This is a genomic window from Asticcacaulis aquihabitans (assembly GCF_032490435.1).
Lineage (GTDB): Bacteria > Pseudomonadota > Alphaproteobacteria > Caulobacterales > Caulobacteraceae > Asticcacaulis.
Genome location: NZ_JAVGWM010000002.1, coordinates 922,743 through 976,276, shown reverse-complemented (window position 1 = coordinate 976,276; position 53,534 = coordinate 922,743). Strand labels below are relative to the sequence as shown.

General features: G+C 53.0%; 42 protein-coding genes (1 of these 42 only partly in view). 19 read left to right on the top strand and 23 right to left on the bottom strand.

Going from position 1 to position 53,534, the window contains the following annotated elements:
* From RCJ00_RS10765 to RCJ00_RS10755, 3 genes are all read left to right on the top strand, one after another.
* The coding region (locus RCJ00_RS10765; RefSeq protein WP_316221886.1) for an RHS repeat-associated core domain-containing protein at positions 1-1,408 on the top strand (1,408 nt) is incomplete at its 5' end.
* Between the two features lie 9 nt (positions 1,409-1,417).
* On the top strand, positions 1,418-1,645 hold the full coding sequence (locus tag RCJ00_RS10760; protein ID WP_316221884.1) for a hypothetical protein: 228 nt from the start codon (positions 1,418-1,420) through the stop codon (positions 1,643-1,645).
* A gap of 371 nt (positions 1,646-2,016) precedes the next feature.
* On the top strand, positions 2,017-2,325 hold the full coding sequence (locus tag RCJ00_RS10755) for a hypothetical protein (RefSeq protein ID WP_316221883.1): 309 nt from the start codon (positions 2,017-2,019) through the stop codon (positions 2,323-2,325).
* A 1,197-nt stretch (positions 2,326-3,522) separates the two neighbouring features.
* Here RCJ00_RS10755 and RCJ00_RS10750 read toward each other — a convergent pair.
* Positions 3,523-3,846, bottom strand: a complete 324-nt coding sequence (locus tag RCJ00_RS10750; protein ID WP_316221882.1) for a hypothetical protein — start codon at positions 3,844-3,846, stop codon at positions 3,523-3,525.
* 350 nt (positions 3,847-4,196) lie between these two features.
* The gene (locus RCJ00_RS10745; RefSeq protein ID WP_316221881.1) at positions 4,197-4,547 is read right to left on the bottom strand and encodes a hypothetical protein; all 351 of its coding nucleotides are present in this window, start codon (positions 4,545-4,547) and stop codon (positions 4,197-4,199) included.
* A gap of 815 nt (positions 4,548-5,362) precedes the next feature.
* On the opposite strand from RCJ00_RS10745, the gene RCJ00_RS10740 reads away from it, so the two are divergent.
* The gene (locus RCJ00_RS10740) at positions 5,363-5,710 is read left to right on the top strand and encodes a hypothetical protein (RefSeq protein ID WP_316221879.1); all 348 of its coding nucleotides are present in this window, start codon (positions 5,363-5,365) and stop codon (positions 5,708-5,710) included.
* A gap of 576 nt (positions 5,711-6,286) precedes the next feature.
* Here RCJ00_RS10740 and RCJ00_RS10735 read toward each other — a convergent pair.
* From RCJ00_RS10735 to gspG, 7 genes are all read right to left on the bottom strand, one after another.
* On the bottom strand, positions 6,287-6,616 hold the full coding sequence (locus tag RCJ00_RS10735) for a hypothetical protein (RefSeq protein WP_316221878.1): 330 nt from the start codon (positions 6,614-6,616) through the stop codon (positions 6,287-6,289).
* Between the two features lie 698 nt (positions 6,617-7,314).
* Positions 7,315-8,586 (bottom strand): hypothetical protein, encoded by a 1,272-nt coding sequence (locus RCJ00_RS10730; RefSeq protein WP_316221877.1) that lies wholly within the window; start codon positions 8,584-8,586, stop codon positions 7,315-7,317.
* Between the two features lie 1,132 nt (positions 8,587-9,718).
* Positions 9,719-13,873, bottom strand: coding sequence for an RHS repeat-associated core domain-containing protein (locus RCJ00_RS10725; protein WP_316221876.1), 4,155 nt, complete (start codon positions 13,871-13,873; stop codon positions 9,719-9,721).
* Positions 13,874-14,450: 577 nt separating this feature from the next.
* The gene (locus RCJ00_RS10715) at positions 14,451-15,656 is read right to left on the bottom strand and encodes a type II secretion system F family protein (RefSeq protein ID WP_316221874.1); all 1,206 of its coding nucleotides are present in this window, start codon (positions 15,654-15,656) and stop codon (positions 14,451-14,453) included.
* A 2-nt stretch (positions 15,657-15,658) separates the two neighbouring features.
* The gene (locus tag RCJ00_RS10710) at positions 15,659-17,320 is read right to left on the bottom strand and encodes a GspE/PulE family protein (protein WP_316221873.1); all 1,662 of its coding nucleotides are present in this window, start codon (positions 17,318-17,320) and stop codon (positions 15,659-15,661) included.
* The gene (locus RCJ00_RS10705) at positions 17,317-18,051 is read right to left on the bottom strand and encodes a prepilin peptidase (protein ID WP_316221872.1); all 735 of its coding nucleotides are present in this window, start codon (positions 18,049-18,051) and stop codon (positions 17,317-17,319) included. The genes RCJ00_RS10710 and RCJ00_RS10705 overlap by 4 nt, the downstream gene beginning before the upstream one ends.
* 1 nt (position 18,052) lies before the next feature.
* Positions 18,053-18,481 carry a type II secretion system major pseudopilin GspG gene (gene gspG / locus RCJ00_RS10700; protein WP_316221900.1) on the bottom strand — a complete coding sequence of 143 codons (429 nt, stop codon included), beginning with the start codon at positions 18,479-18,481 and terminating at the stop codon, positions 18,053-18,055.
* Between the two features lie 439 nt (positions 18,482-18,920).
* Between gspG and RCJ00_RS10695 the strand changes: the two genes are divergently transcribed.
* The 3 genes from RCJ00_RS10695 (at position 18,921) to RCJ00_RS10680 (ending at position 25,318) form a co-directional block, all read left to right on the top strand.
* The gene (locus RCJ00_RS10695) at positions 18,921-23,222 is read left to right on the top strand and encodes an RHS repeat domain-containing protein (protein WP_316221871.1); all 4,302 of its coding nucleotides are present in this window, start codon (positions 18,921-18,923) and stop codon (positions 23,220-23,222) included.
* Between the two features lie 255 nt (positions 23,223-23,477).
* On the top strand, positions 23,478-23,987 hold the full coding sequence (locus tag RCJ00_RS10690) for a diacylglycerol kinase family protein (protein WP_316221870.1): 510 nt from the start codon (positions 23,478-23,480) through the stop codon (positions 23,985-23,987).
* Positions 23,988-24,580: 593 nt separating this feature from the next.
* Positions 24,581-25,318: an IS3 family transposase gene (locus RCJ00_RS10680; protein WP_316221869.1), complete on the top strand. Its 738-nt coding sequence runs from the start codon at positions 24,581-24,583 to the stop codon at positions 25,316-25,318.
* Between the two features lie 177 nt (positions 25,319-25,495).
* Here RCJ00_RS10680 and RCJ00_RS10675 read toward each other — a convergent pair whose 3' ends face one another.
* Entirely contained in the window at positions 25,496-26,212 is a 717-nt protein-coding gene (locus RCJ00_RS10675; RefSeq protein WP_316221867.1) for a UCP034077 family protein, read from the bottom strand.
* 135 nt (positions 26,213-26,347) lie between these two features.
* Between RCJ00_RS10675 and RCJ00_RS10670 the strand changes: the two genes are divergently transcribed.
* The 8 genes from RCJ00_RS10670 to RCJ00_RS10635 all read left to right on the top strand — a co-directional run bounded on the left by RCJ00_RS10670 (position 26,348) and on the right by RCJ00_RS10635 (position 33,071).
* On the top strand, positions 26,348-26,674 hold the full coding sequence (locus RCJ00_RS10670) for a hypothetical protein (protein WP_316221866.1): 327 nt from the start codon (positions 26,348-26,350) through the stop codon (positions 26,672-26,674).
* The gene (locus RCJ00_RS10665) at positions 26,671-27,192 is read left to right on the top strand and encodes a prepilin-type N-terminal cleavage/methylation domain-containing protein (RefSeq protein ID WP_316221864.1); all 522 of its coding nucleotides are present in this window, start codon (positions 26,671-26,673) and stop codon (positions 27,190-27,192) included. Before RCJ00_RS10670 ends, RCJ00_RS10665 begins: the two co-directional genes overlap by 4 nt.
* A gap of 7 nt (positions 27,193-27,199) precedes the next feature.
* Positions 27,200-27,931 (top strand): hypothetical protein, encoded by a 732-nt coding sequence (locus RCJ00_RS10660; RefSeq protein WP_316221863.1) that lies wholly within the window; start codon positions 27,200-27,202, stop codon positions 27,929-27,931.
* On the top strand, positions 27,928-28,446 hold the full coding sequence (locus tag RCJ00_RS10655) for a hypothetical protein (protein WP_316221862.1): 519 nt from the start codon (positions 27,928-27,930) through the stop codon (positions 28,444-28,446). Before RCJ00_RS10660 ends, RCJ00_RS10655 begins: the two co-directional genes overlap by 4 nt.
* 23 nt (positions 28,447-28,469) lie before the next feature.
* Complete coding sequence (locus tag RCJ00_RS10650) at positions 28,470-28,904, top strand: hypothetical protein (protein ID WP_316221861.1); 435 nt, start codon at positions 28,470-28,472, stop codon at positions 28,902-28,904.
* 8 nt (positions 28,905-28,912) lie between these two features.
* The gene (gene gspD / locus RCJ00_RS10645) at positions 28,913-30,835 is read left to right on the top strand and encodes a type II secretion system secretin GspD (RefSeq protein ID WP_316221860.1); all 1,923 of its coding nucleotides are present in this window, start codon (positions 28,913-28,915) and stop codon (positions 30,833-30,835) included.
* A 25-nt stretch (positions 30,836-30,860) separates the two neighbouring features.
* Positions 30,861-31,475 (top strand): hypothetical protein, encoded by a 615-nt coding sequence (locus RCJ00_RS10640; protein ID WP_316221859.1) that lies wholly within the window; start codon positions 30,861-30,863, stop codon positions 31,473-31,475.
* Positions 31,476-32,720: 1,245 nt separating this feature from the next.
* Positions 32,721-33,071 (top strand): hypothetical protein, encoded by a 351-nt coding sequence (locus tag RCJ00_RS10635; protein ID WP_316221858.1) that lies wholly within the window; start codon positions 32,721-32,723, stop codon positions 33,069-33,071.
* A 167-nt stretch (positions 33,072-33,238) separates the two neighbouring features.
* On the opposite strand, the gene RCJ00_RS10630 is transcribed toward RCJ00_RS10635, so the two are convergent.
* From RCJ00_RS10630 to RCJ00_RS10570, 13 genes are all read right to left on the bottom strand, one after another.
* Positions 33,239-33,640, bottom strand: a complete 402-nt coding sequence (locus tag RCJ00_RS10630) for a hypothetical protein (RefSeq protein WP_316221857.1) — start codon at positions 33,638-33,640, stop codon at positions 33,239-33,241.
* Positions 33,641-33,808: 168 nt separating this feature from the next.
* Positions 33,809-34,102, bottom strand: coding sequence for a hypothetical protein (locus RCJ00_RS10625; RefSeq protein WP_316221856.1), 294 nt, complete (start codon positions 34,100-34,102; stop codon positions 33,809-33,811).
* 248 nt (positions 34,103-34,350) lie between these two features.
* Positions 34,351-34,788, bottom strand: a complete 438-nt coding sequence (locus RCJ00_RS10620; protein WP_316221855.1) for a hypothetical protein — start codon at positions 34,786-34,788, stop codon at positions 34,351-34,353.
* Positions 34,769-35,107 (bottom strand): hypothetical protein, encoded by a 339-nt coding sequence (locus RCJ00_RS10615; RefSeq protein WP_316221854.1) that lies wholly within the window; start codon positions 35,105-35,107, stop codon positions 34,769-34,771. Before RCJ00_RS10615 ends, RCJ00_RS10620 begins: the two co-directional genes overlap by 20 nt.
* Positions 35,108-35,365: 258 nt before the next feature.
* Entirely contained in the window at positions 35,366-35,686 is a 321-nt protein-coding gene (locus tag RCJ00_RS10610) for a hypothetical protein (protein WP_316221853.1), read from the bottom strand.
* A gap of 613 nt (positions 35,687-36,299) precedes the next feature.
* Entirely contained in the window at positions 36,300-36,599 is a 300-nt protein-coding gene (locus RCJ00_RS10605) for a hypothetical protein (protein WP_316221852.1), read from the bottom strand.
* A gap of 74 nt (positions 36,600-36,673) precedes the next feature.
* Complete coding sequence (locus RCJ00_RS10600; RefSeq protein ID WP_316221850.1) at positions 36,674-36,943, bottom strand: RHS repeat domain-containing protein; 270 nt, start codon at positions 36,941-36,943, stop codon at positions 36,674-36,676.
* An 81-nt stretch (positions 36,944-37,024) separates the two neighbouring features.
* On the bottom strand, positions 37,025-37,351 hold the full coding sequence (locus RCJ00_RS10595; RefSeq protein WP_316221849.1) for a hypothetical protein: 327 nt from the start codon (positions 37,349-37,351) through the stop codon (positions 37,025-37,027).
* 1,699 nt (positions 37,352-39,050) lie between these two features.
* Positions 39,051-39,923 carry a class I SAM-dependent methyltransferase gene (locus RCJ00_RS10590; protein ID WP_316221848.1) on the bottom strand — a complete coding sequence of 291 codons (873 nt, stop codon included), beginning with the start codon at positions 39,921-39,923 and terminating at the stop codon, positions 39,051-39,053.
* 171 nt (positions 39,924-40,094) lie between these two features.
* The gene (gene secB / locus RCJ00_RS10585; protein ID WP_316221846.1) at positions 40,095-40,496 is read right to left on the bottom strand and encodes a protein-export chaperone SecB; all 402 of its coding nucleotides are present in this window, start codon (positions 40,494-40,496) and stop codon (positions 40,095-40,097) included.
* A gap of 41 nt (positions 40,497-40,537) precedes the next feature.
* Entirely contained in the window at positions 40,538-41,146 is a 609-nt protein-coding gene (locus RCJ00_RS10580) for an aspartyl/asparaginyl beta-hydroxylase domain-containing protein (protein WP_316221845.1), read from the bottom strand.
* Between the two features lie 100 nt (positions 41,147-41,246).
* On the bottom strand, positions 41,247-41,936 hold the full coding sequence (locus tag RCJ00_RS10575) for a hypothetical protein (protein ID WP_316221844.1): 690 nt from the start codon (positions 41,934-41,936) through the stop codon (positions 41,247-41,249).
* Positions 41,933-43,528, bottom strand: coding sequence for a tetratricopeptide repeat-containing sulfotransferase family protein (locus RCJ00_RS10570; protein ID WP_316221843.1), 1,596 nt, complete (start codon positions 43,526-43,528; stop codon positions 41,933-41,935). The genes RCJ00_RS10575 and RCJ00_RS10570 overlap by 4 nt, the downstream gene beginning before the upstream one ends.
* Before the next feature lie 561 nt (positions 43,529-44,089).
* Between RCJ00_RS10570 and RCJ00_RS10565 the strand changes: the two genes are divergently transcribed.
* From RCJ00_RS10565 to RCJ00_RS10550, 4 genes are all read left to right on the top strand, one after another.
* Positions 44,090-46,960: a TonB-dependent receptor gene (locus RCJ00_RS10565; protein WP_316221842.1), complete on the top strand. Its 2,871-nt coding sequence runs from the start codon at positions 44,090-44,092 to the stop codon at positions 46,958-46,960.
* 357 nt (positions 46,961-47,317) lie between these two features.
* Positions 47,318-48,940: an alpha-L-fucosidase gene (locus RCJ00_RS10560; protein ID WP_316221840.1), complete on the top strand. Its 1,623-nt coding sequence runs from the start codon at positions 47,318-47,320 to the stop codon at positions 48,938-48,940.
* An 83-nt stretch (positions 48,941-49,023) separates the two neighbouring features.
* Positions 49,024-51,348, top strand: coding sequence for a beta-N-acetylhexosaminidase (locus RCJ00_RS10555; RefSeq protein WP_316221839.1), 2,325 nt, complete (start codon positions 49,024-49,026; stop codon positions 51,346-51,348).
* Positions 51,349-51,357: 9 nt separating this feature from the next.
* Positions 51,358-53,534, top strand: partial view of a beta-mannosidase gene (locus RCJ00_RS10550; protein ID WP_316221838.1) — the 5' portion only. The gene runs 460 nt beyond the window's last position; only the first 2,177 of its 2,637 coding nucleotides appear in the window; it begins with the start codon at positions 51,358-51,360; its stop codon lies beyond the right edge, outside the window.

The following is a 53,534-nucleotide window of genomic DNA, read 5'->3' as shown; positions in this document are numbered from 1 at the left end:
CAGGTTGCTAGGTGTAACTCGGGCTAACCCCACTGGCACCGGGTTTACCTACGATGCTGTTAACCGCCTAACCAGCATGACGCAGGATTTCGCGGGAACAGGCAACGACATCACTTGGTCGTTTAGCGGTCGCAACCCGGCAAACCAGATTACCAAATGGGACGCATCGAGCACAGTTTATGATTACAAGGAAGCAGCTAGCGCCACGACCAACAAAACCTATGACGGCCTGAATCGCGATGCCGGTATCGCTGCCCTGTCGGGCGGCTATGATGCGCGCGGCAATATGACCTTCGATGGCGTGCGGACCATGACCTATGATCTGGAAAACCGCCTGAAGACCGTTTCGGCGCCCGGCATCAGCCTGCAACTCGACTACGATCCCGAAGGCCGCTTGTCCAAGCTGACCTCTTCCGGGGCGGTGACAAGCTTCCTCTATGACGGCGTCAACCTGATCGGCGAATATGACGGCGCCGGCAATATGACCAAGCGCTATATGCATACCCTGGGCACAGACCAGCCCTGGGTGGAGTTCAGCGGCTCGGCGGTCGGTCTAAGTAATGCCACCTATCTCTATGCCAATTACCAGGGCAGCATCATCGCCACGGCCGACGGTAGCGGTAACCTCACCAATCTCTACAAATACGGCCCCTATGGCGAGCCCAAGGACGGCAACAATGTCGATAGCTGGTCGGGTGAGCGCTTCCGCTACACCGGCCAGATCATGATCCCCGAGGCCAAGCTCTACTACTACAAGGCCCGCGTCTACGATCCCATCGCCGGACGGTTTCTCCAGACGGATCCCGTAGGATCAAAAGATGACCTGGACCTATACGCATACGTAAAAGGGGACCCTGTTAACCAAGTTGATCCAGACGGCCAACAGACTGTGCCGTTAGGTCAAACTGGAATGTCCGACCGAAATTATTTGTCGATTATGGGGGGATTTAAGGCCATCGGCGATTACATTGCTTCTCATCCTGGGCAAACCATCGAGCTTATCGGAAATATTGTTCAAGGCGCTGGTGTACTCACGGTAGATCCTGCGCTGGCTGGTCTGGGAAACAAAACCGCAGCAGTTGGAAATTTCGTAAAAAATACTAGCGGTGAGCTCGGCACAGCGGTTCCTGTAACGCCAACAAACACAAACCCTTATAAGGGCCCAATTGATCAGCCGGTCGTAGTGGTAGACAAAAACTCGAATGCGATCCCAGTAAAAACAGGAGAGCAAATAAAAGGTAGTCCAAATGGAGACTATCAGCAGGTTGTGGGGCCTGGAGGTCCTACAGGAACCCGAATGGATAGAGGTGGCCATAAGAACCAGTCAGACCCGGCAGCTCAACAACCGCATGGTCATGTCGATAAGGTTACACAGCCTGATGGAAATCCACATTTGCCTATATACTAGGAGGGCTAGATGAGCAAATTTGACTACGACGATTCTGTTTTTATAAAGCCTAACTCAGTGTTTCCGGAGCGCGCTAAAACACTGGCGTCGGTGGTTGGGGTTTTTGAAGATAGGAAGAGGTGGGTATTTCCTGAATTCCCGCCCGGGGTAATTTACACGGTAGAATTTGACGATGGGGTCGCGGTTGAAGTGCACGAATCTCATCTGAGCGCTTGGGCAAGCAGGAGCGACGGTTAAGGCACGATCACGATAAAGGCAAAGGCGATAGGGGGCTAGCCCCCCACATAACAGGCTTTAGCGCAGAAGCGGGAAGCGCGCATCCACACATATGAGATGAGGAACCAGTGTGTAGCTGTATTTACAAAATAAACTGCAAAGAACGCCGACTTTAGGCGGACGCTGATTCTTGTGGGCGCGCAAAATACTTACTTCAAATTGCCATTCACCCGCCGCTTGAAGCTTTTTGCCCTACAGGTATATTGATAGCAGCACAAAAGGCGTCCAATATTATGGTAAAAATTGCAATGTAGCACTTGTTCTCATTAACGTTATTTGTTAACAAGTTCTCGCTTTTAGTGTTTTAACCAAATAAAGTGAGGCTAGATCCCATGTGCAAAATTGTATTGTCTTTATTTGCGGTCTTGTTTTTGAGTTTGGCGCCGGCGCCAGCAAATGCAATGACACAATGTCAAGTCAAGATGTTGCGTGTATGGGCGGATAGTAACGGTGTCGTTTGGTTCGATTTCGCTAATAACACTGGCGTTGGCATAGGCGCCAATAATTCAGGGCGGGAGGCCATGATGTCTTTGGCCGTGACGGCATTAGTTTCGGGTCGCGACGTCATCTTGCGTTATCAAGCTGACAATGCAGACTGCAATGTCACCCGGACTGATTTTCTTGGCATGTACCTTCTTTGAATCTATGTAAAAGCCACAATAGACCAAAATCATTGCGATAGTTCGTTTTGCCAATCGTTCTGTCAGTTTTGCGAATATTCACTGATATATCGTGGCCTTCTCTTTTAGCGTGACTTCACCTCCAGATAGGGGCTATCGGCGAGGCGCACCGCAGCTATAGGTCTTCGTCTGCGCGCGCGGCCGATGGACAGGACGCCTGTTTCAGTCGCATTTCGCCTCGGTCGCCATAGATGAAAAGGATATAACCCCGGCGCAAATTCGACATTTGATACCCTGTCACTGAAATCTGGAATGGCCATTCTAGGCTGTGCCAAATTTCCGTTTTGCGTGTTGACTCGATACATCGCTCATGGGAAATTCAGGTGAAATGGTAACGACTATTTGGGGGAAGGTATGAGAGTTAAGACTGTCGCCAGTGTACGCGTTCGTAGTTTGATAGCGGCCGTCGGGTTGTTGGCGTGTTGCGTCAACCAGCCTGCATTGGCAGGCTCCCGCATCATGATTAACGACGCGTCGACCCTTCAATATGCGGTGCAAGACGGTAAGGTTTACTTGAGAAACCTTCAATCGTTCGATGCTAGTTGGCTACCGTGCTGCTACAATTATTGGATAGACCTGTCGACTGACAGCGGCAAAGCTCAGTTTTCAGCTCTCCTGGCTAGCAAATTGTCCGGGAAGAGACTGAATTTCTGGAAGATAGATCCCAGTACGCCTGGCCCCATTGACATTGCCGGGGATTTTGACTGATCCTGCACTGAAAAGATAGTATTGCATTGAAGCTCCGGACAGATGCCCGGAGCTTTTTCTGTCTAAGTTCAGATCCGGAAAGGCGCGAATATGTCGCCATTCTTGACCAAGGCCGCGTCCCGCCCAAGTGGAGCGTGTGGGTGCGCACAAGCAATATATCCGGCATCACGGATTATCGCTTCAAAGTGTTTGCACTTCAACGCGATTTTCACCCGCGCACTGATCCTTCGGCATTGCATGCTTTAAACCACAGACTGTTCAACGAAAAATCACCGCGGGTACGTTCAAGTACGGCGAGAAAGGCATACAAAACCGCTCATGATCAAAAGAGGACCTCGACCTCGATGCCTGACGATACTGATTAAACGTCGGGCTTGATTTGGCCTGGGCGATATGTGCCTTTGACTATCTGTCCTGTCTATATAAAAGCGGTTTCTATACCATTGTGCATCAGTTGCCTTGCGCGAAAATCTGGATAATCGTTATTCGTGGCTCGGTGCCACACCCTGTTGTCACACCGGGATCGTAGTTGATGATAACATCGACGCCCGCGGTTAAAGCGGTCAGCGTGACAGACAATATGCTTTGGTCAGCACCGGTATCAGGAATTCGGAAGGCTTGAATTTGGCCATTGTCTTTTCTCTTCAACAGCATGGTTCGGCATGATGGCGATATATGTCCTTCTGTCGCGACAACTTGTCCTCTCACTTCGGCAGCAGTGGCCGTTGAGATTGAGAAAGAAAAAAATATCCCCAGCAGTAAAAGGTACCTCATGTAGATCTTATCTTTCTAATATTGGATGGGCAATTAGATATAAACCGCGCCAGATTTGTTGAGGACCGATTTGTAGAAGTTTCGTTACTACCTCTTCGGCGCCGAGAACGGCGTAACACATTTGCTCAACCGCTTCCAACCGCCTTTTACTACTCGAGATTGTGTAAAGACGAAACAGCACGGTCAACTTAGGGGGGGCTATCTGCTGATGATGGCGTTCCAAAGGTTCATTGGCGAGCACGCACCAAGTACCTGTCGGAAGCACGAAATGCCCATCGTCGCAAGCACCAGAACATACAGAGGGCGGCTGGAAGGCATTGTTATCTTTCAAAATTCTTTCGATTCGGTTTCTAAGGATCTACGATTACCGAGATGACCTGGGGACGGTTGAGATAACAGCCATCGATCGTCAGCTTCACCTGTTTATGCATCGAATAGGCGGTGATCGCTAGTGACGATAGCAATTGGTTACCAGCCAATGTCGAGGGAACAATATATCCGTCGGTAAGGGAACAGCCTGCAGGGTTCTGGAATGGAATATCGAGCGCTATACGCAGATCTGGCGTGGTCCATCCTCCCGCCAGCATGGTAATATTGCCCGCAGGGGTATCCGTCGGCGTCGCATTCGCCGACAAAGCTACAACGTTCAACACAATCGTCATTGCCAGAACAATTCGGCTACTGATTTTGAAGGCCCGCACTTTTTCTCCAATCCTGACGGATGATGTATGTTTCAGTCAATACCAACTATCCAGCGATGGCACCCCTTTGTTCGTGCTTTTGTGCCAATAGACACAATAGGGACAATTCCACATAGGTTCTGCCCGGGCAAGGGACGTATCGCGACATGAGGTTTCGGGGAAAATATTGTATTATTATGGGAGTTTCGAATTTTTTGCCCCCCCCAAAGCAATAAAAACCGATAAGACAATAGAGCTTGCGGGACAGGATTTTGGCAAGTGAAATTAAAAAAAACACCCCTATTATCTCTATGCAGTTACCGCTTAAGCGGTAAATTGTGACCCGCCCGCTCTTGGCGACAACAGCCTCTTCGCCGTTGTATCATTTCTCACTCCATTGATGACGATTGTGTCGTCCAGGCTTTAGTATCTACAGTTAAGACGAGCATCTGCAGGCGTAAGCTTCCCTGGGACAGTGATGTGGCTGTTATTGCGCCTCCGTTACGCCATTAATCCATGTCTGAGGCTGGCGAGCCTAGCAGAGTTTGCGCGAACGCTGTGGAAGGCAGCACATTCCGCGCATCCAACCATGAAGAGAACCTTGGCACCCAAGCAGCGGCATTGGCGTCATGAACAGTTATAAAAATCAGGTAACGCGCTGCCCTCGAAAGCAAATGAGACACGATAAATCTTCGGGCTAACAGCCCCCTACTTTTATGATGAGAGGGTACCATTTGCCTACTGTTCATTGATCTCCCACGCTGTTAAGTTGCACGTCATGCACGCCCGACGCAAATATCCGTGACGCCTGCCGGCTGCAACTCAGGGGAATAAAAATGAAATTGAAGCTATTTGTGCTTTCGACAATCTTGCTGTCGATGGCGTCGTTGTCCGCCCATGCAACTGTTGCGGCCAACGCCCATGTTACGACGATCTCGCAAACTCGCACAGGCATCGTGGATGTGTACCTGGATGTTGCGCGAACGAATTTGCCAGCTTGTGCAGGGTCTAACACCACGGTTTTCCGGTTCGATGCGACAACGACCGAGGGGCAGGCCTTACTGGCATCATTCCTGGTAGCCTACACGGCAGGTCACCTGATAGATGTTACGGGGTCGGGTACGTGTGATGCGGGCGGCGGCGCAGTCGAGTCGATCTCATACATCTCTATCAGGAAGCAGTAAACCGGTGCTTTCACGGGGCATCTTTAGGGGAGTGATAGAACAACTACAGTAGTGAAAGCTGTAGATGTTGAGTTGCCTAAAAACGATTGTTCATCGCCGTTTCCGATCATCTAGCTCATATTGTATGTGTTCGGCTTTTTACTACGAAAATTCATCCAGCGCCAACGATCTAAATCAGTCTTTTGCAATCCGAATTTAAGCCACCACACTTCGTTTTTGAATCCCAATTCTAAAAACCCTTCTTAATGAAGACAATTCTAAGATTGCAGTGAATATAGGCATTTAGGAATGGGCAGGTTTTTGATCTGGATTGCAGGGCCGGCGCCATTGCCGGGGCAACCGCGTTATCCAATCCAGTCAAAACAAATTCCTCAGCGAGAGGCTATATGTCGCAATTTCTTGCCACAACCGATGGGCGCGCTTTTTTCGAACAAGGCGGTACCCAAGATGCGCGCCCGGGCTGTGCCACGCCTAAGCGTTGGGTCATCGACACCGCCCGGGAACGTTCCATGCAGCCATCGCCATTTAAGTTTATAGCCTATAACTTCAAGCACCTTGCGATATATCAAAAGAGGTTCAGACGACGTTAATACCCACAATTTGCGGGCGGTTCTGTACGCAGCCATTCAGGACCAGCTTTACATCTGAGCCTGTAGCATGTGCCGTTATAACAACTGACGTGACCGCTTGAATAGATGTTGAGGTATAGCTCATCATATAGGACGAGGCATCTGAGCAATTATCGGGATTGCTTACAGGAATGTTCATCTGGACGGAGAGGTTAGGGTTATCCCAACCAATACTATAAGACGTTATTTTTCCTGCCGGAGTCGTTGTGTAGGCCATAACGGGGCTCGCATTGCCAGCGAGTATAAGAAACGCTGCGGTAAGGTGTAATTTTTTCATTGGGTTCCCGTTCTTGAGCGGCGGCTTAAAGTGTTTCAAAATATGATGGCGACTGATGACTTGTGTTTTTCCGCGAAAATGAGCTGTATCATTTTCCGTAAACGGTATCTAGCTGCTGCTAATTTGGTTGCGCAGACCTCAAAGTCCGCTCGTGGACGTGTAGCTTACAAGCGTTTCGCGCCGGGTTAGGTACTATTGCCAGTCTAGCTTCCCGATATCAGTAGGCGTTGTCGGCACCCCCCAATGATCAAGCCAATCATGGCACCCAGGACCATTATGACTAGTCGCCGCAGGAGGCTGGATAGCCTAGTAGTTTTTTACAGCCTCGACTTCTTCGCGCGCCACGGCGCGGGCGAGCATCAGGCCTAAGGCGATACATGCAGATCGTAAAACTTCGTGGCAGATGTGCCCAGCATTCGTATGCCCAGATAATCTGATGCACTATTCCAGTCACATCTTCTCGGCGAGCCGATGGCAAACCAGAGTGCTGGCGATCTCGCGTTGACCGGCGTCTTGCGCTGAGCGGCCGCGATTGGCGCAAACATTTCCCCAAGTCAGGAGAGCTGGTGCGAGTACTGTGAGGGGTAACCTTGATGAACAATCTTCATTGCCCCTGAGCCACGGCCGCGCCCATTCCGCGCGATCCATACTCGCTAAAGGTCTATAGGCAGCACTATGGCAGGGCGCGTTGCCCGTTCTCAAGGTGTCGCGACACCTATGGAATTTCCCGTTCCATTATTGGTGACGTTTGTAATGTTGTTAACATAGGCGTTGCCGAGAACGGTCACGTTTGTCGAGGCGGTTTGCAACCAGATAGCGGTTGTCTGCCCTTGGAAGGTATTCCCTGAAATTACCGACGGCTGGTTGTTCACAACGGTTCCAATTATAATTGCATTCTGGCCAGATTTCATCGGATTGTCATACGTGAAATTATTACCTAAAGCGGTTAAGCCGGCACAACGTGTACAAAGGACGCCTGTGTTGCCTGCTGACACGTAGAAATAATTGTTACTCAGCGAAACCTGATCTATCTCCGTTCCCAAATTTATCTGGTTCGCGGAAGTGTTGAACTGTGAATTAGTTACCGACAATTGTGATAGAACGCCGGCTTGGCCGGGTGGGCTGTATATGCCCGTGTTACCGTTTGTGAAATTCGTATTGCTGATTTGAACGCCCTGAATGTACGGGCCATACTGGAATCCAACTCCTTCATTGAAGAACCCAGTATTCGAAACGTTATAAACGATCCCATACTTGTTACCACCAGATGCGACGCCATTCACAGACAGGCCGACTCCGAGGTTCCCTGTCGCCTCTCCATAGAAAAGGTTGCCGTCGAACAACGCGTTTGACACACCGCTTAGATAGACGCCAAACCCCCAATATTGGGAAGCCTGCCCCCCGTCGTCACCGCGAAACGTCACACGACTAAAGTCGTTTTGCCCGAAATTTCCCTCTTGTACTGAGTTCTGAGCGAATACAGCCGTCGTTCCGCCCCTTCCGCCCGTCGAAAACGTCAGCGATGAAAAATGAAATGAATGCCGTGAATTGCTCATGTTGTACACAATCCCTGAGCCGGACGGCCAATACAGAATTGTTGCGTCTTGTCCCGCGCCGAACATGCTCACAGAAAACGGAGCGCTGGCGGGAAAGGTGTAAGGTAAAGGCGAGTCGAACCTGTATTTGCCGGCACCAAACTGTATACAGCCACCATTTCCTCCAAGGGCCGCTAGAGCTGATGTCACTGCGGGTTTAGAATCGATACCTCCGGTGGGATCCGCACCATAAGCGTCTGCAAGCAGGCACGCAGAGGCACCCGAAGTCGTCGTGGACGGCGTTGTCGAGATCCGTGGGGAAATGGAACTGCTTTTCGGCGGCTTAGAACCGTCATCGTGGCAGCCACACAATATGGGGACCAAAGCCAGATAAACGACAGAAGATAGGCTTTTGGCCAGTTGTGCTCGCATCATATCCCCCAAACGGCTTGCTGCCCTAGGTTGATTTAGCTGCCACCTTGACGAATAGCAAGAGATTCGAAGGTGCTGGCGGAGTAAAATGTGACCTATGGCCCCCTTGAGGACCTGCCCCTCAAGACTGGATGACTTACTCGTTGGCCTAAAACTGACATGCAGAAGCCGTTTTGCTCGTTTTCGATCGTACGATTGTTACCTATTTTCCCTCTTGAATGTTTTGAGTGCATCATTATCCCGCCACCGGCGACCGCGGCATGACAGCAAGATTTTGCGCACTTCCAGCGCGAATTAATTCAGAAAAAAACACTGGCAGCGCGCATTTCATAGATGAGACGGAGATACCCATTTTCGCGAAAAGTCCCGCGGCAAAATTGTATTGGCGACGATTTTCACCTCGGTTGCCGGCTTTCCATTTGTTGACGCCAGGAATCGTTATGCGATGAGCTTCGTGTTCATACCCTTTGAGGGGGACACGCTGAACCAAATTCGGACTGTTGCATGTATTCGCGGTTTGATGGTTATCGCTAGGTTTTCATTATGTCTTATTGCGCTTTCTGCTCATGCCTGGGATCTTACTCCTTCGGGACAGATTACGCGGATGTATTTTGCCAATCCATCCAGTCCAAGTTCACTAATGGTGAGCCTTAAGAAACATAAGTCTCAGCGAGTTCAAGAGTACAACGCACAGATTAGTTTTTACGATAACGCGGAGTATCGATGGGGTTGGTAGAGGCGTCTGCACAATCCGCCAGGGTTTTTAGAACCCTCCACTCGTCCAAATCTCCAGGATCGACTCTCCGCGATATTCCCGTCACAGTTATATTTATATTACAGGGTCAGATCAAATTTAAACGATCCGAAAACAAAACATGACCACGAAATTGCTACAAAAAATTACTTTACTTTGGAAATCCTTTAATTATGTAATACAATAAAAAGGATGCCGCAACTATAGAAGAAGAAATAATAAATATTTTATAATGATAAAAAATTTCTTCATTGCCGAAATTTAAAATATACGCCCTTTTAAAATAGAACACAAAAGAACCCAACACTAAAACGGTTAATACCGTCAAAAGCCTTTTTAATATATTCATTGCCAACCCTTCAATAATAGGAAAATAAATCATTACCCGCATTGCGCACGCATCGCGTCGGCTTGAGCTTTCATCTTCGCAGCCCGCCTGAGTTCGCTATCCCTCATCTGCTGCGCGCCGGACTTCATCCCTTTCTGGACCATAGCGGAAATTATGTTTCCCTTAAGCCATTTGCCGAACTTAAAAGTTCCTTTTAGAGCCTCAGTAGCATCGTTAGTATATTCAGTTCCTTCTTTTAGATCGAAACTCATATCGACCAAATTTTCATACTCTTGCCAGAAAGAAGCCCCGCCTGCCGAGGCTTTGGCTTCATGATCATAGTAGGCCGGGTCATCAAACGACGTTGCCATACATTTACCAGTCGCTCCCCAAGCGGGAGTTTTTTTACTACGCCGCTTGGGTCCTGTTACAACTACGATAACTGGAGGGTCATTGGGGCCGTAGTAATGGGCAGTCTGCATTGGGGGGGCCAAAGAACCGCGGGGCGGTCCGTCCACAGTTACGCATGTTGTATCCGCAGGGCAGTTCTCGTTTGTTTGCAGCCCCCATGGATCTGTGTAGTTGATAGGATCGTTGTGAACGTAGCTATAGACATTCATTCCATCGCCGTAACCTATCGGATCGGTCTGTATGAAGCGCCCGAGCGTCGGCGAGTACATACGGGCCTTATAGTAATACAGGCCAACCTCGGGAAGATACATCTGACCCGTATACTGGAAGCGGCCCAGATTACCAGCCGCAGGCAGCCCATACTCATCGTAGGTATTGTTCGCTAGAGACGTTCCCGAACTGTCCGTAACACTTGTGATCGATCCCTGAATATCAGAAGTCAGATAACGCAACCCCGTATCCGTAGCCCCCTCATACCAAAGCAGCGGCTGGTCTTGACCGGGACCGTGGACATACCGCCGCTGGAGAGTACCGGAGGCATTGTATTCGGCGATCGCGTCGGTTCCATCATACAAGAACTTCGTCGTCGTTGTTGAGTTCGCGACGCTGAGTAATCGGTTCGCGGCGTCATAGCCGAGCGTAACGCCGCCCGTCAGGCTTGTCAGCATATTGTTGAGGTTATAGCCGTAGGTGTACGCCCCGTCCGAGGTCATATTGCCACGGTTATCATAAACAGGCGTTGCAGGTCCCGCCGCACTGATACGGTTCAGGCCATTCAGCGTGTAATTGGTAGTCGAGGCGGCCGGCACGACATAATCGAAGACAGTGTTGCTGTTCGTGCGCTTGTTGATCTTGCTGTCGGTCGTGTATGTGTAGGCCGCCGTATTATCGTAGGCGGTCCCGCCTATATTGTTGACCAACGAGTTGATACGGGACGACGCATCAAAGCCGTACGAAGTCTGGACCGGGTACGAACTCGCACCGCGATAGATTTGGGTCAGGCGACCGTAATTGTCGATCGGGAACTGCAACTGAGTGACCGGCGTCGCACTATTGTAGGACACGCCCTGACTTAGTAAATGACCGTCGTTATAGTAGCTATAGCTGACATAGAAGGGAACACCGCCCGACGATGGATAGATCAACTTGCTACGACGGCCATAGGCATCGTACTCGTAACTCACCGTACCCATCGATTGCGCGTCGGACAGCAACTGCCCCATGGCATTGTAGGTGTAGGTTTCGGTCAGGCCATTGTTGGTGTGCGTCTTCAACTGATCGAAATTGTCGTAGGTGAACGATTCGGCAATTGTTCCGGTTTTGCCGCTGATCCGTCCATCCGCGTCATAGCCATAGGTCGCCGTCTCACCGGTGCGCAGTGTCAGGGACAACTGGCGCGCCCCGGAATAGGCAATTGTCTCACAGTCGGCGGTATTTGGCACCATTCCGTTTGAGGCTGTCGGGAAGCAGGCCTTGCTCAGGCGGTTGAGGTTGTCGTAGGTGAAGCTGGTCTTGTTACCCTTGCCGTCAGCAGACGTTGCCAGGGTACCGTTGTTGGTATTGTAGGTGTTGACCACGTCATCGGCCTGGACGGTCGTGCCATAAGCGCTGGTCTGCGTGAGAACCGCACTGGTCAGATCATAGGTATATTTGGTGATCTTGTCCGGTCCATCTGCACCAGCCGTGCCCAATGTGCAGGCATCTGTCGGCAGTGACGCGAAGACGGCCGGATTGAGGCGCTCGGCCGTGCAACTGACCCGCAACATATTGTCATAAGTTGTCTGAACCACTTGGCTAGGCGTGGTGGAGGTGCCAACGAAGTACTTGGCCGCTGTCGGTAACCCGGTCGTTGTACTGAACTCGGCTGTTGACTTGTCCAGCACGGTCATCGATGTCAGATTGGCCAAGGCTGTGCCGGTGACCGTGCCGCTTTCAATAGCTATGACTTGACCGTCCCCGTTGTAGGTCGTGCGGATGGCACTCCGCTGCAGCGAGCCCGCTCCATCGGGATCCGGGCCGATTTCGCCAATCTTGCGCCGGACCGCATCATAAAAATAATACCTGGTGTCATCGCTGCCGGGGATGGGGCCATCGACCGAAGTGACATTGCCGAAATTATCGTAGGTGTAGGTCGTCGTCTGGGCCAGGCTATTGTCGCCGAGCTTGCGCGTCACCGTCAGCGGCTGAACATTGTTAGTACCATAGGTGATGACCGTCTTCACTTCATCAGTTGTACCGACGCACGAAGGCGCTGTGCCACTCATGCAGCTCGATACCTCTGTCAAACGCCAGACCGGCGACGAGGCCACTAGCGTGCCCGCGCTGTTCTTCACATACGGCGTCTGCTGGGCGTAGGTGTAACGCACCTGCGGCGCCACGCCACCGACAGCCGGCCGGGTAATACTGGCCACATTGCCGCTATTGGTGTCGTAGGTGTAGCTCGTGGTCACGCCATTTGGGTCGGTCACCGAAGTTGGCTTATTGCATGTCTTCACATTGCTGCAACTTGTCGGAAAAACTGCGGTTGTCACCAGATTGGTCAGGCTCGAACCGGCCTTTGGCACGACCGTCGTCGTCGTCACATTGCCACGGCTGTCATAAGCATATTCCGTATAGCCACCCGTTGGTGTCGTGCCGCTGTAAGTCGCGTCCGGATTTATGACGCGGTAGAGATAACCGTTGGAATTATAGGTGTAGCTTATCTTACGGCCTAATTCATTCGTATCTGATAAAAGCTGGTTCAAAGACGTATCCAGAGTGACGACATGGGTTGACGTATCTGGGTTGGTTACCGTGGCAGTGAGTGTATTGCCACTTTGAGCGAAAGCGTATTTCCAGATCGAAGCACCTGCAGTAATCTTATTAATCTTGGTGTTACTCAATATTGGCGTGTCGTAAGTATAAGTCCGCGCCACCCCTTCATCCGTCGTGATTGAAGTGATCTTGTCCCAGGAAGGAGAGGTATAATTAACCGTTAAAACATCTCCTGCGGAATTCGTAATACCTACATTACCGGTATAAGCGCTGAAGCTTTCACCAATCCATGTCTGGCTGAGCGAGGCACATTCCTCTGCGTTAGGATCGCAATAATCAACAGACGAATTTATGGCATCCACTCTTTGGGGGAGGCCATTCAGGTTATCGCTCGCGGCTTTGTATTTTATCAACCAACCCAGGGAACTCGATACGGTTTTCAACGAACGTACGGTAGCTCCATTATCGTAGTCGGCTGATCGATACTTCACCTGAATGACCTCGCCATCCGGCTTGGTGAACTGGGTCACAGAACCGGCATTTGCACTTAAGCCAACGCTCGACTTTAAGGTCGTATCGAATAAGGCGAGCGTTCCGTCAGGCGCCGTGTAGGTGCAAGTTGTACCTGAACAAGTCAACGATCCTACGGCTCCAGATGTCGGCGTGTACGTCCCGGACGTATTCAGGAATTTTTGCGAATCTGATCCAATGGTAACGGTTAGATAGGCGGAACCGCCCGACGACGACGTGTTCAGCACGCCGTAATATTCATCCGTATACGCGAATGCCGTTGACCCACCGGATTTTGTCAATCCACTTGAGGCGCTCCCGATGGTAATCGGTGGTACGTCAAAAGCGAGCTTCCCCGAGAACAAATCGACGCCGTTTGCGTCTGTCCCAGATCGCGAAAGAATATTTTTGGCTGTTGCCGCGTCTGCCGGCACAGGGGCATAGGCACTTGCCTCGCTAGAAAATAATAGACCGCCAACAATAACGCCCAAGACGCACGCGGAAGAACAACCCAGAAGACGCCGCTTGATCATGTAATCCCCCAGTGGCCGGGCACCTATGCCGGCAATTAATACCGCATGGGAAGCACGCTTCCAGTCAACTCTCAAGCGCATTTTTTCGACATCAAAACTAAAAGCATAGTAACTCATTGCGAGAATTGAGGAAAAAAATTCAAAAAAATTTTCTTGCTAAATTTGTGTTTTTCGCTTCACACTAGTTAGAATTATCTGATGCACACGCCTGCAGGTTCGACACTGCTGGCGCCTTTTAAATAAGGCCTTCCATGAGAAAAATCTTTATTATTACTGCCGCTATGGCGTCCCTTTGCGCCGGTCATGCATATGCAGGCGATACAATCTATAAGTACGACGCCCAGGGAAGGGTAGTCGAAGTCGATTACCCGAATGGCGCGAAAGTGACTTACACATATGATGCAGCAGGGAATCGCACTCAGGTTGTTAAAACGACCTAATCGTTTGAAGAAGTTGGTGGCCTGAATCTTGGTAAAGGGCGGGACCAACTAGTGTAGCCGTGACACCAAATAAGCGAAAATTCACTCCCCTGAAGGCCGTGGAAACGACCACCTTAGAGATTCTACCCAAGCCGTTTCTAAGTCCCCGCAATCGATCCGATGTCTGTCAGTGCGGTGAGCACACCGCCCATAATTAAACCGATCATCGCGCCCAGGATCATAATTAGGATCGGCCCTAATAGCTTTGATAGCTTTGAAATCTTGGCAAGTGCCGTCGTCTCTTCCCGCTCTCCGGCGCGGGCAAGCATAACACCCAAAGCACTGGAGGCTTCCCCAACTTCTGCCAGTTTGATTGCGGCGCGCGGGAAGCCTTTGACCCCCAAAAGGCTCTCGCTCAGGCTCCGGCCTTGCCGGATCGACATTAGGACTGTTTCAAGTCGATCACGGGCTACGCTATTGCTGATACTCTTCTGGCACAGGCGAAGCCCGTCCGTCAGACTGGCGCCGCGGCTTAAAGTGTCGCCGAGCGTCTTGGCGTAACCGCCAAAAATGAGTCCGCGAACTATGCCGTTGACCGGGCCATCGAGTAACCAGGTTTCGATATGTCTTTTCAGGCCGCCGTATAGATAGCCGAGAATGGACGCGCCGGTCGCCGCCATAAGGGCGATAAGCAGCCAGGCCCATGTGGCTCGGAAGGCATCACTCAGCCAGACGATAATCCGGAAATAAACCGGCATAGCCTGACCCGTGTCCTGAAGCAGCGGCGCGATAGCCGGCACCACCACAAGCAAAATAATACCGATAGCCGCTATGGCGGTTATGAAGACAAACACCGGATAGCTGAGCGCTTCAAATAGCTGCTCGCGGATTTTGCGGCGCGTGGCAATAACATTTGCCGCGGCCTCTAGACCCGAAGGCAGATCGCCACGGGCTTCGCCGGCAGCAATCAAAGCGCCGAGATGAGCGTTTTGAGACCCAAAGAGTGGACTTAAGCCCGCCTCTACGCTCGAACCGCCAAGCATTTTTTGGGTTACGGCCTTTAAGGCCGGATCGTCCGTTGAAAGCACGCCTAAGGCCGTGCGAATGTCGGCGCCGGCACGCAACAAGACAGCCAGTGAGGTCAGCAACGCTTCAGTCTCGGCTTCACTCATTTCGGTGCGATCCGTCCCAAACGATTTTTTCGCTTGGTCAGCCGCGAATGTCGCAGGTTGCGCTTTCAAGCTTATCGGAGAGAGGTTTTCTACACGCAGCTTCGCAAACGCATCGGCCTCATCCGAGGCCAGGATCTGGCCCTTGCGGGTCTTTCCATCAGTTTGAATGGCTTTGTAGGTAAAGGTCGGCATGCTTAGTCTTCCGCCGCAGCCAGCACTTCGTCGAGTGTCGTCTCGCCCAGCGCAATCTGGCGCAGACCGTCCTGCGCCATCGTCATCAGACCCGCTTTTGCGCCGAACGCTTTCAACGTCTCAAGACTGGCGCCTGTGCTGAACAAGCCCAGAAGCGCATCGTCGGCCCAAATGCCTTCCGCCAAGGCAAGGCGGCCCTTGAAACCCAGGCCACGGCAACGCGAGCACCCGACAGGAATGTACACTCGCGTAGGGATGGTGGCTTGGAAACGATCGGCAAAGGCGATCAAGGCTTCGTCGGGCTTTCCTTCAATCTTGCAGTGGGGGCAGAGTCGGCGAACCAGCCTTTGTGCCATGCTCCCCTTCAAGGAAGCCGCCAGTTGATAGGGTTCAATTCCCATATCCAAAAGACGTGGCGCAACAGCTAGAGCCGTGTTGGCGTGAATGGAGGCGAGCACCAAATGGCCGGTCATGGCGGCCTGAACCGCAACAGCGGCCGTTTCCTTGTCGCGTATTTCACCGACCAGGATAACGTCCGGATCGTGTCTTAGGAACGACCTTAAACACGACGCAAAATCCAGGCCGATCTGAGCGTGCACCTGGGTTTGCGATACATGTTCAAAATGCCGCTCTACGGGATCTTCTACGCTTAGGATCTTTTTTGCAGACCCTTTGAAGGCGTCGAGTAGGGCATATAGCGTCGTCGTCTTTCCGGACCCCGTGGGGCCCGTCACAAGGAACAAACCGTGTGGGGTATGTGTAGCGCGCTTCAGCAAATGGGTGATCGGAGCCGGGAGGGCGAGGGACTCCAGGTCTTGGGGGGCTTGGGTGCGGTCAAGCAGGCGCAGCACGGCCGCCTCGCCGAACACGGTGGGCGCCGTAGCGACCCGCACGTCTATCGCGCGCCCCGCATTGACGAACGACGCCCGTCCGTCCTGCGGCAACCGGCGTTCGCCTACATTCAGGTTAGAGAGAACCTTGATGCGAGAAACACAAGGGCCGATGACATCGGCAGGTGCGCTTCTGTAGTCCACCAGACGCCCATCAATACGCAGGCGTACCAAGAGATCGTGGCGCCTGGGCTCGAAATGGATATCCGAAGCGCCGCGCTCAACCGCCGTAGCGAAGGCTTGTGAGACAAGTTCGACCGCCAGGCCGTCGACCGAATGGTCTTCCACCAGCGCCAGGTCTCGCTCTACACGCCGCTCATCTATTTCAGTCGAAGCGAGTGCCGTCGTACGGACATCGAAGGCTGATCGGAAATCCATCAACCGTGCGACGCGTAAGTCCAACTGCCGACCGGTTGCGAAACTTAGTCCTTCGAGCATCTCCTGGTCGAACGGATCACAAGCGGCAATGACCAAAGTGTCCGCCTCCAGTCGTAGGGGGACGACCTTGACCTTTCGCAGGAACTCTGCGCCCACACCAATGTCTTCTGCTTCGAGCTCGGCCGGTTCGGATACAGGCTCCCACAGGCTTGCACCACTGACATGTGCGTAGGCGCGGGCCATGTCCGTGTCCGACAGTTGTCCGAGTTGATTGAGCACCGCTTCAACCGTTTGGCTGGACCTCGCCGCCACCGCCTGCGCGCGTTCGACCGCTTCGGCACTGATGCTTTTCTCTGCCAATAGAAAGTCTATGACGTCGTCACGGGTGTTCATCATTGAGAAGCCAGACTGAAAAAGGGACGGACAATGAGACCGATTGTGAGTGTGCCAGCGATGAGGGCCGGCCCGAAGGCGATCCGTTCCGGGCGGTTTTTATGAACAGCAAATTGAATCAAGCCGATAGTACTCGCAAGCGCCAAGGCAAGCGTCATGTCGGGGCCAAGCCAGAGTGTCAGCCCGGCAATCAACTTGAGATCTCCATACCCCATAACCGCGTGGCCGCGCCTATTTTTCAGGACCAGAGTGGCAACAAGCAATACGGCTGTAATCAGGATCGAGAAGGCGAGATTGAGAAGCAGGCTATTTTGGAGGGCACCGAGTAGAGCGCTTAGGGCGCCTGCCAGAACGACAGCTACATCCGGCAGCGTAAATGTGCGAATATCAACAAGGAGCAGGGCCCATAGGGTAATACCTAAACCGCCCTCTAAGGCTGCTAATGGCCATGGGCGTAGCGCAAAAATGGAGGCTACCAGTAAAGCGCCACCGATTTCCGCAATAGGGTGAAAAGGAGAAATCGGCGCGGCGCAGTGCCGGCATCGCCCGTGTTGCACGGCGTAGCTTAAAAGGGGGACGGTTTCCAAATAACCGAGCGCATGAGCGCAACGGTCGCAACGCGAACGGCCACTGACCGATTGCTCGCCTTGAGCGCGACGCAAAGCCCATGTCGCTCCAAAGGAAGCCATGACGGCACCTAGGACAAGCCCCGCTGCTCCGAATACCAGATCCACCTTATTTCGCCGTAACCGTTATGTCCTGGTCGACCCCTTTGCCGCCGGCTTTGCCATCGGCGCCGAGGCTTGTCAGCGTTGCCTGATCGTTGTCGTCTACCTTATAGACGAGCTTGTGGTTCCAGGGATCATTGATCGATTTATCCGTTTTAAGGTACGGCCCAACCCACCCAGGTAGGCCTGGATCTTCCACCAAAGCCTTCAGTCCTTCGGCTTCCGTTGGAAAACGTCCAATGTCTTCCTTGAACATCGTCAGGGTGGCGGCCGTTGAGTCTAATTGAAGCGCAGCTGTCTTCGCTTTTGCCCGGCTAAGCTGGGACAAAATCGTTGGGGTCAGCACGGCGGCGATCAGTGTGATGATCAATATGACCACCAGCATTTCAGTCAATGTGTAACCGGCTTCGTTTGGATTGGATTCTAATTTACGCACAGCCCGCAAACCCCTTTACCACTAAATGATAGAATAAGCTGAAGTGTCTTGCCGTGTCACTAGCAAAGCTTGGTGTAACAAATTAATCGTCGTGGAAGGTTTCGTTAAGCTAATCGAACACAGCTATGCGGAGCTGGTCACTGCGGCAATACTTTTACTTTGACAAGCTAAATCGCTGTTTATGAGCGTCTTTTCACATTTTCTCTGTACCGCCAAGCCTTATCCACATGATACCAGAGTGTGGTGAAAAGAATTTTTGTCAGGCCTATATTTTGGGCAAATTTCGCGGTATTATTTGCTATCTATATAGTCGGCTGCAAGCGTATTGCACAACGGTCGTTCAGCCAGCACTTCTTGTCGCGACTATCATTCTAGATAATGGCGTCGTTTAAGCGGTTGTAAAATTTAATATCTGAATATTGGTTCGGGGGTCCTTCAATTGAATAGCTTAAATACAAAGGCATTGCGTGTAATTATTTTCCTCTTCTTCTCCACCATAGCTATCACCTCTGTCGAAGTGAACGCGCAAAGCTTGGTGCAGCCTCCGATTCTGCAGGTTGTTGATGAAAACGGCATCAATCTTACAGACGGCTCGTTCATATTGCCGGGAGCTAATGTTGGTGTTGGGCGGCAGGGTAGCGGCGTTCAAAGAACCGCATTGTCTGCTAGTGATAATTTTTCAGATACCCTTAAGATACATGGCGTTCCAACATCTTACGACGCCAGCAATAACATCAGCACGCTTGATCTTTTTATGAATGTCAGCCTGGATGGGGTAGTCCATCGGTTTCCAATTGGGTCTTATAACTCAACAGGTCAGCATTTCAATCCTGGGCCATATTCCGAAGTAGGAAGCCCGGGCAAGTTGAGCTGTTCGAGCGATTTCAGCTTGGCCCCTGGTGTCAGAAGTGGGACCTGCACCTTCACCACGCGAGATGGGACGGTGGCGGTCTACGACTATTCAAAGCCAAGTGGTGATGCATTAGGAGCGGTCCAGACCATTACGCGCCCAGACGGAGAAATTATTACACTCACTTATTACGAAGTTCCTGCGTTCGGGTACACTAAGATTAATGCAATCAAGTCCGTGAATAGCAGTCTTGGCTGGATGCTGAAATATGAAGTAAATGCAAATTATGAAGTCACAAAGGTAACTGCTATCAATTCTGCGTTTGACTATTGCGATCCAACGACCGTAAATTGTTCCGGAGTTAGTGCAAGCTATCCTTCTGTGTTACTCACTACCAGCGGTGCAACAAAGACTATTTCGAGAAATGGTACAAATATTGTTGCATACGCCGTTAGCGGTAATACAACTACGATTACGCTTCCCAGCGGGGCGAGCAAATTAATCACTACCAACACCACAGGAAGCTATCTCGGCCGTGTTTCGAGCGTTGTGTTTGGCGGTTCCACTTGGACATACAATTACACTAAAGATTCTGCCGGCAATGTAACTACGACAGTCGGACAGCCTGACGGTACGTCAACTAAGCTAACGGTTTCCTATGACTACAAGGTTGTATCGAGAGCAGATGCCGCCAATCGATTAGAGCGATATTTTTATGACAAGGACTTCCACCTTACAAAGGTTGTGAGTCCGGACGGTGATCCGCTTACTGGAGGTTTCACCAGCTACACTTACGACGGCTATGGAAATGTTCTCACTGTTACGAAGGTTGCAAAAGGTGGGGCGATCAATGGGGTGGCAATAGCCGGACAAGCTATGATTGTCACGGCAACTTATCCAACGAATTGTACGAACGTTAAATTATGCGACAAGCCGGATTACACGATCGATGCAGCTGGAGTGCGGACAGACTATGTTTACGATGCCGGACATGGTGGTGTGCGAAGCGAAACCAAGAGGGGCACAAACATCCAGACAAACTACCAGTACTCGCAGATCACACCGTATTATTATCAGGATGCTTCAGGTGTATTGAAGCCCGGTGTACCGGTCTGGCGGCTGACGGCGGTGACCCGTTGCATGACCGGAAGTGCTGGTACGGACGGGGTTGCGCCGCCATGCTCGACGACGGCCGACGCGAGGAAGGTAGCGATGTCTTACGCGACTTCAGCTTCAACCGTAAGCCCCTACAATAACGTCCTGCCGGTTTCGAGTACTTTCAGCCGGGGCGACGGGTCTCTCAGCCAAACGACCACCTTTACCTATAACGCAAATGGCGGTATCACCTACGTGCAGGCACCGGGCAAGAGTGACGGCGTCCATAGCTTTTACGATCCGCTCGGCCGTGTGATCGGCACCATCGGGCTTGATCCGGACGGGACGGAAGCAAGACCGCGGCCGGCAAGCCGGATAACCTACGACAGCGATGGTCGCGTCAGTCAGGTCGATGTGGGTTCGGCGATAGGCACGGACAAGACGGCGTTGGACACCATGGCGGTATACACGTCTGATAGCAACACCTTCGCCCCCGCAACCGGCCTCGCGGTTGTGGCGCGCCACTACGATAACGGCAACCTGACACACCTGACGCAGCGGTCGTATGACAATCGCTTCAGGGTCGACTGCGTAGCGCAGCGTCTGAACCCGGCGGTGTTTACGACAATTGCCTCGACTTCTGCTTGCAGCCTAGGCGCGACTGGCCCTGATGGCAGTGACCGCATTACCCGCTTTTCTTATGATGCTACCGGCGCGATGCTGAGTCAGATTGACGGTTACGGTACCTCCGCAGCCAGTACCGTGATGACGACTAGCTATGTCGGTATAAACGGTCTAGCGGACTTTGTTACCGACGCAAAAGGCAACAAGACGTCGTACAGCTATGATACTTTTAACCGTCTGGTGAAGACCTGCTATCCAACAGCGTCCAACGGCGCAGTCGCCAATGCGTCGGACTGTGAACAGAGTGTTTATGCTGCCAACGGCCGGGTCGACCATATCGTGCTGCGCGACGGGACGAGCACGATCACTTTCGCCTACGATGGCGTCGGCCGGCTGGCCAGCAAGACGGGAGCGGTATCTGAAAGCTTTGTCTATGACAACCTAGGTCAGTTGACGAGCCACACCAATAATACGACGAACGACACGGCGGCGACCGAAGCCTACAGCTATAATGCTATGGGCTGGCTCACGACGGATAGCCAGCGCTTGGGGGACGTCAAATACGAGTATGACGCGCTCGGCAAGCGCACGAAGATGACCTATCCAGGGGGCTTCTACGTCACTTACGGTTATGACAATGGCGACGAACTAACCGGCGTCTTTGAAAGCGGTGCAAGCAGTCTGTTCAGTTTCGACTACGACACATACGGTCGCAGGTCACACCTTTTTCGCGGTAACGGCCAGACGACGACCTACAGTTATGACAACAACGCGTCGCGTTTGGTGGGCGTGTCGTACCCGACAGATGCCCTTTCGTACACTTATAACTCCGCAGACCAGATCAAGACGAAGACGCACTCCAGCGCCGGTTTCGCTTACACGCTGCCGGGCTCCCTGAACATCGGCGTGGTTTCGAACGGACTGAACCAGATCACATCGATCAACGGCACGGCATTGGCTTACGACACGCGGGGTAACCTGACTGGGGATGGGGGCGCGAACACCTACAGCTACAACGCCAACAGTCTCCTCACGCAGACAAATCAGTCGGGCATAGCTGCGACCTTGACCTACGATGCGGAAAACCGTCTGGCGAGTGTAGCAAAGAGCGCGACGACGCGCTTCTTATACGATGGTGTCGATCTGATCGCCGAGTACGATGGCTCAGGCAACCTGCTGCGGCGTTATGTGCATGGCCCGGGCGAAGACGAGCCGCTGGTGATATACGACTACACGCAAGCGGGGGCCAAATTCTGGCTGCACGCCGACGAACTCGGCTCGGTTATCGGTCTAACTAATGGCTCCGGCGTCAATATCGCCAAGAACACCTACGACGATTATGGCGTGCCGGGTGCCGGCAACGTAGGGCGGTTCCAATATACAGGCCAGGTTTGGCTCCCTGAAATCGGCATGTATAATTACAAGGCCCGCCTCTACAATCCTGCGCTCGGGCGTTTCATGCAGACCGACCCCATCGGTTACGGCGACGGAATGAACTGGTACGCTTATGTGGGCAACGACCCAGTCAATGGGACAGATTCGAGCGGGTTAGATTGCGCGCCGATTAGTGGCAATCAAAATGCCGACAAAGGGGCTATCGTCGTTACTGGTTGTAAATGCCCGACTGGTGCACGGTGTATGACAGGAAGCGCTGCCCGAGATTGGCTATGGCAAATGCAGAACGGTCCAACGTTCTATGGTCCTATGAATTATGGATGGCCTTACAATTCCACGCCAACTCCTGCCCGGACGCCCGTAGAACCCGCATGTCCGGCGGCTTCAAGCGCCACAATGCAAAATATTACAAACTCTGCGCTTCAGCAGGTCGGAAGCGGGGGGGGGACGGCAAAATATTCAACTGGATTTTCTCTGCTTAATAAGAATCCAAATTTTAATTCAGTTGGCTGGAAAAAGGTTCCTAATAGTCATGGTGGGAATACTATATCTTGGCAGCACGATCTTGGTAACGGATACTCTATAAAATTATATCTCAACGATAATCATCACAATCAGCTTAATACGGCGGCAATTGTCAGATCTGGAGTGTTAGATCATGTGATTGATGCTGCTTCGGTTGTCTCTGGTCTTGATGGCGATGATTCCCGAAATTATAAAATTGGTGTCGGTTATCTAAAATCTGCTGGGAAATGTGAGGTTGAAAATGCTGATTAAAATAAAAAAAATACTCATACAAGTCGCAGTAGTTTGCATAATTTCAGCACTTTTTTCTTCCATTTCTATGTTAATAAATTTTAAATCGGCATTTAATGCTGTTTGGATATTTTTTATTCCGTCTGTGATTGCAGTTATGTTTAACGAGGGAAGGCGGAGCCAGATAATTATGTTGTCCGTTCTTATGTTCGTATCCTTTATAATTGCGGGAGTTTCGGCTGTTCTGAACGGATTTTAACGATCCGGATGCAGAAAATGGATCGTATTATATTCCTGTTGCGAGTCTCAGTTGATTTGGAAACAGGATTTAACAGGACGTGGATTGGATTGCGAAGTCAGAGTTGCGCCCGTGAAGGGCTTTGGTGGAGAGGACATAAATTGACTGGCTTCAAACTCTCAATACGACTGAAAAGCTTTACTTTCGCCTTTTCAGGGCTTGGCTTCATGCTCCGTACTCAGCATAATGCCTGGCTGCATGCTATAGCGTCGTTAATCGTTTTGTTGACAGGGTTTGCCTTACATATTACAATCTCAGATTGGCGCTGGCTGATTGTTGCTATGGCGATGGTCTGGGCGGCTGAGACCTTTAATACGGCAGTTGAGTATATTTGTGACATTGTCTCGCCTGAATACTCCGAAAACGTAAAACGTGCGAAAGATATTGCGGCTGGAGCGGTTCTTCTTTGTGCCTTTTCTGCATTTCTTGTCGGAATTTTCACTTTAATACCATATATTCCGAATATTGGTATTTTCTTTAGACAGTAACACTCGGCCGAGACTATGAATTTGGCGTGATCGAAGAGGGGGCGGATATACAGCTTTTCTCCGTCCCCGCGGTTCCAAGTATATCAAGTAATCGTTTCCCGGACCGAGCTTGCCATTAAATTTTTCACTCACAGTAGGATTGCTTCTTACTGCAAGTGTATTTGACGTGCCGCCCGTTGACGCCCTCATCATAATGTAGAGTCTGCCCACCAAAGGAGCAGACAAATAAGAAAGAGCCGTTTCACCGAGTTGCAAATCATCGAGATAATCAAGGAGTGGAGGCAGGGGTGCCGACTGTGGACGCCTGTCGCAAGCATGGCCTAGTTCTAAAAGCTAGATATGGCAGTCTGGAGGTTTTTGAAGCCCGTCGGCTGAAGTCGCTGGAGGATGAAACGCCAAGTTGAAGCGGCTTTTGGCTGACGCCATGCTGGACAATGTCGTGCTGAAAGATCTCTTGGGAAAGCCCTGACGACACCGCAGCAACGGTGCGAGGCAGCGCTCAGAGTTCTACGGGATCATGATATCTCGCAGAGCCAGGCCTGCCGGCTAGTCGGTGTCAATACCAAAACCGTTCGCCGCGAAGCGCCACCGGATTGTCCGGACATTCGCCAAGGATGCAGAAGATCGCCACGGAGCGTCGACGCTTCGGTTATCGCCGGGTCGGCGTCTTGTTGGAACGAAAGGGCTTCAGAACGAACCATAAGAAACTCTACCGGCTTTATCGTGAAGAAGGCTTGTCCGTACGTCGCCGCCGCGGGCGTAAACGCACCCAGTGCTCGCGCACGCCGGTCCCGATCTTGCTTCGCCCGAATGATCGCTGGTCGTTGGATTTTTTGTCTGACACCTTCGGCGCCGCCCGTCGGTTCCGCATCCTCGCGGTCAACGACGACTGCTGCCGTGAGAACCTGTGCCTAGTCGCCGACACAAGCCTGTCTGGCGCAAGGGGTGCGCGTGAACTTGATGCGCTGGTGCGCCTACATGGCAAACCTGGGGCAATCGTCTCAAATAATGGCACCGAGTTTACCAGTCGGGCCATCCTGGACTGGGCCAACCCCAATGGTGTCGCCTGGCGCTATATCGATCCCGGCAAACCCCAACAGAACGCATACATCGAGATCTTCAACGGAAGCCTGCGTGATGAACGTCTCAACGAGGAAATCTTCGACGGCATAGCCGATGCACGCCGTAAGTTGGCCTTGTGGAGGTACGACTACAACAACGTCAGGCCGCATCCTTCTCCAGGGAACAAAACTCCCGCCGCCGCACGCCGAGTGCCCGAGCTATTGAATAGCTATGCGCTTCGGCGCGCTTGCACATCAACAAAACCATGAATACTATAACCCCAGACTCTCGCTATGACTGTGGGAGCGATCGGAGCACGTCAATCCGCCCGCACCTTCGGGCTGTGTGAGAAAACGGATCGTTGCTTATGTTCTCCACTGCGGCGATGCGATCAGGGTTCTGCAAGCTTTGGCATCAGTTGAACTTGTTACCCGATTGTGTATCAATTAATGTTTCTTCGGGAAATTGATCTGCACGTTCTCCTGGCCGAACGCCATCAGGTAGGGACCGCATTGCGACAGGGCTGAGATTGCCTGACCTTCGGAGCGAAGACTGGCGTCATTAATATTGACACCTGGCTCCCTGATGATCGTCGGTGGCTTCGCCAGATTTCCCATCGGCGAAAAGCTAACTTGTAGAGTAACAGGCAGAGAGGATTTGTCGGCTATGCGGTTCCAGCAGGGGGCGATCGCTTTCCAAAGATCATTCTGCGTTTTATTTGGCGTCTCATCTGTTTGTACGTGCGCTTCCTCTTGGGATTTTGGCGCTGACGCGGGGTCTGATTGTGGCTGAAACGGATTTTCACCCAATGCATCCGAAATGGACTGCGCCGGATTGGGCTTTGAGACGCTGAAGTCTGATACCTTTTGATCGGTTGCAGCCATTTCCATGAAGGAACTGAAACGCGATGTCTCGGGAGAGGGGGGCTGGTAGGCCTGGGCTATAGCCTTCACACTCTCATCATGCCCCATCAGATCGACCTCGACACTTTCGCCCGGCGCATCGGTTTCCGTTTGGCCTTCGCCTATTACCGTCATGTCCGCAAATTTATCGCTTGTGGACACGAGAAAGGCGCTGATCAAGGCGGCATGCAAAAAAAGGGAAATCGCAACAGCAATGAGTTTTCTGCGGGCTCCGACCCCCTTTTTCACCCCGACTTTCATACACAACTCCATACTACGTCCGGTTGCCCGCTGGGAAGGGATCTGATATGTTTTTGTTGGGATTTTTGCGCGCAGTGCGTATGGGGGCGTTCAGTGGACTTGCGAGGTAGGGGAAAGGGCAATTCTGGCTTTGCCATGGTTGACGCCATGGTCGCCGTTGCCATTATTTCCTTGCTCATCGGCATTTGCATTGGGTCTGCGAATATCATTCAAAAATACACCCGAACCACGACTGAAACAAACGATGCGCGGGTTCTGCTTACCGCACTTCTGGAGACATCGCCACGCGTACCTGGCGTGTACCGTGGACAAAACGCAGGTATGCGTTACGACGTACAGGTTGCGGCCGAAACCGTTAGCGAGTTTCATGTTTGCCGGATTGATGCGGCTGTTCATTCTGCTAAAACTAACAAAGTCTATCGTTTGACCGGTATGCGCTGGTGCGCAGGCGGTACCGTATGACCAAACCGTCTGAAGCCGGGTTCACCCTCGCTGAAATGCTGGTCGCGCTTGTTGTCATCAGTCTGGCGTTGGCGGGAATTTGGCAAGGGAGCCGTATTGTCAGCCGCTTGAATATGAAGGTTGAAGCAGACCGCACGTCAACCCTGAAGTTACGGGAGTATGAGGCAGAGTTGAGAGCCAAACTTGAGCCGCTGCAACCGATTTTGGGCGACGCGGTTATCGGCTCTTCGCGCGCCCTTCGGTTCGCCTGCCAGGCCGGCGAGGCGACACCCAACTGTGCACTGTCACCGCCCTCTGGTACCTTTGCTTATGTGTCTAATGGACAGGTGTTTTCCGATTGGCCGCCGTTAGCGAGTGCAGAGACGCCTGGTCAGAAGCCGCGTCTCCAGGCACTCATTGTCCGTAATACGGCCGAGAAAAACCTTATCGTCGTCACATTGCCCGTGGAGCACCCTGCTGATTGTCAGTTCGATATGATATCAAGAGCCTGCCGGGAAGTGGTACCCGCCGATGAATGATCTTTCCTTGTCAGAACGTAAGGCCAACAAGCCGTTTACCCGTATTGTCAATGCCCCACCCGGATGGCCATGGGATCAATCGCGCGTAGCAAGCCTTGAGGCGCAGCACACCTCGCCGGTCTCCGGGGCGGATGTCAGTGTCATTGTTCGTCGTCTGGAGGCGTGGCGGCCAGGTCAGCCTGCCAAATTTGTGGCGATCTATATTCGCGATGCGCAGTCTTCTCAGGGCATCAAGTTCGAGGTTGATGTCCAGGGACGAAAACTCATTGTCGAACTTCCATCGCCGCAACAACGCGCTGCGGTAGCCAGTCAACGCCTTTGGACGGCTGGCTGGCTGGTTGCGCTTACTCTGTCTGTCTTTGCAATGGGGGCGCTTGCTCTCCAGCGTCGCGGCGTGGAAGACGCGCGACTGTCCGAGTTGGAAGCACAAATGGCCCGTAAGGCGCGGCAGGCGGTTGGCGTAACCCGCGCGAAGGCGGATGCTGTTGCTTTGTCCAAACTCGATATACAGGGGCACACGATAGATAACGCCTTATTGGATTTGAAACATTTGAGTTTGAAACGCGATCCGGCCGTATGGCTCGACGCGTTTTACTGGAAAAATGGCTACTGGGCGGTTGAAGCGCGTGGCAAGGCATCACCGGTTACGGACGCAACGGTTCCGTTGGAGCGGTCATCCAAACCGGTCCGCAAGGATGTTTGGCTTTGGGTGGCCGCCCAAAAGGATGGCGCGCAATGATGGCCGCGCGTTCATCCAGATTCTCACTGACCCGCCTGCCGATCGCCGCTTATTTCGTGGTAGCGGCAGTCATTGCCATGTTTGCGCTGTCCTTGTTTCTGTCTCAGCCTGGCCGCGCCAAGGCCAGACTGGCGGAACTGGAGCGACAAGCTGCCTTGATCGAGGCGGCGTCACAGGCGAGGGGAGACCTCGTAGCGTTCCCGGTTGGAACTGTTTGCACAGGGATGACCGGAGATGCCTTGAAAGGCCAGTTGGGTAAATCGCTCATGGCAAGTGGTCTGGTGATCGAGGCGTTCGACCTTGAGGCCGCGTCCCGGATAGGGAATGCGCCTGCGTTGCAGGCCTATACGGTCTCGCTGAAGGCCAAAGGCAGTTATGAACAGGCGCTTACGGCGATGGCGCGCCTGGCGCAGTATCGCCCCCAACTGTTCCTGGATGCGCTGAGCCTGCGCAACCAAACGGACTCGGTTGACCTGAATGTAGAGGGGCGCCTGTTTTGCAGATCGAAAGCCTAAAACACGTCCTGGGAGCAGGCGCCGTGACGTCTGTAGCGCTCCTATTGCTGTCGATAGTCATCGATCCAACCCATTCGGATAGGGGACGTCTCGACACGGCGGCGCAATCCCTCGCCAGCGCTCCACGTGTTGGTCCCGTCGCGAAAAACGCGTCTTTTTCGACCAACCTGGCAGCCCTTACAGAGCGGCCTATTTTCGTCATGAGCACAGGCGCCAATGCCTATACAGAGAAGGCGTTCCAACTTTTCGGTGTATCGATTTCCTCAGACCGGCGCGCCGCCCTGGTATCAATAGATGGGGCACCCGCCACTTGGGTTAAGGTTGGGGAATTGCGCGGCGATGTGCAACTCATCGACGTGAGTGCGTCGACCGCGCGCTTCGATACCCCGATCGGCGAACGGTCTGTGACCCTGAATGATCCGGCGCCGTCTGCGTCGGCCGCGGCTCCCGCGGGATGAGGACTTGTATGCGACTTAAATCTGTTCTTTTAGCCGGCGCTTTGGTGCTTGCGCCTATTTTCCCGACGATCGCCTTGAGCGCGCCCGCGGCGTCGAGTGCCAAGACCTATACCTTCGTTTTCAAGGATGCGGACATCACCCAGGTGGCCGAAGAGATCCTCGGCAACACACTAGGGGTGGCGTACCGCGTTGAGCCTGGCGTGTCTGGCAAGATGAATTTTGCCATTGAACAACGTCTAACCAAGGCACAGCTGCTTGTCGCTTTTGAATCTGCGCTCAGCCAGTATGACGTTGTCATGATGCAGGAAGGCGACAGTATCGTCCTGAAATCGAGGAAGACCGCATCGATTGGTGGCGCCATTACGACAGATAACACCCGTGGCGCTGGCATCGGATTTCAGATCAGAGCCGTCCCAATCAATTATGGCTCCGCAACCGAAATCGCCAAGGCGCTCAGCACCGTCGCCAAGTCCGACATGGTCTTATACTCTTCAGATAAGATGGGTTTGATATTGCTGGGCGGGCGGGCCGAAGAGCTCGACAATGCGCTGAAGACGGTGGCGCTCTTCGATCAAAGTACGTTGAGCGATGCTCGCATTCGCTTTTATTCGCTGGCTAACGCCAATGCCAGCACTGTCACGGATGAGCTGAATAGCCTTCTCAAAGCCTCCGGAACGTCAAGTGCGACCTTGGCGCCAATGAAGCGCCTCAATGGTATTTTTGCCTTCTCGCAGTCGACCCAAGTCCTAGACCAGGTCGGGCAGTGGGTCGCCAGACTTGATGTTCCATCTCAGGATCCGACGATAAAGGTTTGGGTTTATCATCCACAAGGTGCGTCGGCGGAGAAACTGGCTCGAACGCTGAATAGTGTTATGGGCAATATGACGACAGACATGACACAACCGGTGCCACAAAGCTCCACGACCGCACGGACTACGGGAGCCGCAGCGGAAGAGGTGGCGGCAACGCCAGGTTCGGGATCAGTTACCGGCGAGAACGGAGTGCGTATTTCTGCGGACAAGGACACCAACTCCCTCATAATCTACGCACCGGATGCCGTCCGCGCAAGGTTGCGCGATGTATTGGCCGAGATCGATCATGAACCGGCGCAGATATTCATCGAAGCCTCTATTTTAGAGGTCAGCCTGAATAAGGACCTGAGCTACGGCGTCGACTGGTCAAAAATTGCTTCGCATGGCGATTTGAAAATCAGCAATTTCACCACCAAGTCCACTAGCTTCGCACCTATAGCTCCCGGTTTCAGCATCAATTACGTGGGCAACGATATCTCGGCGGCGATCAACGCCCTAAGTTCTCAATCAAAGGTCAAGATTGTTTCTGCACCGAAGATCACGACCGTGGAGAACTCGCCGGCTATTCTGCAGGTCGGCGACCAAGTACCAATCGTGGTACAGTCTGCTCAGTCCACAAGCACAAGCAACGCGCCCGTCGTGAACTCGGTCGATTATCGCGATACCGGCGTCATGCTCAAAGTGACCCCCCGGATCACCGGCGAAAAGCGCATTATGCTGGAGGTCAGCCAGGAAGTCAGTTCCGTGGTCAAGACGGTGACGTCCGGCATAGACTCGCCCACCATCAATCAGCGAAAAATCGACAGCAATCTGATTGTGCCGGAGGGAGTGGTTGTGGCCCTGGGCGGGATGATCAGCGCGAGTGACAGCTTAAGTGACAACGGTATCCCTGGGCTTAAGAATATTCCTCTTATTGGCGGCGCGTTTAAGGGGCAGACTCATTCGCGCGGCAGCACCGAACTGGTCATTCTTCTGCAGGCCCGAATATTACGGACGCCAGCGGATTATTCCGCCTTATTTGCCAGCTTCAGCGACGACCTTCAGGACCTGGTTCAACAAGGCATTCTCACGCCCCGTGATTCAGCCGAGACATCCGCTCTTGCGCCAGTCCGCCCCTGAGCCCGCCAATGCAGGATACGCCAGTGTGACCGCTGTCATCCTGTGCGCGGCAATTTCGCTCGTGTGCGCGGCAGGCTTTACACTAGCCTCGGCACAGAAGCGGCTCGCTCAGCGCGAATTTGCCAAGGTGCAAGTAGATGAAGCTATCAATATCGCGATCATGCGGACGGGACTTGCCGTTGCGCGCGAACAGGGCGATCATACGGTATCAACCACTGAAATAGTAAAGGTGCCTGGCGGGTCTGTGCAGGTTTCTGTACGCGCAGAGTTCGAAGGCCGGAAATGGAATGCTACGAAGTCGACGGACGTCAACGACGTCGTTTTGGGCCGCGTTACTGAAATGTCGAAGGATCAGATTTCTGAACTATTGAACCTGGCCGCAACACCAAAACGTGGTACGGATTGTGTACGCAGCTTGTTTTCATCGTACGGTAACGCAGATCCGGAGAAGGCGTTGCCAACAGGCACAAGTGCAATTTATGTTTCCGGAGGGCACGATGGGCAGGTATGGCGATTGCGGGCCAAGGCTATCGGTCGCGTGCAGGAGTGGTATATTCGCTATACTGGCGACAGCGCTCATATGTTCGCCGTGATTACGCAACAAGATTACCCAGCCATCCGGTTTCCGGACTGCGCGTAGCTCCAACATCCACGTTGCAGCCGGTAACAATAATCAAAGTGGCATAAACTTTTTCAGACGTGATGCTATGTTTCGGACGAGGGCCAGAGTGGCGGAGCCGCTATCGCCCTCTGGTGTGACGCCCTTGGAACATCTATGCCACCTTAAGGCCTACTTGAACGGGCGTTAGGGCCGCTCTAGGCGGACAAGTGGACGGCCAATGTGAAGTAATGGGGCGTTTCTCTAACACGCTATAGCACTAACTTTCAGTGACAATCAGATTAATCGACTCGGAATCTGACCAGTCCGCGCATGTTCCGGTTCCTACAATGGAAATTTGTTTGCCGGTGGCATAGGCGGTTAATATCAATGAGAGCATTGATTGGCCAGCAGTTGTATTGGAATTAAAAGCCCACCGGGTGGGAACTGTCGCGCCTTGGCAATTGGGCAAGGTTGTCCTTTGACCCGTGTGGTTGAACGTGACTATCCCGGAAGAAAGAACTAAAACTTTCTCCACGTTTCCAGCCCCCGTACTCGATGCGTTCGCTGAAGACGTAACAAAATAAGATGCCAAAAGCAGAAGCAGTGCCCTACCTGCTATTGATGCGGACCGGCAACGCCTAGTAGCGGAATGAGGCGGTATCATATTACACCTTTTATAAATTTAGGGTTGAATTAATTTGAACAACGATTCGCAGTTTCTTGGAAATAAAATGGGCTGCGCTTTGCTCCGCATTCAACGTATTCCTGCCCTGAGGGCCATTTCTCCATCGCTCACTATCACTAAAAATCAAATCTCAAATAATATTTATAGTGCGTGTTAATATTGCAGATATAATTAGAAATGTTTCATGAAGCGCAAAAACCATCGGAAGAACCTGTCATTTGCTATTATTAAAGCGAGCGCCTACATTTTTTCATAAATATACACTATAACTATAATGCGTTTTATCTCATATAAAGTATATGTTGGACAGAAATTGTCGCTTATAAACAACATTCGCCACTCAACTAAAATTTCTCATCTATTTAAAATCTTATTGACGCGCGTTCAGAGGCGGGTTATTCAGTACACATGCTATGAAAACATGAATATATGCGCTTACTTGGTGTGGTCTTGCGTTAATTCTAACAATGTTTGTGCCGATACAGAGGCATGCTTGGGCAGGGTGCTAGTAAAAGTAGAATCTCATGCTAGCAGCGTCGTAGAACGTCGATGCATTATTAAGCGTGCTTAAATTTGACAGATTGAATAGGAGAGATAGTATGAAGAGGACGCATAGCCGGCTTACGCCAGCATTTGTGGCTGCCGCCTTATTGGTATCGGGCGTTTCTTTGGAAACCTCGGCAGTTGCGCAAACCACTTCACTTGTTGAAGCTGTTCCCTCGAAATGGCGCCTACAGAATTATATCGGTGGCAACGTAAGAGTTTATTTCACCGGATCTACATGTGATTATGGTAATATAACCATGCCAGCCTCTTCAACGGCAGAAGAATTGAATCGATTCTACTCCACCGTAATGACCGCGAAAGCAACATCAAAGACCATGGGTATATACTATATATATGATGGATCTTCATGCTTTGTGACCAGCTTCTACTTGAAAGAAGAGTGATGTGACGCAGTCCTCACCTGATGCTTCTGGCTCGTTACCCCGCAATAGTATAATGATAATTTGATTTGCAGTCGACGTTCACGGCCCTAGGATGCGGCATGTAACGTAACGCTTAAATCCGGAAGGTCGACGATTTGCGTGCAAACATTCACGCACTGCATTGAAGTCTACCGATAGCCGACCTTGTCCACGCGAACGTATGAATAGCCGTCATAGGTTACCCTTATCTCAATTGCGTGACCGACTTCACTGGCGTCAATCGAGAAGGGAATTCCGAAGTACTCATAGACATTTGAAGCGGACCAGGCATTGCGGAACAACGTCGTGATAGCAAGTTGCTTGCTTGCAGTCGAATCCCATACATCGAGTGTGACAATTGGTCGTTGGTCGGCGGTGTTATTATCGACCAGCATCTTCCACACAGCCGTGTGCGCCCCTTGAGGAATAGAAGTAGTATAAGGGCCGTAAAGCAGGATTTGTCGATCAGTGTAAATATTTGCCGCCCATCCGTCCCCATCGGCAAATCCAACCTGATGATTTAGACTCTCCGCTTCCCAGGATTGTGACATGGAAGCCAGTGACGGGTCATGAGAAACGGTTGTGTCCAGACCTACCCTCCCCACTCGCAGATATGAATATCCGAGGTAATAGGTGCGAAGCTCGATTGAATGGCCCAACCGAGCGGTATCGAGCGTCCAAGGCAAATAGAAGTACTCATAAGCGTGAACGGCTGTCCACTAGCTTCGTTTCACGGTCCGTGTCGCGAGTATTTGGCCTACAGTGGCATCATTCACGTCGATCCGGACGATATCGAAATTGTCGTTTGTATTATCGTCAACCATCATTTTCCATATGCCGACATGATCGCCCGTCGGAATATCGGAGACATAGGGGCCAAACGAAACGTAGTTTGGGGTGTCCGCTATAGTAACGGCCCAGCCGTCGTTATCCAGTGCTCCGATGGCGTGCGGAAGAGCATCCGCTTCCCATGACCTCATCGCCTGTGATGGGATATAGCTATTCTTGAGCACTCGGTTTCCCGCGCTATCGTATCCATATCGCGTGTAATTGCCTTCCGACGAACCCGCAAAAACAAGTCGCCCGAGCGCATCATAATTGAATGCCTGCTGCCCAGCCTGAGCATTCGAGCAGAGACCCGCCATTATCAATATTGCCGGTATTTCATTTCCTAATCGCATCTCGATTTCCCAACCATAATCCCGCCCAGAATTAGAATTCAACAATCGGAAGCAACGGCCTATGTCAAATACTGCTGATGTTACCAAATTTGAATAACGTGTACCGTGCAGGTGGCGTCATCAACTCCCAGTTCCAAATTCTTACCCGTCGTGAACGCAGCCAGTACCATCGAATAGACTGCCATCGCATTATTACTTTTCGCCGTGACGTCCGCACCCTGTCCTGTCCACTTCAAAAACGTTCCTGCCGCACAGGCACCAGCAGGTTTGTCGATCTTGAAACCAAACTCGATTGGCATAAAACTCGCCTCGATCATGGTGACCTTAACGCTCGAGGCTAGAACATTTGCCGCAAGCGTATTGTTACTTGTAAACGCTCCAACGAGAATTCCAGTGACCAGCAAATTTGAAAATACTCTTTTCAATTTTACTTCCTCTCTTTCTGAATTTATTTTGCCAGAGGCCGTTAGCTGCAAAATTTGCTTTTTGTCGACAATCTTACCGATGAACGGAGACATATCCGATAGATTCAATACCGCTTTCCACATCGCATTGACCTGTACCCGAAATATCGATGGGTAAATCAGATGCAAAAGCTAGGTAAAGGCCCGCCAAAATAGCTTGCCCGGCGGGTGTGGAAACAGAAAAATCCAACTGAATGGGCGTATTGGTAGCGCAGCTGGGCATACCCGACCGAGGTTGTTCTAAGTAAATCTGAACGACACCGGCGTTGTTGGGGATGATATTCTTTACATGCACGCCCGTAACAGAACTGGCTCCGGCAGGAAACGCCGCAATTAGTAACAGCCAGGTGGCTAAACGTAAGCTTTGTTTCAAAGTATCTCTCCTAGTTTGTTAACTTTTCCCGACTTCGCGAGGAGGCGTTGACCCCGCTAAATACACGCCGCGACGTTGCTTTCGCTCCGCAGATTTTCCGCGCTAGTTAGGTGTACGCCAACAGCGCGTCGGCCAGTTAAAAGCGCGGCTTAAAAAAAGTAGCTGCCGTTGTATAGACAGTGGAGTCAGACGATCACGCTTCATTCTCACCAATTGAGGCAGGCAAGCCTGAGCGATTAGCCATTCAATTTTGCGACCTCAGGCCAGAACCTGATACTCAGAAATTGCGCAGTATCCACCTGTACCGACCGTATAGGTAATAATAACCGATTTTTGCATCGAAAAGGCGGTTAGAAGGCCCGATACATAAGCCTGATAGTTCGCGTTATTAATGTCGACGTAGAACAAATTGCCAGGGCAGTTGGGCGTTGATGTGTCAAGATACACACGGAATGGCAGGTTAGAGGGTCCAGAGAGGAAATAGCTGGCGAGGCGACCAGTATAAGTTTCTGCCATCGCGTTCCCCGCGAAGGTCATGCCAAGCGCCAGAAGCAATAGCGTTGCAACGGTTTTTTTCATCGAATTATTCCCATGTCTAAGTTTACGAGCTGGTAGCTTCTGATTGAAGCTTATGTCCGAGCTCAGCAAAGGGGGGCAGGATGTGCAGACGGCGGCCCGACCTGTCAGGTTACTGTGCTGTTACTTTTACAGACAAGCCTCCGATTGCGGGAAACTCGAGCTACAGCTACGATCCCAGGGCTTGGTCACATTTTTACGCAGACTGTTGGACAATCCCGCGACGATTTGGACAATCCCGCGACGATAGGGATACAACCTACGCACTCTATGTCGGGCCTAGGCCAGTAGGTACCATTATCCGTAATCGAAATCTGCTTTCCCGGCCTTATGTCGACATCGTGGCCGTTAGCACGATTAACTGGCGATGGTATGCGCTGAAAGTCTATCGCTAGTGGGCCCCTTGACAGTCGGGAGTAGTAGTTCTCCTTCCTGACATCTGAATTCCTGACGAATTAAAATATACTAGGGATGATGATTGCCGTCATACTCGAGGCGTGCACCAACAACCGTTGCTAGGCAGAGCGCAAATCGCGACTATGACCAAGTCGATGACGTCAACATATAGACATTATATCTATTCCTTAACTCTTAAAGAGATCACTGTAGGTGAGTTTTAGGTGCATCCATCTAACACAAAGCTCACTTGATGTTTAAGGCTATAGGCGGTTAACGCCATCGCAGTTAACTGCTGATTTGCCGGAAGATTGGATGGAATTATATAACTCGTTGCGTCTGGACAATTTTCCGGATTGTAGACTGTACCATCAACGTAAATTCTAAGATTTGGCTCGTACCAACCGCTGTCCAACATTTTAATTCGACTAAAACTTGGTGAGCTTGCGGGCGTTGCAGTGGTTGAACTGGAAGACAAAGCCAAAATTGCTGCTACACACGGTATCAAAGAACGTTTCATAAGATAGCTCCGAAATAGTGAACAATCATTGCGCATATAGAGCGATGAAGCCGCCTTGCCGACAGCAAGGGGCGTCAAGGCACAGGTATGACCACGCCACCCAGCAACGGCAAGACTACGACCTTTTTGCTGGCCGGAGCTGTTCCAGCTACGCGTTGAACCGCGACTCGATTGCCGGCTGCGTCGTAGCTGTAGGCCACACTGCCTCCATCGGGATAAGTGACCAGGGTCAAACGGCCCAAGGCGTCATATTGGTAGGATGTGGTCGAGTCCGCCGCCGCCACATTTGCGACCGCCAGCCCCCCGAGGAGTAGGGCTACGGCTATTCTAACGATTTTACGCATTTTCAACTCCATTTTGGATCAAAGATCTGAAAATATCCCCAGGGATCGGGGCTTATGCTTGCAAGTATAAAAGGGCGAGATCTATCCAGGCACAAGATAGAAGCTATTGATCTCGCAAGTTGTTGGATTGTAATAAATGCCGACAATCTTATTAGACATTTTCGCCGAGAGCACCAGACTCCAAAAACGGTTTTTGGCATCGGCAGGGCCGGTCGCCGGTATGAAAAGTTTACCATCGATGCATGGCGACGATGTATGATATACATATACTGCGCCATCGAGATAATCCTGCAATAACCAGGCAGTCGGATTGCTTTCAAGCGAATCCGCTCTTGCCGGTATTGTTGAGAAGCCGGCAAGTACTGACACACCAAGCGCCAACCAAGCTGGATTCTTCCTAGACGTCATGTTTCCCCCATTGTATCCGAGCGCCCGAAAGGTGGTAACGCCTATGTGCCCACACCTCAGATTGAACCAAGTTGGGAAAACGCACAATAGGTGATAGGTTTTTTTGTACCGTTTTGAACCTTAGATTAGGCTTTAGAAGCCCGACTCAAAAGTTCATGAGACATAGAAGTACCTTGCGAGTCTTGGGACCCGTAGTTTTGCACTGGCGATTACCGTCCATGCAGCCGCAAACCCAAGGGATCGAAATCTGTTCGCAACTTTACAACCTTCGCCACTCCTCTTAATCTGAAGAGTGAATGAGCGATCGTCAAATCGTCAAGCACATATAATATTCAGACGCTTAGTGACTTATTAATATCCGTCGCCAACTTCGTTGAGCTAATAATTTTAAAATCGCGGATGCTATTTTTTAATTTCCTCAGCAGATAGGAAATTGAATCAGACGATATGGCCGTACTCGCTCTCGAGGGGCGGATGAATGCGCCCCTCGCGCAAGTCATAGCGCGTTACTGCAGGTTTCTTTGCGCTAGATACGAACGGGAGTCGGGCTCAAACACCCGCAAGTTCGAAGTGTGGCCGACTGTTGCGATTAACACGGCGAAAAAGTCCTTCTTCACGTCGACAATGACGAGGCTTTGCGGGAACGGACGGGTGAAGTACAGTCCCGGTCGTTCGGTTCTGTCATGCATCTCTGCACCGCTGATGCCGTTTTCGAGGGTGGTGGAACATTCTTTTATACCGGTGAGATGACACACCGCGGGGGGGGCCTATCTCTTTCAGCCGACACCCTGGAGTGTTTTAAGCAAAGATCTTTCAGACTGAGGTGTGCTCGTTCCCTTCGGTTCCGGTCAGGTTATAATTTTTCCAGGACACTGGCCTCATTGCGTCACTCCTTTTGTGGCCGGAGATCCTGGGAAGCCAAGAGTAACTTTGCTGGTAAACGGCTGGTATGGAAGCGACAGCCGCGATGTGTAGTCCAGGCAGAACAGATCACTTAATTCTGCGGCCGGATCCGGGGCGACCATTGTACAGTCTGCTGCACTCGCCTTGGCCAGTTTTGCGGTGCCGTCAATTCTGGTGACAGTAGTCTCCTTCGAGAAATTGAACAGCCGCCATGATCCGCGACAGGGCGGCTTTATCTGCGAACCTGACCTCTAGCGTCGGGACAGTTCTAGCTCGCTGCCCGGGCATCCGTCCGGGTGAAGCTGGTTACTAAAAAACCCGCTTCACGTCACACTTGAGGTTCTAGATCTGGGACAGATGGCTGCTGTAATGCCGCAGCGTGACGACGCTGTCCGCTTCCAGTATGTGCTACCTTTAAACCTCCCAAGAATCGCACAAATCGATCCAAATAACGTCCCCAAACCAACTGTCTGCGGATTGGCTTAATTATGGGGTCGACTAAGGTGATCACCCTTGAATAACGCGGCGCCGCTGACTGACCGAAACAAGATTCCCGATGGTAGCCTGTCGCTACCTAACGCGATGCCAATCTTTTATCTTGGCTAGCGTTAAACGGTCAGGGTGCCGATATTCGGGGCCGGAGCACCCGGGCACGCGCGCGGCACTTCGAAGTTTTTCCCTTTCCAATTCTCTGTTTAAGGGGGGCAAAATGGTTCTGCTACGCGTATCGGCGTATTTGAGCTAATTTTCCGGCCAATTTTGATCAGAAAATTAGCTCAAATTTTTTGCAATGGCCTTACGCCGTCGCCGTCAAGATCCAGGCGCAGCCAGACAGGACAACACCTTCGGGCGTCAGGCGGGTCTCATAGGCCTTGCGTAGCGCGCCACATACCGCCGTTCGCACGTCGCCCGGTTCATCAGCCAACAATCGGCTCAAAGGCCCTATATGGAAAGAGTTGGCGACGGCATCGTCGAGTTGCGCGTCTGGCGTTGCGCCAATACCAAACAGGAGCGGGGCGTCGAACGGTTCGATGCTGATATTCTCATACCCGGCCTCGCGAAGGATACGATTGACCCGGTCGCGATCACCGAATGAAAAGGGGCCTGGCGCTTCCGGATCTGGCTGCGGCAACGGTTTAACAAAGGCTCTAGCGGCCTCGAGCGGCAGGCATGCGCCGTCATTTTCCCGCACGCTACGCCACGTCACCATGGCCAGCCGCCCCTTGGCCGAGAGGGCGCGGCGCATATGAGTAAAGGCCGCGACGGGATTGGCAAAGAACATGACGCCCAGCCGTGAGACCAGCAGATCGCTCGCTCGAGAGTCAAACGGGTGGTTCCCAGCGTCGCCAAGCGCAAAATCGATGGCCAGGCCTTCAGATTTCGCCCGTTCGCGTGCCCGGCCAAGCAAGATCTCCGAGATATCGATTCCCAAGATATGGGCGCCTTCGCCCAACTGTTTTGCGAGGGAGATCGTGGTATCGCCCGTGCCGCAGCCTATATCTATCGCCCTCTCACCGGCCGTGGGAGCCGCCGCCGCCAAGACCGCATCGCGGTATGCCTTTAGCATCGCATCGAAGCGCGCCTGATGATCAAGCCAGCTTTGTCCGGAAGACCCGTTCCAAGCGGCTCGTGTACGCGCATCCATCTGAGACAAGGTTGGATCGGGCATGTCCATCTCCAAAACGCTTATAGGCGACAGGAAATCGACGCACCGTCAAGCGGACGTCGCTAAAGCCCTTTCGGCTGGCCGCGAGATTTTTCAGACCCGCACTCGATGTTGTTTACAATCTGAAACCTGATGGCGTCGGAGCAACGCGGAGCGATTACAGCAATATAATTCCTATGGGCGGTAGTTGGCTTCGAAATCGATCGGATCGAGTATCAAAGCCGGGAATCTACCCTTCATCAGAAGGGTATCTATCGTTTCCCGCGCATACGGGAGCAAAATGGTCGGGCATTTGGTCATGAGCACGCGCTCACGCTCTGCCGCCGAGAAGCCTGACAACTGAAAGACGCCAGCTTGTAATACCTCTATCGCGTAAGCGCCATTACCTGAACTCATGGCAACCGTGGAAATTGCGAGGACAACCTCGGTCAGCCCGCCGGGAATGTCTTCGTGCGTCACATTCATGTCGACCTTGACTTCCGGCGCCCATTCGCGCGTGAAAATAGCTGCGCCCGACGGCGCCTGGAATGACAAATCCTTCAAATAAATTTGCCGTATGGAAAAGTGTTGCGTCATGATTCTGCTTTCAATTGCGGAAATTTCAAAGTCCCTGCGCCCTACGCGACCAGGGGACCATCCAGATCAAATACGGTTTCGCCCGGCTGCACATAGTCGAGTATGAGGTGAACGCGCGCAGTGGTGCCGTTATTGCGGACGGCGTGGGTGCGGCGATTATTGATTTCCCACATTTCGCCTTCCGGCATGTGAAATTTCAAGCTACCCACCCAAAACAGGCTATCTGGATTTGAGATGAGGGGAACGTGAATCCTGTGGCAACGCTTCAGGGAGTCACCGTCATCTATATGCGGCTTAATCTCGGCGCCCGGCGGCAGCCGCGTCAACAAAGCGCGAATAAAGTAGCCCGCGCCACGTTGTTGCGCTGTGCGACGTTGACGCATCGTCTGGAGATAAGTGCGGCGAATATGGTCCATAAAGGGCTGTAAATGTGGTTCGAGCGTTGTAAAGGTCGCATGGTAGGTCGGATGGGTGTGCCGAAAATCCGTGTCCGCAATGAGTTTAATCGTTTGCGTGCTTATGTGGGCGTTAAAGGCCGTCTGACGGCTGGCATCTGCATTCCATGCCGCCTCATCGAAGCGCTGCACTATGGCTTTCAACGCCGTGATGTCGAAGCTGCCAAGTTTCAGGGCATCGCAGGGAAGATTCATGGACGATCGGCCAGAGTTAAGGAAGGTCGTTTGAGGCTACATGCATATGCAGACCAATGTCTAGATAGATCATTACAATTGACGGAAGGAATGGTCTGGCTCAGGCGAATTTGTAGTCGTACGCCTCTATCAACCCGCAATCCATCTTTGCGACAAGGGCGGACAACTCCGGAGTGTAGTATTCGTGATAGGGTGCATGGTCGCTGACATTGAGGTTTGGTGTCGAACGCAAAAAGTGCTGGCATTTCAGCAACTCGCCAGGAGACAGCCCCGACAAGATACTATAAAGGCCTTGTCGTAACTCTTCCATTCTAAGGATTCGTGCCGTCGGCGCGCCTGCATACAGTCTGTTGTAGAGGAAACTGTAAAAACCAAACCCCGATCCGGAAATGCGTTGAATGCACGCCCTTGTGACGTTGAGGCCATAATTCACAAAATGATCGGGAAACGCCTCAGCTAGCCGAGCCACGCGCGCACCGTCATTTTCCAGGGTAAGCAGGTTGGTGATCGTGCCTTGGAATCCCAGTGACCGGTCTTCACTACATATCATGAACAAGGCATTCGGCTTGGCCTGGCCTTGTTGAAAATGGTACCATGATACATAGTAGGACCAGGGATTTCGCACCGTGCCAATGACGGGGACGGCCAGGTAGCTGGCAGGCACCTCAGCATAGGGCAGGTGGTAACCGACCCGCTTCGCCGAGGCAATGCAGGTCATCATCATCCGTCCTACAAACGTGCCCCCGGATTTGTGCAGATGTGGGAAAACGAACGCGTCACAAACGATCATGGCGTCACGACTCCGTCCAGATAGCCCCGTTGTTGCAGGTAGGTTTGCAGCGGCGTTAAATAGGTTTCGTAACGTTTCCAGGCGTTTACCCCCTGAGAATTGATAGGGCTGCGGACCTGAACAGCACTGGCTGTCGACACCGCACCTTTCGCCTCATGCGGACGCAGGCACGCGTCTTCAAACGGCAGGCCACAGGCGTCAAGCAGGCGGCGTATCTCTGTGTCGGGATCGCGGATAACGGCTTCCAAAGACACGTCAATGATGCCGTCCCCGAGGCCTTGTTTCCAATAGCGCATCAGATCGCGAAACTGATGGTAGTGCGCGGCCAGGTCTTTCTGGGAATACGACCAGCCATAGGCGCCCGTGAAAAGGACCTTATAGGCGCCAAACAAAGCGTCCATCGGATTGCGATCAAGCGCAATGATGATGGCGTCCGGAAAGGCTAAGCGGATAAGGCCCGCATATTCATGATTGGAAGGAAGTTTGTCGATCACATACGCGCTCCCGTCATTCAGGAAGGCCGACTCGCGGGTATAGAATTCTGCAATATCGAGTGGATCGAGTTGCGCGGCTGCGGCAATGACGTCTGGTGCCAGGCGTCTGACACCTGGGACGCCGGCCAATTTATGGGTCGCAATTCCAAACGTCTTGAGTTCTCCGATGGCCTGTACCTGACTATGCGCTGCCAGCACGCGCTCGATCAGGGTGGTGCCCGAACGCGGGAGGCCTAAGATAAAAATGCGTTTTGGACCACTCCGCGGCCGTCGGTCATCGATGTCGGCGAGACGACCCAGAGGAAAATAGGTTTTCCAGGCGGCGACCGTTTCGGCTTCTTCGCTTTCGGTCCACGGCTCTATCTTTCCGGCGAGTTCGGCGCCAACCTGAAGGCAATCCCAGGCGGCTTCGGTATCGCCAATGTCATCGAACTCCTTGAAGAGCGTGTAGGCGACGCGACACGCTTCCAGACTGCTTTGGCAGGTCAAACCTTCGAGTATCGCTATGTGATTGTCGTCGGCCTTCCAGCGTCGTAGATAGGCGAGATTGAAATAGGCGGGGACAGGCGGGGTGGGGGAGAGTTTGATGGCTTTATTGAAGGCGTACTCCGCACCGGCGATATCCCCAAGTGCCCGGCGAACGCTTCCCAGGCTATACCAGGCCTCCGCATGATCAGGGGCAATCTCGGTTGCTTTGATTATACACGGCAATGCCTCTTGCGGGCAGCCGGCATGCGTGAGGGTATAGCTGACACGCACAAGGCTAGACACGTCGCTCAAGCCGGCCTTTATTGCCATGCGTGCGCTTTCCACAGCCTCCCACATACGGCCATCGCTGATCAGCGGCTTACCTCGCAGGGCCAGCATCTGAGCGGCAACCCGAGACCCGACGGGGGCATTTTGGGCAGCCAAAGCGAACGCGCGCTCCGCCAGCGGCATGTCGTCAAGTGCGCAGGCGGCCGTACCCAAAAGCCACCACGCCTCTGACGATGTCGGATTTGCGCGGGTTGCGGTCTCGGCGGCGGCCAGCGCGCGTGGCATGTCGCCGGTGCGAACAGCGGCGTGCGCGATGTCTAACGGTTTGTCAAAACGGGCCAACTCGGGCTCCAACAGGGGTTATAGGCGCAACTTTTCGCGCCTTAGGCGTAGATAGGATATCGGTCATCCAACCCGTCAAATTTTTCGAAAGTAATAATGTGTCATGACCTTTATCGTGCACCTCAGCTTTCATTGCCTAAGATATCTGCCATTCGGGGTGTGCGCCCCGTTATGATTTATCCTCTGAGAGGTCGCAATAGTGATCCAAAAGCAACAGCCCGCAGCTTAATTCCAAATTTGGAGCACCGCGCGTGAAATGGCGGAAACCACATGTATCTGGCCGCTTTTTTATCAAATCTTTGATTTGTCACATTGTTGATTGGGGTGTTGCGCGATCAAAAGATAATGACAACGCTGGACTTTGGTATTTCAATCCCGAAAATTCAGCATCATGTCTAAACTAGGGTTTGACGCATTTCTCATTTTATATGTAAGAATTGTTTCACCAGTGGGTCATTAACCAGGGGCGTTTTGGTATTAAACAGGTATTGTTTGGTTCGCGATAAATAAGTGCAAACGAACTGAAGCATTTCCGGAAACGGAAGTAAAAGGACATAGGGAATGAAAAGAAAAACATATGCGTTGCTCACGACGGCTTTGACCGGCGTGATGATGTCCGGAGCGGCTTTGGCGCAAGACGCAGCGCCTGCGACCGCACCGAGCGCGGATTCGGCCCAAGAGGTCATTGTCGTCGGTGTGCGCAAGAGTTTGCAGAAATCACTGAGCGTAAAGCGTAAGGCGTCGGCGCACATCGACGTGATTACAGCCGAAGACGTCAGCAAATTTCCCGACGTGAATGTGGCCGAATCATTGTCGCGCCTGCCGGGCATTACGGTTGACCGGTCTAATGGTGGCGAAGGCGAAAAGATCGCCATCAACGGCATCGATTCGCGTCTTATCAATGTGTCGCTGAACGGCAATCCGCTGGCCACCGCAGATTCCGGCGCCAGTGACCATGACAATGGGCGAAGCTTCAACTTTGCTAACCTGGCACCTGAACTGATCGGCAATGTTGAGGTCTACAAGACGACCGAAGCACGCCTTGAAGAAGGTGGTATCGGCGGTAGTGTTATCGTCAACTCGCGCAGGCCTTTGTCGCTGCCGGTCAATACCTTCACGGTAAACTACAGCTACAATATCAACGAACGGAATAAAGAAAAAGATCCGCGTTACTCCGTCTTCTATAGCACCAAAGACGATAGTGGTCGTTTCGGCTTCCTGGTGAGCTATGACTACAACAAGTCCGTTCTGGGTAGTGGTTCGATAGGCGCCGGCTATCAGAACGTTTGTAACGCAGCGAATTGGGGCGGCCCCACCGGCGGAAAAGTAGCTTGCGATAGCGACGGCAACTTCACCAATACCGCCGCTCTCCCGACCGTTACGAGCGGGCCGGCACTGAATAAGAACATGCTGGTGCCAACCTATATCGCCTTGTCCTCCGGCCTCGAAACGCGTGAGCGCAAGACCTATCAGATGGCCTTGCAGTTCAAGCCGAGTGATGATCTTGAATTCAACCTGACCGGCACTGGCATTCAAAGCGACTTTTCCAGCTATTCCCAAACGTTTGAAACCGACTTGAGCGTCGACTGGAACGAAACCAATCCATACTACACGCGCTATCAGACGGCCAGTCCAGGTCATAAGGTCGGTGAAGTTATCAAAGCGGCCAACGGCAATAATCTCTACCAGACCAAGATGACCTCGGTGACGACAAATGAGGCCGGGGTTACGGGCGGTACGGGGAATTTTGCCGTGCGTATGGATGAATATTACAAGCGGTCCCACCTCAACACCTCCAGCTACAATCTGCAAGGTCGTTGGACCCCGGGCCTGTGGACGATCGAAGGCAATATCGGAACGACCAAGGCAACGGGCGGTTCGGATCCGGAATATTACCTGAGCTTCTACGGCACGGATTCTGGTACCTGGTCGATGACGCCGGATGGGGCCAGTTTGAAACTGGACAAGCCGGCCACCGATCCGACGTTGTTCGCCACGCGCAAGAAGGGCGATCAGGCAGGTTTCGTGAAAACCGCCGTCACGACCGACACCATCGATTATGGCAAGTTTGATGTCAAACGTGAGGTCGAATGGGGACCGGTCAACGAAATTCTGTTTGGCTATCGCTATCAAAAGCACTCGAACGTCAATCGCCCACACTTCTACAACACCCAGTTCGATGTCACCGGCACCATGGCCGACTTTGAGACCTATCAAAGCGATCCGAGCTTGGTCTCCGGTCTAGGCGCCAGTGGAGACCTGCTGACCTACGTCGCCATGACCCAACAGGCCGTAATCGACTATTCGGTTGCGAACAAAAATCCGGGTAACGCTTCAGGGGACTATCGCGACGCTGGCAACTTCTGGGACACCAGAGAAACCACCAATGCCGCCTATGTTCAAGCGAACTTCCGCTCGGGTAAATGGCATGGTGATGTCGGTGTTCGTTACGCCAAGACAGAGAATGAGCAGACCTATCGTTCGACCATGGATTATTATCCCTGGGACGAAGAAATGATTAAGCTCGACAAGAGCTATGACGATATCCTGCCGTCGTTCAATGCGGCTTACGATCTGTCCGACAACATGATGATCCGCTTCTCGGCGGGTAAGGTGATGTCACGACCGACCTTCGCCGACATGTCTGGTCAGGTCGAATACAGTCTTGACCGATACAGCACCGTCGGCAGCCGCGGCGGAACGCAAGTGTTCGGTGGAACGGGTGGCAATCCGGACCTTCAACCATACCGCGCTACGAACTATTCGGCGTCCTATGAATGGTATTTTGGGCCTAACAGCTTGTTCAATGTCGATTTGATCTACAAGGATGTCGAATCTTATATCGTCAAGAAGTACACCTTCGTCGACGTGACCTTGCCATCGACCGCGCTGAACTACTGCCTAGGCACGGTTGGACGTGTCTGTAACCGAACCGAACGTATGCTGATCTACGCGCCGTTCAACGGCAGCAACGCGAAGATCCCTGGCGTCTCGGTTGGCTATCAGGGGAACCTTTGGTGGGGCTTCGGTATCCAGGCCAATGCGACATTCCTGGATCAACAATACGGCGGCTACACCGACGCCTACAATACGGGGGGCGGCAAGCTGCCTATGCCCTATCTGTCGCGGTGGAGCTACACTGTTTCGCCCTACTACGAAAAGGGGCCGATCCAGGCGCGGGTTTCGTATACCTACCGCAGCAAGTATAACACCTCGATCGGTAGCGATCTGGTTCCAGCGACCTATGTCGATGGCTGGGGCCAACTTGATGCCTCCGCATCTTATAATGTGAACGATCAGTTGTCTTTGAACATGTCGGCCCAGAACCTGCTTGACGACCTGCAACATCCTTACACCAATGGCGGCCTGCCGTTGGCCTGGAAAAAATATGGTACCCGTATTACCTTCGGCGTAACCTATAAGATGCAGTAAGACTGTCGCCCTCGTTCCGCTAGCGGGGCGAGGGCACCTGGCTTGTTCTCAGGCTCTCCCGCCCTGCCGGTGGCACGATCCGCGATCCGTCTTCTCCCTGACCTTTCGAATGTCCGGTCCTGTCGCTGTTTCGATATTGTGTTTGTGTGCGTCGAAGTTATGAGGGCGACGGAGCTTTTCCCGTCTGAGAACATCTTGCGTTGTGTCCGGCGCCCGTACCAAAGCCCGGCCACAACGCTTACTTTTGTGTGCGTACATCGACCGACGCGCTCCCTATCCGTTGCAGGTCAGATAAGTGCCTGTAGGACACTTAGGTAAAACGTGTAAGCTGTGCCTTGCCTAGCTGGAGACTATCCTATGAGCCCCTTCGACCCATATTCGACGTCGCGCCGTAATCTGTTGCGTGGGGCTTTGGGAGTCGTTGTGGCTGCCGGTTTGCCTAGCGTTACGCAGGCCGCTTCAAATGACAACACAACGCCGGTCGAGCGTGACCGGCAATGGCTAAAAGCCACGCAGAAATATGCCGCCGAACGAAAGCGTTGGCTGGCTGAGGTCGATGCAGGCGATTTCGATGGCGCCTTTCGTCCGGATTGGGCGGCACTTCAGGCCTATCAACCGCCGAAATGGTATGCTGATGCCAAATTCGGCATCTTTGTTCACTGGGGCCTATATTCCATTCCGGCCTTTGGCGGTGAATGGTACTCGCGCAATATGTATATCAAAGGCAGCGCCGCCTATGAGCACCATATTAAAACCTATGGTCCGCATACCCAGTTTGGCTACAAGGATTTCATTCCGCAGTTCAAGGCTGAGGCCTTCGATGCCGCCGCGTGGGCCAAGCTGTTCAGCGCGGCAGGCGCGCGTTATGTCGTGCCTGTGGCTGAACACCATGACGGCTTTTCCATGTACGATAGCCATCTGTCTGATTACACCGCCGTCAAGATGGGGCCAAAACGTGATCTTCTAGGTGAAATTTCGCAAGCGGTTCGCAATCAAGGACTGCATTTTGCGTTATCGTCGCATCGGGCGGAGCATGACTGGTTCTTCGACGAGGGCCGCAAATTTCCCTCCGACGTCTCTGATCCGGCCAATGCCGGCCTCTATGGGCCTGCGCAGGACCGTCTGGCGGGAAAGGGCGATGAAGACCTGTTTGGCGACTATACCTATGTATCGCAAGCCTGGCTCGATGATTGGCTCGCGCGCCAGACGGAACTCGCCGCGCGCTATAATCCGGACCTCATCTATTTTGACTGGTGGATTGGTCAGCCGTCTTTCCGCAATACTTTGCCAAAATTTCTGGCCTGGTACTATAACCGGGCGGCACGAAACGGGGGCTCAGCCATTGTCAATTATAAGCTCGGCGAATTCGCTGACGGCGCGGGCGTCCTGGATATCGAACGCGGCCAAGCGCCGGGCATTCGCCCGGACGTATGGCAGACCTGCACCTCGATCAGCGATAAGTCGTGGGGGTATATTGAAAATGATACCTATAAATCGCCGGAGCAGCTGATCCACCTGCTCGCCGACGTTGTGTCGAAAAACGGCAACCTGCTGCTCAATGTCGGGCCCCATGCCGACGGCCGCATCCCGGATGGCGCTAGGGATACCCTGCTCAAAATGGGTGAATGGCTGAAAATCAATGGTGACGCGATCTACGGCTCTCGTCCTTGGGTCGTGTTCGGGGAAGGGCCAACGGAGACCGCATCTGGCACTTTTGCCGAAAGTAAAGCAAAGCCTTACACAGCTAAAGACTTTCGCTTTACTGTAAAGGACGGTGTTTTGCATGCCATCGAGATGGCGCGACCGACGGGGGAGGTGACCATCGCCTCCGTTCGCAGCGACTATCCCGTGAAACGCGTCACGCTGCTGGGCAGCAATGCATCGATCGCCTTTCGCCAAACAGATGCGGGTTTGACTGTCAGCCTGCCGACTGATGCGCCTGAGCAATTGGCCTATGTCTGGCGGATTGAAACCCGCTGACACGGCGGTCGAGACCGCCAATTTCCTGCGCACCGCCTGTCCCATGGCGAGAAGACGCAAATCCACACTAACGGGAGTAAATTATGAAGACGTTGCGAACCGCCAAAGGCCTTATTACCACTTTTGGCGCGATCGCCACACTGTGCGTGGCCGTTCCCGCACTGGCCGCACCTTCCGGCCTTATACCCTTGCCGGCTGAAATGAAGCTGGCGAGGGGGCATTTTCAAGTCGGCAGTCACACAGTCGTTTGCGTCACGAACCCATCATCGCAAGGCACTGCGGATTACCTGACGGGCCTGGTAAAGGCCTTGCGCGGTATCGATTTGACCGTTGGGGCCTGTGGCGCTTCCACGATTACGCTCGATCTTGATCCGACAGCCCCGGTCGAAGCGGCTGAGGGCTATAGCCTTACGGTGACGACCAAGGGCGTTATCATTCGATCGCGTACCGAAGCGGGGCTGTTCTACGGCGCTGTCACATTGGGCCAGCTTCTGAGCCCCGATGATCGTTTTGGCCAGCCGGTCAATCTTGAAGCCCTGTCGATCAAGGACTATCCACAGTACGCCTGGCGCGGCTTGATGCTCGACAGCGCCCGTCACTTTCTGCCGGTGGCCGACGTTAAGACTATGATCGACCAGATGGCGCAGCATAAGCTGAACAGCCTGCATCTACACTTGAGTGATGACCAGGGCTGGCGCATCGAGATCAAACGCTACCCGAATCTCACGCGAATTGGCGCCTGGCGGACGCCTCCTTCCAACGGCGGACCAGGCGTCCCGACCGAGCCCTATGGCGGTTTCTACACCCAAAATGATATCCGTGACCTCGTCGCTTATGCTGCCGCCCGCCACATTACCATCGTGCCTGAAATCGATATGCCGGGCCATGCGCAGGCGGCAGTCGCCTCCTACCCGGACATCGGAATCCGCGATTTGAAAAACGGGGGCGACCAGCCAAACGTTTCGACCGACTGGGGCGTCAACCCCTATCTGTTCAATACCGACGAGACCAGCTTGGTCTTCATCCGAAATGTGTTGGATGAGATCATGGAGCTCTTCCCGTCGACCTATATCCATGTCGGCGGCGATGAAGCCGTGAAGAACCAGTGGGAAAAATCTCCGGCCATACAGGCTCAGATCAAGACGCTGGGCCTGAAGGACGAGCATCAATTGCAGACCTGGTTCATTGACCAACTGGGCGCCTACCTGAACAGCAAGGGACGGCGACTGATCGGCTGGGATGAAATCCTGGAAGGCGGCATTCCGCAGACGGCCGCCATCATGTCGTGGCGCGGCACTGACGGCGCGATCAAAGCGGCGCAGGCCGGTCATGATGTTGTCCTGTCACCGACAAATCCGCTCTATTTCGACAACCAGCAAAGCCGGCGCAACGACGAACCCGCCGCCCGTGGCTGGGTTGTGCCATTGGAAGATGTCTACAAGTTTGACGCCTTGCCATCGGTGCTGACAGCGGATCAGGGTAAGCACGTGATGGGGGCTCAGGCAAACCTTTGGAGCGAGTACCTGATGTCGGGCTGGTATGTGCAGCATGCGGCCTTCCCGCGTACCGCCGCCCTGGCAGAAACCTTGTGGTCACCCAAATCGACGCGCAACTGGAACAGCTTTCTGACACGTCTGCCTGTTCAGATGGTACGCTATCGTCAGCAAAACATAGGCGCTTCGGACGCCGCCTTCGCCGTCGACTTCACACCGGTCGGGGGCCGCAATGCAGCACTTGCAGCGGGCAAGGCAAAAATAGCCCTGAGCAATCAGGTGACATCGGGAGTGATCCGCTACACGCTGGACGGGTCCGAACCGACCGCAAGCTCGAAGGCCTATAGCGAACCGCTTGATTTGACCTTGGGGCAGACGATCGTCGCCACAGCTTTTACGCGGGACAACCTGAAACTGGCCGGGCCTGACCGCTACGACTTTACAGCCGCAAGCCTGCTCACACGCACAAGTCAGGAACTGAACGCCTGTGGCAAGGGCGCGCTGGGTCTGCGTACGCCCCTGACTCCAGATTCTCCGGCCAAGACCCCAGTCTATAATATCGATATTTTTGATAGCTGCTGGATCTACCCCGACGTGCGCCGGGATGGCGTTACGAGCGTTACCATTGATATCGCCCGCCTGGCGCGCAACTACGGTTTGGCCAATGAAGCCAGCAAGGTTCTAACGCATCCCCGCAATACGCCGTTTGGCGAACTGGTGGTCTATCGCGACACCTGTAAGGGGGAAGAGGAAGCGCGCATTCCGCTGACCAATCCCGCTACCACGCCGAACGTCACCACACTGAACGCTACGCTGCCGGCGGTGACGGGCGACCATGCCCTGTGCCTGATTTTCACCGCACCGCTTGATGGACCGTACTATGCCATCGACACAGTCCGACTGAACCAAAAGTAGGAACACGCCATGCTAAAATCTATAACCCAGGGCCTTTGCCTGTCGGCCCTGTGCTTCGCAACAAGTGCGTTTTCCGCTCCTCCAAAGATTCAGACGCTCGATAGCGGCTGGACATTTCGCCTGGCGCCTGGGGACGAGGCGCTCAAGACCCATCCGGACATGGCCGGCTGGCTCAAGGCGACCGTACCCGGCACGGCGCAGAGCGACCTCATGGCGTTGAAGAAACTGCCCGATCCTTACGTGTCAGATAACGAAGGCAAGGTGCAATGGGTGGGGCTGTCCGATTGGCAGTATCAGGCAGCGGTTACAGTCACGCCGGAGATGCTTCAGCGCGATCATATCGACCTTATTTTTGAAGGTCTGGATACGTTTGCAACGGTGTCGGTAAATGGTCAAAACCTGTTGTCGTCGAATAACATGTTCCGCACCTGGCGCGTGCCGGTAAAGGGCGTTCTTAAAGCCGGCAGCAATATCATCACGGTCGATCTGGCCTCGCCCCTTAAAAAGATGAAACCGCTGGTGGCGGACATGCCCTATGTCATGCCCGGCGCCTACGATTCCCTATGGGGCGATGAACCGCTCGGTCGCAATTCCTCGACCTATGTCCGTAAGGCCGGTTACCAGTATGGTTGGGACTGGGGCCCGCGCGTCGTGGCGCTCGGCATCTGGAAGCCGGTCAAGCTGGAAGCTTGGGATGACGCCCGTCTGGCGGATTTCCATGTCGCCCAGGTCCATCTCGACGATCAGGTGGCCGCCCTCAACGCTGCGTTCGATATTCAATCCGATAAGGCTCAGACTGTGACTGTTCGTGCGGAGATCACCGCGCCGGACGGCACGACCCAAACCGTCAAGCAAGACGTGGCACTGTTCGCCGGCCTCAATCCGGTCAGTGTGCCGGTGCAGATCCAGACCCCGCAGCGCTGGTGGCCAGCAGGCTATGGCAAGGCCAATCTCTACACGGTCAAGGCGACCGTCACGCAAGGTTCCGACGTAATTGGCGAAACGACACGAAAGATCGGTTTGCGCACCACGGAAATTCGCCGCGAAAAAGACCAGTGGGGCAAAAGCTTCGAGATCGTCATCAATGGTGTGCCGATCTTTGCCAAGGGCGCCAACCTGATCCCGTTCGACATAATCCCGACCCGCGTCACCGCAGCGGAACAGGACCGCATGCTGCAGTCGGCGGTCGACGCCAATATGAACATCCTGCGCATATGGGGCGGCGGCACCTATCAGGACGACCACGTCTATGACAAGGCCGACGAACTGGGCCTGATGATCTGGCAGGACTTCATGTTCGGCGGCGCCATCATCCCCTACGATCGTGATTTCCGCGAAAGCACCCGGATTGAAGCCGTGGAGCAGGTCAAGCGTCTGCGCAACCATCCCTCCGTGGTCATCTGGGCGGGCAATAACGAGGTCCAGACCGACTGGGAAAACTGGGGCGGTGGCACGGAAGATTTGAAAAAAGGCGTCTCGCCCGAAGAGCGAGACCGCATCGTCACCGGCATGGTACGAATGTTCGATCAGGTCCTGCGCGGCGCGGTCGATCAAAATGCACCCGGCACGCCTTACTGGGCGTCATCGCCGTCTACCGACTATGATGGCCTCGCCGATCAGGATACTGATGGCGACCGTCACTACTGGAAGGTCTGGGGCGGCAAGCCGGTCGAGGAATATCTCAATGTCACGCCACGCTTCATGAGCGAATATGGCCTGCAATCCTTCCCGGTTATGGCCACAATCAAGGCCTTCGCGTCGGACAACGATATGGAACCGGAAGCCCCGGTCATGCGCGCCCACCAGAAGTATGACAAGGGGAACGGCAACAAGCGCCTTCTGCTCTATATTCGCAACAATTACGGTGAGCCCAAGACCTTTGGTGACTTCGTCTATCTCAGCCAGTTGATGCAAGCCGACGGCATTGAGTTGGCGGCATCCCATCATCGCGCCAGTCGCCCGCAAACCATGGGGTCCATGTACTGGCAGCTTAACGATGTCTGGCCGGGCGCATCATGGGCGAGCGTCGATTATTACGGCCGCTGGAAGGCGTTGCAATTCCGCGCTAAACGCTTCTACGCGCCGCTTACGGCAAGTCTGCTGCGCAAGGACGGGGTAACAGAGGCCCACATCCTCTCTGACCTGACGACGGAAAAGGCTCTGACCTGGCGGCTGCGCACGCTTGA

Coding starts and splice junctions, on each gene's coding strand:
- RCJ00_RS10760 (WP_316221884.1), top strand. CDS start 1,418: ATGAGCAAATTTGACTACGACGATTCTGTTTTTATAAAGCCTAACTCA.
- RCJ00_RS10755 (WP_316221883.1), top strand. CDS start 2,017: ATGTGCAAAATTGTATTGTCTTTATTTGCGGTCTTGTTTTTGAGTTTG.
- RCJ00_RS10750 (WP_316221882.1), bottom strand. CDS start 3,846: ATGAGGTACCTTTTACTGCTGGGGATATTTTTTTCTTTCTCAATCTCA.
- RCJ00_RS10740 (WP_316221879.1), top strand. CDS start 5,363: ATGAAATTGAAGCTATTTGTGCTTTCGACAATCTTGCTGTCGATGGCG.
- RCJ00_RS10735 (WP_316221878.1), bottom strand. CDS start 6,616: ATGAAAAAATTACACCTTACCGCAGCGTTTCTTATACTCGCTGGCAAT.
- RCJ00_RS10730 (WP_316221877.1), bottom strand. CDS start 8,586: ATGATGCGAGCACAACTGGCCAAAAGCCTATCTTCTGTCGTTTATCTG.
- RCJ00_RS10725 (WP_316221876.1), bottom strand. CDS start 13,873: ATGATCAAGCGGCGTCTTCTGGGTTGTTCTTCCGCGTGCGTCTTGGGC.
- RCJ00_RS10715 (WP_316221874.1), bottom strand. CDS start 15,656: ATGCCGACCTTTACCTACAAAGCCATTCAAACTGATGGAAAGACCCGC.
- RCJ00_RS10710 (WP_316221873.1), bottom strand. CDS start 17,320: ATGATGAACACCCGTGACGACGTCATAGACTTTCTATTGGCAGAGAAA.
- RCJ00_RS10690 (WP_316221870.1), top strand. CDS start 23,478: ATGGATCGTATTATATTCCTGTTGCGAGTCTCAGTTGATTTGGAAACA.
- RCJ00_RS10675 (WP_316221867.1), bottom strand. CDS start 26,212: ATGAAAGTCGGGGTGAAAAAGGGGGTCGGAGCCCGCAGAAAACTCATT.
- RCJ00_RS10670 (WP_316221866.1), top strand. CDS start 26,348: ATGGTTGACGCCATGGTCGCCGTTGCCATTATTTCCTTGCTCATCGGC.
- RCJ00_RS10665 (WP_316221864.1), top strand. CDS start 26,671: ATGACCAAACCGTCTGAAGCCGGGTTCACCCTCGCTGAAATGCTGGTC.
- RCJ00_RS10655 (WP_316221862.1), top strand. CDS start 27,928: ATGATGGCCGCGCGTTCATCCAGATTCTCACTGACCCGCCTGCCGATC.
- gspD (WP_316221860.1), top strand. CDS start 28,913: ATGCGACTTAAATCTGTTCTTTTAGCCGGCGCTTTGGTGCTTGCGCCT.
- RCJ00_RS10635 (WP_316221858.1), top strand. CDS start 32,721: ATGAAGAGGACGCATAGCCGGCTTACGCCAGCATTTGTGGCTGCCGCC.
- RCJ00_RS10630 (WP_316221857.1), bottom strand. CDS start 33,640: ATGTCACAATCCTGGGAAGCGGAGAGTCTAAATCATCAGGTTGGATTT.
- RCJ00_RS10620 (WP_316221855.1), bottom strand. CDS start 34,788: ATGTCTCCGTTCATCGGTAAGATTGTCGACAAAAAGCAAATTTTGCAG.
- RCJ00_RS10610 (WP_316221853.1), bottom strand. CDS start 35,686: ATGAAAAAAACCGTTGCAACGCTATTGCTTCTGGCGCTTGGCATGACC.
- RCJ00_RS10605 (WP_316221852.1), bottom strand. CDS start 36,599: ATGAAACGTTCTTTGATACCGTGTGTAGCAGCAATTTTGGCTTTGTCT.
- RCJ00_RS10600 (WP_316221850.1), bottom strand. CDS start 36,943: ATGCGTAAAATCGTTAGAATAGCCGTAGCCCTACTCCTCGGGGGGCTG.
- RCJ00_RS10595 (WP_316221849.1), bottom strand. CDS start 37,351: ATGACGTCTAGGAAGAATCCAGCTTGGTTGGCGCTTGGTGTGTCAGTA.
- RCJ00_RS10590 (WP_316221848.1), bottom strand. CDS start 39,923: ATGCCCGATCCAACCTTGTCTCAGATGGATGCGCGTACACGAGCCGCT.
- secB (WP_316221846.1), bottom strand. CDS start 40,496: ATGACGCAACACTTTTCCATACGGCAAATTTATTTGAAGGATTTGTCA.
- RCJ00_RS10580 (WP_316221845.1), bottom strand. CDS start 41,146: ATGAATCTTCCCTGCGATGCCCTGAAACTTGGCAGCTTCGACATCACG.
- RCJ00_RS10575 (WP_316221844.1), bottom strand. CDS start 41,936: ATGATCGTTTGTGACGCGTTCGTTTTCCCACATCTGCACAAATCCGGG.
- RCJ00_RS10565 (WP_316221842.1), top strand. CDS start 44,090: ATGAAAAGAAAAACATATGCGTTGCTCACGACGGCTTTGACCGGCGTG.
- RCJ00_RS10560 (WP_316221840.1), top strand. CDS start 47,318: ATGAGCCCCTTCGACCCATATTCGACGTCGCGCCGTAATCTGTTGCGT.
- RCJ00_RS10555 (WP_316221839.1), top strand. CDS start 49,024: ATGAAGACGTTGCGAACCGCCAAAGGCCTTATTACCACTTTTGGCGCG.